Consider the following 55,783-nt stretch of genomic DNA (forward strand, 5'->3'; position numbering starts at 1 on the left):
CGCCCGCACAAGCTGTTCCTGCACTTCTTCGAGTCCCCGGCCGAGGTCATCGGCGAAAACGGCAAGGTCGTCGGTCTCAAGACCGAGCGCACCCAACTCGACGGCACCGGCAACGTCAAGGGCACCGGCGAGTTCAAGCAGTGGGACGTGCAGGCCGTCTACCGCGCCGTGGGCTACCTGTCGCAGAACATCACCCAGCTGCCGTTCGACGACCAGGCGGGCACCGTGCCCAACGAGGCAGGCCGCGTGATCTCCGACGAGACCGCCGAAGGCTCGGCCCGCTTCATGCCCGCCACCTACGTGACCGGCTGGATCAAGCGCGGCCCGGTCGGCCTCATCGGCCACACCAAGGGCGACGCCAACGAGACCATCGCCTGCCTGCTCGACGACGCCAAGGACTTCACCCCGGCGCCGCAGCCCGAGCTGGACGCGGTCACCACGTTCCTCGAGGGCAAGGGCATCCCGTTCACCACGTGGGCGGGCTGGTACCGCCTCGACGCGCACGAGCGCGCGCTGGGCGAGCCGGAAGGCCGTGAGCGCGTGAAGGTCGTGGAGCGCGAGGACATGCTGCGCGCTTCCGAGCCCAACAAGGTCTAGCCTCGGACGTCGGAGCCGAACTGTTCCATTCCGCCGAACTCGAGGCATTCTGTACAAGTGTTCGATGCCCACGTCCACATCATCGATCCGCGGTTCCCGCTGATCGAGAACGAAGGCTACCTGCCTGACCCGTACACCATCGCGGACTATCGAAAGCGTATGGAGCACTTCCATGTTCGCGGTGGTGCGGTGGTCAGCGCGTCGTTTCAGGGATCCGACCAGTCGTATCTGAAGGCCGCGCTGGCGGCCCTCGGGGACGGCTGGGTGGGGGTCACCCGACTGGATCTGGATGCCACCGACGACGAGATCATCGAATTGGATCGCGCCGGCGTGCGCGCGCTGCGGTTCAACCTCAAGCGCGCCGCCGCCGACATCACCGAGATGACGTTGCAGGCGCTGCGCGCGCACGAGCTGGCCGGCTGGCACGTGGAGCTCTACATCGACGGCCAGATGCTGGCCTCGCTGCAACCGGTGATCTCCAAGCTGCCCGCGCTCTCGATCGACCACCTCGGCATGTCCGAGGAGGGCCTGCCCTACCTGCTGGACCTGGTCGATCGGGGCGCGAGGGTGAAGGCCACCGGTTTCGGCCGGGTCGACATGGACGTGGCCGAGACGCTGCGCCGGATCCACGCCGTCAACCCGGGCGCGCTGATGTTCGGCTCCGATCTGCCCGGCACCAGGGCGGGCAGGCCGTTCCGGGACGCCGACGTGGAACTGATCTGGCAGGTGGTCGGCGCCGACCTGCACGCCGTGCTCGAGGACAACGCCAGGGAGTTCTACCGGCTGCCGGTCGCGGACCGGCCCGCGGCCGATCCCCTGCCGACCACGCCGATCCCGCGCACCGACAACCCGACGGTGCCGATCCCCCGCGACGAACTGCCCGGCGCGGGCGAGCACACCCGCCCGCTGCCGGTCATCGAATAGCTCAGGCCAGGATCGCGCCGGTGAACCAGACACCGGCGGCGATCAGCGCGCCGAACAGCTCGACCAGCATCGACAGGCCGACGCCCTTGAGCGCGTGCAGCGTCGCGGGCCAGGCCAGGTCGTTGGTCTTGAGCCGGTACAGCTCGGCCAGGTACACACCGAGCACGAAGCCGATGAACAGGCCGACGATCGGGATGACGAAGAACCCGGCGACGCCGAGGATCGCGCCGCACAGCAGCGCCTTGTTCGACACCCCCGCGTCCCGCATCCGCCTGCCGGGCCAGGTGTACTTCACGACGCCGGAGATGACCAGCGCCACCGTGGCGATCGCGAGCACCGTCCACGCGGCGCTACCGCCGGTCATGAAGGCCCACACCGCGATTGCCGCGAAAATCAGGATGACGCCTGGCAGGATCGGAACGATCACACCGACGAGGCCGACCAGAATGACGAGGCCTACGATGACCTCACCCCACACGCTCACTACCGGGTTCCTCCCATTGTGACGCCGAGTCGCGCCACCCGGAATTCTCGCCCATGCCCTACCCGGCTCGCCATCCCGACGCTATTGTCGGAGTGTCAATACCGTTCGACGATGAACAGAGGTCAGGTGTGAGCGAGCCTTGGCGAGCGAACCAGAAGCACAGCGCGCGATCGCGCACGACGAAGCCGAGCGCCGGCGAGGTGCAGTCGTGAGCGAGTCCACCGCCAAGCAGGGGCCCCTCGCGGGTATCAAGGTCATCGAGCTGGCCGGCATCGGGCCGGGTCCGCATGCCGCGCTACTGCTGGCCGACCTCGGCGCCGATGTGGTCCGCGTGCAGCGTCCCGGCATGATGCCCGGATTCATGGAGCGCCCGCAGTGGCGTGGCCGCACCATCGTCGAGGCGAATCTGAAGGATCCCGCCGACGTCGCCAAGATCCTCGACCTGGTCGAGCGGGCCGATGTGCTGCTGGAAGGCTTCCGCCCCGGCGTCACCGAGCGCATGGGCCTCGGCCCCGACGACGCGCTGGCCCGCAACCCGCGCCTGGTCTACGGCCGGATGACCGGCTGGGGCCAGTACGGTCCGCTCGCCGATCGCGCGGGCCACGACATCAACTACATCTCGCTGACCGGCGTGCTCAACGCCATCGGCCGCAAGGGTGAGCGGCCGGTGCCGCCGCTGAACATGGTCGGCGACTTCGGTGGCGGCTCGATGTTCCTGGTGTTCGGCGTGCTCGCCGCGCTGGTCGAGCGGCAGAGCTCCGGGCAGGGCCAGGTGATCGACGCCGCGATGATCGATGGCGCGCTCGCCCTGTCGCACATGATGTGGGGCATGCGCGGGGTCGGTCTGTGGTCCGACGAGCGCGGCACCAACCTGCTCGACACCGGCATGGCCTTCTACGACACCTACGAGACCTCCGACGGCAAGTACATGGCCGTCGGCGCGATCGAGCCGCAGTTCTACGCCCAGCTGCTGGCCGGGCTGGAGATCGACCCGGAGGGTCTGCCGATGCAGCTCGACCCGAACGGGCAGGACCAGCTGCGCAAGCTGTTCGCGGACAAGTTCAAGACCAAGACCCGCGACGAGTGGGCCGCGATCTTCGACGGTACCGACGCCTGCACCACCCCGGTGCTCACCTTCACCGAGGCTACCGAGAATCCGCACATCGCGGCCCGTACCGGCCTGATCGAGATCGAGGGCGTCGTCCAGCACGCGCCCGCGCCGCGCTTCTCCCGCACCCCCGGTGGCGTGCCGACGCCGCCGCCGTCGGAGACGACACCGATCGAATCGGTCTGGGCTGACTGATTTCCCGGCCTGTCGTCGGTAGTCTCACCGACTATCGACGACAGGCCACGGATCCGAACCGGCCACCGGCCACCGAAGGTGCTCACCGCGTTGATCGCGGTCACCACCTTCGGCGCCGCGCTGCTCGCCTTCGCGGTGGCCGAGGCGCTGCTCGACGATCGCCAGGCGCAGCTCGCCGAATCCCGTTGCCGCAGTGACGCGCCGGTCCCCATCACGGTCAGTCTGCTCAACGGCCTGGCGGCCGGGCTGCTGGCGGCCACCACGATCGCGCTGGTGTGCCTGCTGATGCTGCTGTTCCGCTATCCGTCCCCGCGCGCCGCCGCCGTGCCGCTCACCACCGTCGCGATCGTGATCTCGACGCTGTTCATGCTCGGTGCCGGGTACGAGACGGTGCGTCCGCATCCGGCCACATACCACTCGTGCGGGTTCGGCTGAGTCAGTAGCAGGTGAGCGGCTGTAGCGGATCGGCGGCGCGCGGGGTCAGCGCGTCGTAGGCGGCGGCGATCGACTTCACCGCCAGGCGCAGTTCGGCCTCGGGATGGGTGAAGGGCAGGCGCAGGAACCGCTCGAACGCGCCCTGGACGCCGAAACGCGGTCCGGCGGCGAGCAATACACCGTGATTGGGCGCGGTGGCCGCCAGGGCCGTGGAGACCGGGCTCGGCAGCTGCGCCCACACCGACATGCCACCGGCGCCGGGCACGATGTGCCAGCCGGGAAGATCCTCGGCGACCGCGTCCAGCAGGGCGGTGCGCTGGGCGCGCAACTGCTCGCGCCGCCGCTCCAGGATGGGCTCGGCGTGTCCGAGCAGGTGAACGGTGGCCAGCTGGTCCATCACCGGCGTGCCGAGGTCGACGGTGGCGCGGATGCCGAGCAGCTTGGTGATCAGCGCCTGGTTGGTGCGGATCCAGCCGACCCGCAGACCACCCCAGAACGACTTCGACGCCGACCCGATGGTGATGATCTCCGAGCCCTTCGCGAACGCGGCGACCGGCGGCGGCATGGCGTCGTCGGACAGGTTCAGCTCGCTCATCGACTCGTCGACGACGATGGTCATCCTGGTGTCGCGGGCGATGGCGGCCAGTTCGGCGCGGCCGTCGGCGTCGAGCAACAGGCCGGTGGGGTTGTTGAAGTCGGGGACCAGGTAGGCCAGCGTCGCCGCGGTCTGCCGGGCGGTGCTGCGCAGCCCGTCGAGATCCCACCCGGCGTGCGGCAACTCGGGCCGCAGCGGCACCGGGATCGGGCGGGCGCCGACATCGCGGATGGCTTCGATGGCGTTCGGGTAGCTGGGGTGCTCGATCAGCACGCGCGCGGCGGGCGAGGTGAGGACGTTGAGCAGCAGCCGCAGGCCGTGCTGGGCGCCGAGGGTCACCAGGATCTGGTCGGGCTCGGTGGGCAGGCCGCGGGCGGTATAGCGGCGGGCCAGCGCCTCGCGCAGCGCCAGCACGCCGACCGGGTCCATGCCGTGCGTGCCGAGAAAGGCCGGAATGCCTTGCAGCGCGGCCGAATACGCGTCGTGCAGCTCCGGCGGCGCCGACATCGCCGCGTAGGTCATGTCGATGGTCGGCAGTTCGGGCTGCGCCATCAGCGCCATGATGCCCCGGGTCGGCTTGGAGCCGTCGTGCTGGATGGCGGGCGGCAGCGCCACCGTGCTGCGCGAGCCCTGTCGGCTGATCAGGTAACCGTGCTCGCGCAGCAGCGAGTACGTGGAGGTGATGGTGGTGCGGCTGACGCCCAGGGTGGCGGCCAGATCCCGCTCGCTGGGCAGCGCGACGCCGAGCGGGGCGCGGCCGTCGTGGATCAGCAGCCGGATGGCCTCGGCCAGGGCCAGATAGGCGGGCCGGTGCGGACGGCGCTCGGGAGCGTCGCCGTCGGTTTCGGGGTCACGCCACCGCCCGAGGTCGCGGGCCAGGCCGGACGCGCCGATCACTCTTGTCGCCATGAAGTCCAGTATTCCGTAAGTGGATATTTCTCGGCAAGGCCAGTCGGAGGATTCTTACGTCATGACCACTTTCCTCGCCCTCGCCGTCGCCGCCGCCTTCGGGTACGCGGTCTACCACTTCTCCCCGAAACGCGGCGAACTGCCCTTCTGGCCCTTCCAGTACCTGCCGCACGACAGAGCCTTCGGCACCTACGATGAGCAGCGACTTTTCCGCGATCTGGACGCCGCGCGCGTGCACGAGGAGGAGCCGGTCGTCGAGGCGGCCGAGGCCACCGACGCCGATCCAGTCCAGTTGCCGAAAACTGGCCTTCTCTCCTCCGGTGAGCGCGGGCCACTCGCCGCGTGACCGGGGGCAGCCCCGAATCTGTCACCGGGTCGGCGCACACTGTGCTCATGAGTTCCGGAACCCGGACCGAACCGGTAGCCGCGGCACTGTTCGACACCGCGATCGGCCTGTGCGCCATCGCCTGGCACGGCGACACCGTCGTAAGGTTCCAGCTGCCCGAGGCGAGCGAGGAGGAGACGCTCGCCCGGATCACCAGACCGCTGGCCGGCGAGCCGGTCGTCGAGGACGAACCGGGACCCGTGATCACCGCGGCGATCACGGGTATCCGCGCGCATCTGGCCGGCACCCTGGACGCGCTGCGCTGGATCGACGTCGACCTCGGCGGAGTCCCCGAGTTCTACCGGGGCGTCTACGCCATCACCCGCGACATCGACCCCGGTCACACCCTCAGCTACGGCGACATCGCCACCCGTCTCGGCGCCCCCGGCTCGGCCCAGGCCGTCGGACAGGCGTTGGGCCGCAATCCCATTCCGCTGATCATCCCCTGCCATCGGGTCCTCGCCGCCGACCACGCGCTGCACGGCTTCTCCGCACCCGGCGGCATCGGCACCAAGGCCCGCCTGCTGGAGATCGAGCGCACGCCCGGCTTCGGCGAGCCGATGCTGTTCTGAACCGATGACTTCCTGAGTCCCGCCCCGTCTGCATGATCGGTGCCGCAACGCTCGGCACCCGGGGAAACCCGTGCCGACCTGCGATGGACCCGATCGCGTACCGTCGAGTCCGGTGGTCACACGGCCCGAATGCGAGAGGAACCACGATGCAGACTGTGACGTCGGCCGACGGCACCACGATTGCCTACGACCGGGTCGGGGACGGCACGGCGGGCACCGTCATCCTGATCGGCGGCGCGTTCAGCTTCCGCGAGTACTCGACGATGGTCGAGCTCGCGCAGACGCTGGCGACCGACTTCGATCTCACGGTGCTCAACTACGACCGGCGCGGGCGCGGTGACAGCGCCGACTCCCCCGGCGTGTACGACGTGGCCAACGAGATCGCCGACATCGCCGCGCTGGTCGAGGTCGCGGGCGGGAAGGCGGCGCTGTTCGGCTGGTCCTCGGGTGCCGCGCTGGCGCTGCTGGCCGCGCGCGAGGTGCCGGGGGTGACCGAGGTGGTCGCGTTCGAGCCGCCGTTCGTCGTCGATCCGAAAGACCATGTGCCGCCGAAGGATCTGGCGGACAAGCTGCATCCGATGATCGCCGCGGACAAGCGGAACAAGACAGTGCGGTACTACATGACCAAGGCGATGGGCATGCCGTGGCTGATGGTCGGCGCGATGCGGATGACGCCCTTCTGGAAAAACCTTGCCGCGACATCGAACTCGACGGCCCACGACTGGGCGGTGATGCAGCCGTACATGCGCGGCAAGTCGCTCGATCCCGCGGACTGGAGCGACGTGCGGGTCCCGGTCCTCGTCCTGGCCGGCGACCGCACCTCCCCGATGCTCACCCGGGGCGCCAAGGCGGCCGCCGCGGCGCTGCCCTCCGCGACCTTCGCCGAACTGCCCGGCGTGAGCCACAATCCGAAGGTCTCGATCCTCGCCCCGGCCATCGGCGAGTTCCTCACCACCGCCCGCTGAGCGCGATCACGTCTCGATGCGGGTGTCGCGCGAGAGCGCACCCGCACCACCGCGTGGTGATCAGCCGTGGCTGATCACGGTGGCGGCGGGTGGTCGCGGTAGAACTGGCACGGCTCGCCGGTGAGGTAGCCGTCCATACAGGCGAAGTAGGTCTGGACGCAGGCGTTGCTGGTGCAGCCCGCGGTGTACAGCATTCCCCGGATGCGCTCGTTGCGTTGCTGCGAGGGGGCCAGGGTCTGCGCCGGCGGGAGTACCGAACTCACGGGCGCGGGACTGGGTGGCGGGGTGGTTTCGCTCGGCGACGCACAGCCGGACAGCACGGCGATCGTCAGCAGCGCCGACGAGGCCAGACCCGCGCGCACCGTCATCCGTCACCTCCGTCCGAACCCGCCTCGACCGTACTACCGACGCGTCCGTGCTGCCCAGGCGGCAGCGAGCGGCGGCCCCGTCCCGATGGTCGAGTCCCGATCAGAGCGTGGCGCCGTAGCCGCTGCCGAGCACGCCGCCGACAACGGCGCCGCCGGCCGCGGCCGGAATACCGAGAGCCGCGGCCCCGGCGGCCGCTCCGACACCGGCACCGATCGCCGCGCCGGCACCGGTCGTCGCCGCGGCGATCGGCCACGCCGCGGCGAAACCGGCGCCGATGGTGCCCAGCGCACCGACACCCGCCGTAGGAATAGCCGAAGCGCCGGCGAGGATCGCGGTCGCGCCCGCGGTACCGGCCGCACCGACCGCGAAGCCGACACCGGCACCGATGCCCGCGCCGATGAGCCCACCACCGACGGCGCCGACGGCCGCCGCCGGGGCACCGACGATGGCGGCACCGGCCAGTGCGCCGCCGACCGTCGCGGCGGCGATCTTGTCCGAGCGGCTGGGGTTGATGCCGATCGAGCGGCCCTGGGTCGCGATGGCGGCCTCGACGTCGGCGGCGGAGTTGTTCACGCCGTCGAGGACCTCGCCCGGGACCTCGTCGGGTACCGGGCTGGTGAAGTCACCGACGCGCAGCGTGCGCGGAGGCGGGGCGATGGGCGCGACCGGCTCGACGGGCTCGGGGAGGTGCAGCTCCTCGATGACGATCGGCGGGGGCGGAGCGGTGTATTCGGGCACCGGGCGCGATTCCGGACGTTCGGGCGCGAGACGCTCCAGCGTGTCGGGAGCGTCGAACGTCGCCAGATCGGACCGGCCCTCGTCGGCGGGCGCCGGCGTGTTCACGCCCGGCTGCTCCGGGTTGATCCCCGGCTGCGGCACCGCGATCGCGACGCCGGCGCAGGCCACGGCCAGCGCCATCGGCAGCACGCCGACGAGCGGACGGGCGACTCGCCGCGCCGTCGAATAGTTCACATCATCGGACCGACGGATCACGCCGAACACCCACTCACACACTCGACACCATGCGGCACGTCCCCGCGTACCGCGCAGCGACGATAGCGGTAGCCGAGCGGATGCTGTCAAATCGATAGCGAGTCGACATCACTCGCGCGTGTCAGCGCTCAGCTCACCCCAGCACGTCGTGGCGCACGATCGTCTGATCGCGGCCGGGGCCCACACCGATGCACGAGATCCGCGCGCCCGAAAGCTCTTCCAGCCGCAGCACGTACGCCTGCGCGTTGGCAGGCAGCTCCTCGAAGGTGCGAGCCTGCGAGATGTCCTCCCACCAGCCGGGCATCTCCTCGTAGATCGGCTTGGCGTGATGGAACTCGGTCTGGGTGGTCGGCATCTGCTCGACCCGCTCGCCGTCGATCTCGTAGGCGACGCAGATCGGCACGGTGTCCAGACCCGACAGCACGTCGAGCTTGGTGAGGAAGTAGTCGGTGATGCCGTTGACGCGGGTGGCGTAGCGGCTGATGACCGCGTCGAACCAGCCACAGCGACGGGCGCGACCGGTGGTGACGCCCACCTCGCCGCCGTTCTTGGCCAGGAACTCACCGAAGTTGTCGAACAGCTCGGTCGGGAACGGGCCGGAGCCGACGCGGGTGGTGTAGCACTTGAGGATGCCGAGCACCGTGTCGATCTTGTTCGGGCCGATGCCGGAACCGACCGCCGCGCCGCCCGAGGTCGGGTTCGACGAGGTGACGAACGGGTAGGTGCCGTGGTCGACGTCGAGCAGAGTGCCCTGCGAACCCTCCAGCAGGATCGTGTCGCCGCGCTCGAGCGCCAGGTTCAGCTCGAGCCGGGTGTCGGAGATGCGGTGTTTGAACGACTCGGCCTGTTCGAGCACCTCGTCCACCACCTGCTGCGGGTCCAGCGCGCGGCGGTTGTAGATCTTCACCAGCACCTGGTTCTTGAATTCCAGGGCGGCCTCGACCTTCTGGGTGAGGATCTTCTCGTCGAGCACATCGGCGACGCGGACGCCGACGCGGGCGACCTTGTCCTGGTAGCAGGGACCGATGCCGCGGCCGGTGGTGCCGATCTTGCGGCTGCCGAGGAAGCGCTCGGCGACCTTATCGATGGCCACGTGGTACGGCATGATCAGGTGCGCGTCGGCCGAGAGCAGCAGGCCGGAGGTGTCGACGCCGCGCTCTTCCAGCCCGGCGAGCTCGTCGAGCAGCACGCCGGGATCGACCACGACGCCGTTGCCGATGACGTTCTTCACGCCGGGGGTGAGGATGCCGGACGGGATCAGGTGCAGGGCGAACTTGTCGCCGTTGGGAAGCACGACCGTGTGGCCTGCGTTGTTGCCGCCCTGGTAACGAACGACCCACTGCAACCGCTCACCGAGCAGATCGGTAGCTTTGCCCTTACCCTCGTCGCCCCACTGGGCGCCGATGAGGACGATTGCCGGCATTTCGCGTCTCCTACAGATCGACGGCAGCACACGGTGTACTGCAGCTACCTGCCGAATTGAGGCGGTGGCCGGAGACACAGTCTAGCCGACCCCTGATCAGGACCCTCCGACCTGCCCTGTCCGAGCACGCCGACCCCGGACCGCTGCGGGTGCCACGATCGGTTACGGTTACTTGCCGGCAGGGGGTTTGCCGTGTTCGAGGGCGACAAACCGTCGACCCGACCGAGGAGGGTGTACCGCAGTTTGAGTACCCACGTTCTCCGATGTGGTGACATGCCGGTCCCGATCGCGCTGGCCTCGCAGCCGACCACGCAGACCGGGCCACAGCCCGACACCGGCGTGATCGACGAACTGCTGCCGGTGCTGGCCGCCGACAGCCTGCCGCGCCTGATCGTGCTCGGCTCCGACGCCGCCCTGGCCACCGTGCTCACCCATCTGATGCGCACCGAACGCCTGCACGTCGAGGTCGGTTTCGTGCCGACCGAGACGACCTACGCCTCGCGGGTCTATCAGACCGCGACCGGCAACGCCGCCGCCAAGATCGCGCTCGAGGGCCGGGCGATCGAGACGCCGCTGATCCGCGACGACACCGGCACCGTACTCGTCGGCCGGGCCAGCATCACCGGCGTCGACGGCGCCAAGCTCGAGGGCGAGGCCTACGTCGACGACACCCTGCTGTTCACCGGCACGGTGACCACGATGCTGATCTCACCGACCATGACGATGCCCGGCGTCCGCGCCAGGGTCCGCAAGGGTTTGCGCAAGCGCCCCTGGGTCGCCGGCCGCGCCGCGCAGCTCGGCACGCCGGGCGCGATCGTCACCCGCGACGGGATCACCACCGACCGCAAGGTGCCCCGCTCGACCTTCTATCGTTTCGAACAACCCTGGCTCCTGGTGCGATGACCTCCTCCTTCCCCACCGGCAGGCGGGCAGGCCACAGTGCCGTCCGCCCCAGCCCGGTCTTCCTGCTCATCGTGCTGATCACCGTGCTCGGCGGCGCGCTGGCCTGGGACGCCGACATCGAGTCGGTGCGCGCCAAGGTCGGTGTGTTCGTGCTCGTGGTGTTCGGCTGGATCATCAGCCTGTGTCTGCACGAGTTCGCGCACGCCTATGTCGCGTGGCGGGCCGGTGATCATGAAGTGGAAGTGCGGGGATATCTCACCCTGAATCCGCTGAAATACAGCCACCCGGTGCTGTCGATCGGATTACCGCTGATTTTCATCGCGCTCGGCGGTATCGGATTGCCCGGTGGCGCCGTGTATGTCGACACCACGCGATTCCGGTCCGGGGTGCAGCGGCTGGTCAGCGCGGTCGGTCCGGCGTCCAATCTGCTGTGCGCGGTGGTGCTGCTGGTGGTGGTGCGCGCGTTCGGGACGATGCAGGAGCACGCCGCGTTCTGGTGCGGGCTCAGTTTTCTGGCGTTCCTGCAGATCACCGCGTTCCTGCTGAACATCCTGCCGGTGCCGGGCCTGGACGGGTTCGGGATCATCGAGCCCTCGCTGAGTTACGAGACGCGCCGGTCGCTCGACCAGATCAAGCCCTACGGAATGCTCGTTCTTTTCGCTGTCATCTTCTTCACACCATTGAGCCAGGTGTTTTTCGACGCTGTTTACGCTTTGTTCGAACTTTCCGGGGTACCTGACGGGTGGGCTGCCTACGGTAGCCACATGACCCGGTTCTGGCGTTGATAGCCTGTCGCGGGTCAGCCTCGACTCAGGAACGGAAACTCGTATGGGCACCACCGAACCGCCCGTAGTTCTCTCTGTCGTCATCCCGGCGCTCGACGAAGCCTCGGTCATCGCCGCCTGCCTAGACCGGCTGGTCGGCCAGGACGCCATCGACGAGATCATCGTCGTCGACAACGGCAGCACCGATCGCACCCGGGAGATCGTCGCCGAGCTCGCCGCCCGACATCCGAAGATCGAACTGATCGAGGAGCCGAATCCCGGCGTCGCCCATGCCCGCAATACCGGCTTCGACAAGGCGCGCGGCGACTACCTCGGCCGCATCGACGCCGACACCCTCGTCGGACCCGACTGGGGCGCCACCGTGCGCGCCCACCTCGACGCGCATCCGGACACCATGGCGGTGACCGGCATCAGCACCTACCACGACTCCCCGATCGGCTTCTTCCTCGCCGCCGCGATCGGCGGCCAGGAGCGCCTCGGCCTGATCAAACACCAGCCGGTCGGCAACGTACACGGCGCCAATATGGCGATCCGGCGGACCGCGTGGGAGCAGGTGCGCGAGGCCACCACCACCCGTCGTGACCTGCACGAAGACCTCGACCTCGCGCTCTGCCTGACCAAGGCGAAACTGCGCATCGACCAGCTGCCGCGGCTGCGCGCGGAGATCTCGGCGCGTCGCCGCCAGACGCCGCCGAGCATCTGGTGGAAATACCAGTTGCGCGGCCTGGAGACCATCGCCAACCAGGGCTACAACGTGGTGGGCTTCCACCGCGCCGTGATCACCGGGGCCTGGGTGATGCACACCTCGCAGTGGCCGATCTACCGGGTGTGGGACTTCGACCGCAAGCGATTCTCGCTGCGGCCCGGCCGCCCCAGGGTCTCCCCCGTCGGCGACTGAGCCGTCACTCCTCGGGCGTCACATACGGATTGGGCACGGTGGGCGGGAGCAGCGCCATCGCCGAGATGCGCTGCATCCCGCACACGACCATCAGATCCACCACGATCGACCGGATCTGCGCGAACACCACATGCGCCGAAAGACCGGCACCGGCAACGAGTTCGGGGCGGGCCTTCTTGGCGACGCTGCGCAGCGCGCGGGTGGCCTCGGCCTGATCGGGCTGCTCGCCCGGGTCCGCCAGCATCATCTTGCGGACCACATCGGTGGCATGGCCCAGCTGATCGACCAGGTCGATCAGGCGCGGATCGAGCACCTCGTCGTCGCGGACCAGAGTCAGGGAACGGCGCAGCAGCACACGGGTGTTGCGGACGGCGTTGTCGAGCGGATCGGCCGCCGAATGAATGCGCGCGAGGCGTTTGCGGGAGTTCCAGTACAGCGGCGAGATCCGGCTGACCTCGCGGCCGCCCTCCAGCGCCGAGCGCAGGGCGTCGATCTGCTTCTGGGTGGCGCGCACCGCCGAGAGGGCCTCGTGCACCTTCTCCGAGTTCTGTTCGAGCAGGCCGTCGGCGCAGGTGATCATCGACTTGCTCATCACCGACAGCACGTCGGCCGCGTGCTCGCGGGCGCGGCGCACCGGGTGCAACGGGATCAGCCCGACCATGAGCACCCCGACCAGGCCACCGACCAGTGCGTCGATCATCCGGCTCGGCCCGGCCCCGGACGACTGACTCAGCGTCGAGACCAGCACGGCCGAACCCGCCGCCTGGATGGTGATGATCGAGCCGCCGTCGAGGAACACCGAGCACGCCATCGCGGCGGCGACCACCAGGCCCACCTGCCAGACCCCGGTGCCGACCTGCGCGATGAACAGGTCACCGATGCCGATGCCGACGGCGACGCCGACCACCAGCTCCACCGACCGGCGGATCCGGGCGCCGAAGGAGATGCCGATCGAGACGATCGCCGCGGTCGGCGCGAAGAACGGGTCGGGGTGCCCGATGACGTTGTGCGCGATGAACCACGCCAGTGCCGCACCCAGTGAACACTGGATGATCGGGATCATCGACAGCCGCAGGCGCACCGCCGACGCCTTCACGCGATCGACGGTGCTGTCCTTGGCGGCGGCGACGACCGGGCTGGCCGCGGCGACGACGGGATGGGGATCGCTCACCTACGACTCGGATCCGGCCGCGGGCTCAGTCCAGGCCGAGTTCGGCTGCCGCGTGCGGATCGCAGTCCTCGAGCAGATCCAGGCAGCGGGCGTATTCCTCGGTCTCACCGATGGTCTTGGCCGCCCTGGCCAGCGCGCCGACGCTGCGCAGGAAACCCTGGTTCGGTTCGTGATTCCACGGGACGGGGCCGAAGCCCTTCCAGCCGTTGCGGCGCAGCAGGTCGAGGCCGCGGTGGTAACCGGTGCGGGCGAAGGCGTAGGCGGCGACGGTGTCGTGGTTGACCTCGTCGCCCGCGCGCTCGAGCGACGCCTCGGCCAGCTGCGCCCACGCGATCGACGCGGCCGGATGATCGGCGGCGACCTGGACGGGATCGGTGCCCGCCGCGATGGCGTCCTCGGCGTCGATCAATTCCGGAAGGAGGACCGGCTGCGGTCCGAGCAGGTCACCGAAGGAGGTCATGGGTTCATTGTGCACCGAGGCCCGTGACGTCGTCGCCCGGCCCGCCGCGAGGCGATCGGCGAACCCCTCGGCGCGGCGCGCACTAGGCTGTGGCGCGAGTGGAACGTTCGAGCCTGAGCGAGGGGTACTAGGTGTCCGACCCGACCGACGAGAACAACGCGGCAGCCGAATCTGCCGACCCCGGCGCGACCGCCCAGCGCGGCGCCGATTCGTCGAACACCGCGCCGTCGACCGGCGCGCCCAAGTCGACCCCCGAAGCGGTGACCGAACCGGGCAGGCCGACCGTTCCCCCCGGCAACGCGGAGACGGTTGTCATCCGCCGTGGTGAGCTGCCGGGCGCTGCCGGCGCCGGCGACCAGTCGACCGAGCGACATACGAACGCACCCGGCGGACGCTCGCCGTCCGAACGCCCGGCGAACGCGCCCGGTGGTCAGCAGCCGTCCGGGCGACCGGGCGACGGCCTCGGCACTGCGCCTGGCGGACAGCGCCCTTCGGGCCCGGGGAATTCCTCGGCCGGAGGCCCCGTCGGCGGCGGCCCGCGTCCACAGGGCGGCCCCGCCGCGCCGCCCCCGCGCCGCGCTCAACCGGTCGGCCGATCGGCGAACCCGGCTGCCGGACAACAACCTTCGCGCCCCGGCGGTCCGGGCAACCAGCCCGCCGGCCCACGTCAGGGCGCACCCGGTGCGCCGATGGGCCGCCCCACCGACACCCCCGGCGGCCGTCCGGCACCAGGCCAGGGCCCCGGCCCGCAAGGCGGTCCCGGTGGCCACGGCCCGCACAGTGGTCCCGGCGGCGGTCCGGCGTCGGGTCCGGGTAACGCTCCCGGCCCGCAAGGCGGATTCGGCGGCCGCCCGGCATCGGGTCCGGGCGGCGCTCCCGGCGCGCCAGGTGGCCCCGGCAGGCCCTTCGCTCCCGGCAATACGCCCGGCGGGCAACAGAACTCAGGCCCCGGCAGCCAACGCGTCGCGGGTGGTCCCGGTACCCCGCCGCACGCGAGGCAGCCCGGCTCCGCTCCTGGCGGACGTCCCACGGGCCCGGGCGGGCCGCAGGGGTTCGGACCCGGCAACGCGCCTGGCCGACAGCAGTCTTCGGGTTCGGGTGCGCCACAGGTGAATCGCACGCCGGGCGCGCAATCCGGCGGCACGGCACCTGGCGAACGATCCGTTCCCGACTCCGCCGTCCGGCGCCCCGGCGCGGGCGCGCAAAGCGCTGCGCCGCAGCAGGGCTCCAAGGCGGGCACCTCGCCGCTGGCGGGCCTCTCGCAGGGCCTGCCTGGCGACGATCGCGCGGAACAGATCAGCCCGGACGCCACGAGCCGTGGCGGCGAGCACCCGGCCGACCTCGCCGGACCGAACGCGCCGACCGCGGCGATGTCGATCCCGGGCCGGAAACCGGCTGGTGCCCAGGCCTATTCGGCCGACGACCGCACCGTCAAGGTCCCGAGCGCGCAGTCCAAGGCCGCCCAGGCAGACATCTCGACCGCGGAGATGAGTCAGGCCGACCGCCCGTCGAAGTCGGACACGAAGGCAGGCAAGGGAACCGCCGCGGCGGTGGGTGCCGCGGCGGCCGGTGCGGCCGTCGCAGGAGCCGCCGCCGCGGGCGCACGCGCGTCCGACGAGAACCAGGCGGCCGACGCGACCACAGGCACCGACGCCGCCGAAGGGCCGGCGCAGGCGGACCGGGGCGCCACCGGCGCCGCGGCAGCGACCGACACGGGCAGGGGCGCGGACGCACCGGACGCCGGACCCGCGCCGGGCACCGATGCCGCAGCGGGCGCCCCGGCGGCCGGACCGGGCTCCTCCGCCGACTCGACCGCTACCACCAGCTCCGCGGCAGACCACGGCGCCGCGGCGACAGCAGGCTCCGCGGCAGCGAGCGGCGGCGAGGGCGCCGATGCCACGGCAGCGGACGCTCCCACCGGCGCGGGTGCGGCGGTGGATGCCGCGACTACCCCTGTTGGGGGCACCGACGCGACCAGCTCCACGGCAACAGATCGCGGCACCGCGACCGAGCCAGGCTCCGCAGCAGCGAGCCGTATGCGCGCGGCAGGCACCCCCACAAGCAACGCGCCGGGCAGCCCCACAAGCGGCGCGCCGGGCACCCCCGCCGACAACGCGACAAACTCCCCCGCAAGCGGCGCGGCAGGCACCTCCACCGACAACGCGACAAACTCCCCCGCAAGCGGTGCGGCGGCGGGCGCCGCAGCGGCAGCCGGTGGCGGCTCCCAGGCCGTGGGCGCTGCCGGCGGCACGGGTGCGAGCCCTGCGGGTTCGCGGGACTCCGGTGCCGCGCAGCCGGGCTCCGGTGATGCCGACGCGCCCACCGTGTCCGGAGTCGTTGCCGACAAGGATGTTTCGCGGTCGGGCGGGGCCGACGCGACCGAGAAGTTCCAGACCGGAGCGGGTTCCGGCGGCCAGGGCACGTCAGCGGGCCGTCCCGGCGGGGAGGCACGCGGCGCGGGTGATCGGCCGGGCGCGGCGGCCGCCGCTGGAGCGGCTTCGTTGCGGAAGGGCGGGGGTGAGGTGCCCGCGTCGGAGGATCAGACCATCGCGATGCGGGTGGTGAATCCGGCGGACGCGCCGACCACCGCGATGCCGGTGCAGCGGCCGCAGAGCACGGATCGGGTGGTGCCGTCCGCGGGTGGCAGGCCGATGACGCCGCCGCCGAATACGCCACGGGGTCCCGCGGGGCCTCGGCAGGCGGGGCATCAGGGGCCCGCCGGGCCGCATGGGCCGGGGATCGAGGAGACGCAGCCGTCGCCGCCGCGTGGACCGAGCGCGCCGCCCAAGCAGGCGTCGGCACCGTCGCCCGCCGACATCCAGCCGACCCGGCCCGCGCAGCAGCTGGCCGAGGGCAAGCGCCAGGACGCGCCGCGACCGGTCGCGCCCCCGCAGCGGATCGAGGCGCCGCAGGAACCGGCGGCCGACAAGCCCGCGCGTTCGAAGCGCTGGCTGCTGGCCGTCGCCGGCGCGGCGGTGCTGGTCATCGCCCTGATCGCGACCGTGGTGGCGCTGATGACCGGCGGGGACAACTCGCCGGAGGGCCAGGTCCGCACCGCGATCGGCGACTACGCCGACGCGCTGCGCAGCGGTGACCTGGACAACCTGCGGTCGAGCACGTGCGGCCAGCTGCACGACTTCTATCAGGGCATCACCGCCGACCAGTTCAAGGGCGTGCATCAGCTCTCGACCGAGCGCGGTTCCATCCCCGTCGTCGCGAGCGTGGATGCGGTGCGCATCACAGGCGACACCGCGCTGGCCGAGGCGACCGTCTACACATCGGCGGATCCGTCCAAGCGGACCGCGCGGACCTTCGACCTGCAGCGCACCGACGGAAACTGGAAGGTCTGCGACCCCGCGGGCACCCCGTAGCGGCGTGTCGACCCGTCGTAGCGGCAGTTGATGACCGCTATGACGGGTCACACATAACTGGTCATCCGGTTGGGTACTCGAGTAACATTTTCCGGATCATGAGCAGGGAACAGACAGTGTCGCAGCCGGGCACCGAAGCTGTGGTCCCGGATGCGTCGCTGGTCGGCCAGCGCTTCGGTTTCCGCGATCACTACGAAGTCGGCCGCGAGAAGATCCGGGAATTCGCCAGGGCCGTGCAGAACACGCACCCCGCCCACCACCAGGAAGTCGACGCGCGCAAGCTCGGGTACGACGGCGTCATCGCGCCGCCGACCTTCGCGTCGGTGATCGGGATGAGCGCCACCAGGGCGCTGCTCGACAGCGTGCTCACCGAGTACGACCTCTCCCAGGTGCTGCAAACCGACCAGGTCTTCGAGATCTACCGGCCCATGCTGGCCGGTGACCGGATCCGGACCGAGATCGAGATCGAGTCGATCCGCCAGTTCGGCGACAACGACTTCGTCAACGTCGGCTTCACGCTGGTCAATCAGGACGACGAGATCGCCGTGCAGGGCACCACCACCATCGTGGCCCGCCGCGGTGTCGAGGTGGACCCCAACATCGTCGAGGCCGTCGAGAACATCAGCATGCACGCGCGCCCGGCCGCGATCGCCGGGGTCGACACCGACGACATCCTGATCCGCCGCACCGGCCCCGCGCCGGTCGCCCCGGCACGCGAGTTCGCGCCGGTCAACACCGTCCCCGAGTTCGGCTCGGTGGCCAAGGGCGACGAGCTGCCCGCGGGCATCGCCAAGGTGACGCGCGGCGACCTGGCCAACTACGCCGGTGTCTCCGGCGACCCGAACCCGATCCACTTCAGCGATCGCGCCGCCGAACTGGCCGGCCTGCCGACGGTGGTGGCCCACGGCCTGCTCACCATGGGCCTGGCAGCCCAGTACCTGAGCGACTGGCTCGGCGACCCGACCGCGATCGCGAAGCTGGCCGTGCGCTTCTCCGGTTTCGTCCCGGTGCCGCCTGCCGCGGCGGGCGTCATCGAGTTCTCCGGCAAGGTCAAGTCGATCGACCCGCAGCGCCGCGGCGCCACCATCCTGTTGAGCGGAATCTCCGAGGGCCGCAAGCTCTTCGGCCGCGCCGTCGCCGAAGTTCGCCTCACCTGAGACGTCGTCGCCGGTGGCCGGGGCGAAACGCCTAGGCCACCGCGATGAACGTCAGAATCGTCGCCCCGATGCGGATGAGGTCGCCGTCGGCGAGCAGCGCGCCGCTGTCGATCGGCACCTCGTTGACGTAGACACCGTTGGCCGAGTGCAGATCCTTGATCAGCAGGCCGGCGCGGCTGGGCATGATGTGGGCGTGGTAGCGGCTGGCCTTCGGATCGTCGAGGACCAGCTCGTTGTCGGTCATCCGGCCGATCCGCAAGCCGCCGTGCGGAATCGGGATGGTGCGACCGTCGGCGAAGCGCAGGTTGCCGTTGCGGATCGAGCGCGGCACCTCGGTGACCGTCTCGGTCATCGCCGCCGCGAGCTGCTCGGAACGCTTGGCCTCCACCACATTCAGCGGTTCCTGCCGCAGCACCCGCTGTTCCAGCTCGATCAGCGCGGCACCGGGATCGATGCCGAGTTCCTCGGCCAGCACATTGCGCACCCGGCGGCACGCTTCCAGCGCGTCGGCCTGGCGGCCGGACAGGTAGAGCGCGGTGATCAGCTGACCCCACAGCGGCTCGCGCAGCGGGTGCTCGTTGGTCATCGAGACCAGCTCACCGATCACCGAAGACGCCCGCCCGCAGGCGATTTCGGCGTCGACGCGGGCGGAGACGGCCAGCAGCCGCTCCTCGTCCATCGCGGTGGCGAAGCCGTCGGCGAATTGCAGACCGGCCAGGTCGGCCAGCGCGCGCCCGGACCACTCCCGCAGCGCGGCGCCGAAGAGGTTGGCCGCGCCGGGGTGATCGCCTACCTCCAGGCAGCGGGTGCCCGCCTCGCGCGCGTTCTCGAACCGGCCGAGATCGCACGCGGTGTCCGGGATCTCGAGCCGATAGCCCGCGCCCTCGGTGCGCAGGACCTGAGCCGAGTCGATGCCCGCGTTGCGCAGGGCCTTGCGGATGTTCGAGACGAACACCTGCAGGCTGGCGGCGTAGGAGTCCGGCGGATCCTCGTTCCAGACCATCTCGGCCAGCACGGCAGAAGACACCGCGCGCCGTCGGTTGACGGTGAGCGCGGCTAGCAGAGCGCGCGGCTTGGGCCCGCCGACCGCCACCGGCTCGCCGCCGACCAGCAGTCGAACGGGCCCGAGCACACGGACATCAAGACTCATGAGCTCGGGCCCCGTTTGATTGTCGCGAAAGGCCGATCAGGAACCGCTGACGGAACGACCGGCCGACTTCAGGTCGTTGCACGCCTCGACGACGCGCGCGGCCATCGAGGTCTCGGCCTTCTTCAGGTAGCTGCGCGGGTCGTAGACCTTCTTGTTGCCGACCTCACCATCGATCTTCAGCACGCCGTCGTAGTTGGCGAACATGTGGCCGGCGACCGGACGGGTGAAGGCGTACTGGGTGTCGGTGTCGACGTTCATCTTCACGACGCCGTAGCGCAGCGAGTCCTCGATCTCGGACTTCAGCGAGCCCGAACCACCGTGGAAGACGAAGTCGAACGGCTGCGAGCCCTCGGGCAGCGCCAGCTTGGCGGCCGCGACGCGCTGGCCCTCGGCCAGCACCTCGGGCTTGAGCACCACGTTGCCCGGCTTGTACACACCGTGCACGTTGCCGAAGGTGGCGGCCAGCAGGTACTTGCCGTTCTCACCGGCGCCGAGCGCGTCGATGGTCTTCTCGAAGTCCTCGGGCGAGGTGTAGAGCTTGTCGTTGATCTCGGCCTCGACGCCGTCTTCCTCGCCACCGACGACGCCGATCTCGACCTCGAGGATGATGTTGGCGGACTTCGAGAGCTTCAGCAGCTCCTTGGCGATCTCGAGGTTCTCGTCGATCGGGATGGCCGAGCCGTCCCACATGTGCGACTGGAACAGCGGGTTCTGGCCGTTGTTCACCCGCTCCTGCGAGATCGCGAGCAGCGGACGCACGTAGGTGTCCAGCTTGTCCTTGGGGCAGTGGTCGGTGTGCAGCGCGATCGTCACGTCGTACTTCGCGGCGACCACGTGCGCGAACTCGGCCAGCGCCACCGCGCCGGTGACCATGTCCTTCACGCCCAGACCGGAGCCGAACTCGGCGCCACCGGTCGAGAACTGGATGATGCCGTCGCTGCCCGCGTCCGCGAAGCCCTTGATGGCGGCGTTGATCGTCTCCGACGAAGTGCAGTTGATAGCCGGGAATGCGAACGAGTGCGCCTTGGCCCGGCCGAGCATCTCGGCGTAGACCTCCGGAGTCGCGATAGGCACAGCAGTGACCTCCGTGTGTGGGGAGCGAAAAACCAATTCTGTCAGGCGTCAGCCTACTGTGGGCCACTCATGTCACAGATTCGCCCGGTACTGTGGGGGCCGTGACTTTGCTGGCGGTATCCGATGCGGTGACGAACAACCTTGCGTTGACCCAGTTGCTGGACCCGATGTATCTGCTCCAGGAGACCTGGCTCAAGAACGCGGTCCTACCCGCCATCCTGGCCATCGTCTTCATCGAGACCGGCCTGCTGTTCCCGTTGCTGCCCGGTGACTCGCTGCTGTTCACCGGCGGCATGCTGGCCGCGCAGCCGAACCCGCCGGTCTCCATCTGGGTGCTGGTGCCCCTGGTGATCCTCGTCGCCTTCGCCGGCGACCAGTGCGCGTATTGGATCGGTCGCAAGATCGGCCCGGCCATCTTCAAGAAGGAAGACAGCCGCTTCTTCAAGAAGCAGTACGTCATCGAGACGCACGAGTTCTTCGAGAAGCACGGCCCCAAGACCATCATCCTGGCCAGGTTCGTGCCGATCGTGCGCACGTTCATGCCGGTGCTGGCCGGTGTGTCGAAGATGAGCTACCGCAAGTACGTGGCGTTCGACATCGTCGGCGCGGTGCTGTGGGGTGGCGGTGTCACGGTGCTCGGCTACTTCCTGGGCAACGTGCCGTTCATCCGGGACCACATCGAGGGCATCTTCCTGCTGATCGTGTTCGTCTCGATCCTGCCCGCGATCATCACCGTCGGTAAGAAGGTGCTCGACAAGCGTCGCGGTACCGCGCCCACCGAGGACGCGCCCGCCGCCGAGCTGGCCGCTTCGGCGAACGAGATCCGCTGAGCAAGTGACCGCAGTACCGTCGACCCTGGCACTGGGCAGCTTCGAGCCACTGATCTCGGCAGGCCCCGCCGTGGTCTGGACGGTTGTCCTCGTCTTCGTCTTCCTCGAATGCGCGTTCATCATCGGGCTGTTCCTGCCCGGTGACTCCATGCTGATCACCGCCGGCATCGTGATGGCCTCGCACGCCAACGGCGAAGCGCAGGTCTGGGCCCTGTCGGTGGGCACCATGGTGGCCGCCATCGCGGGTAATCAGGTGGGCTATGTCGTGGGCCAGCGCACCGGGCACCACCTGGTCGCGCGCAAGAACGGCCGCTATATCAACACCAGGAATCTGGCCAAGGTCACCGCGCTGCTGGAGAAACACGGGTTCCTCGCCGTGCTGGTGGCGCGCTGGATTCCGTGGGTGCGCACGCTGTGCCCGATGGTCGCGGGCGCGGCCAAGATGGATCACCGCCGCTACACCATCGCCAGCACCCTCGGCGCGATCATCTGGGCCCCGGTGCTGCTGCTGATCGGCTACTACGCGGGCGAGTTCCTCGAGCAGGTGCCGTGGCTGATGCCCGCGGTGATCGGCACGATGATCGTCGGCCTGATCATCGGCACGATCCTGGGCCTGCGCCACTACCGGCAGGAGATGGCCAAGCCGGCCGAGGACTTCGATATCGACCGGGCGCCCAGCGTCGTCGGCGAAGCCGAGCGCTGACAGCTCACAGCCCGGCCGCGGTGACCTGGTAGGCGGCTTCCATCAGCATCCAGCCGGACAGCTGCACCGACAGATCGCGTTCCGGCACGACCGAGGCCGTCACGGAACCGCCCGCCGTGAACTTGCCCGCACCGGCCGTGCCGCCGGGTAAGCGGGCGGGTTTGCTCCAGTCGTGGCCGAACAGCGGCTCGCCCTCGACCTCGAGGCGATTGGCCCAGGCCGCGGTCGCCGACGCCTTCACGATGGCCGCCGCGGTCCGCCGATCGGTCTCCTGCTGCTTGCCGTCGCCGGGCAGCATCAGGGCGACGACCGCCAGATAGCGGGCGAGGATGCCGTTGAACAGGCCGCCGTCGCCGCCGCCACCACCGGAGATCACCAGGCGGGTGGTCATGTGTTCCTCGACGGCGGCCAGCAGGCGGCCGACCCGCGCGAGGTGCCGCTCGTCGTCGTCGATACGCACGGCCAGCTCGGTCTCCAGGCCGAGCACGACGCCCTGGCAGTAGCTGAACACCGGGCGCTCGATCTCGCCGGACGGCAGGTGGATGCCGTCGAGAATCAGGCCGGACTCGGGGTCGCGCAGGGTGGCGTCGATCCAGTCGGCCATCTGCTGCGCGCGCTCGACCCGGCCCAGGCGCAGCAGCGCGATGCCCGCCGGGCCGTTGGCGGGGGCATTGAAGAAGTCCGACCGGACCCGCCACGGGATGCCGCCGCCGGTCTCCGGGTCCCAGGCGCCGTAGAGCTGCTGTTCGAGCGCGACGAGGGCACGGCGGGCGGTGGTCAGCTCCTGGGTGCGCTCGGCGCGTTCCAGCGCGATCGCGAGCCAGGCCATGTCGTCGTAGTAGCGGTTGGTCCAGCCGGTGATGTTGCGGAGCCGGATGGCGCGGGCGATCGCGCCGATCCGCCGCCGCCGTGCGGGCGTGGGGACCCGGTTGGCGGCGTCGACCGCGATGTCGAGCAGATGCGCCTGCCACCAGTAGTGCCAGCCGGCGAAGCCGCGTTCACGCCGGGTGGCAGGCCAGCCGACGACTCCCAATTCCGTTCCGGGACAACCCCACAGCATGCGCAGGTGCCGCGAGATGATCGCGGACTCGGCCATGTCGGCGCGCTCGGACCACAACGCCGGTGTCGGCACGGATCCGGCGCGTTCTGTGGGCTGTGGGCGCCGGCCGCTGCGCGAGGTCATAGGACCATGGTGCCAGTTGCTGCCCGGTTTCCGCGCCCGTTCTGTTACCGATTCGAGGCTGATTCGATCACAACCGGGCCGATGCACACATCAAGACGGTCAGGAACCGACCGCTACCAGGCCAGCGACAGGTCGGCGTGCTGCCTGATCCAGGCGTGCATGGCGATCCCGGCGGCGACGCCGGCGTTGATGCTGCGGGTCGAGCCGAATTGGGCGATCGAAACCGTCAGCGCGGCAGCGTCTTTCGCATCGTCGCTGACACCGGGGCCTTCCTGGCCGAACAGCAGCAGGCAGTCGCGGGGCAGTTGCGCGGTCTCCAGCGGGACCGCGCCGGGCACATTGTCGACCGCGACGACGGCCAGTCCCTCGGCGTCGGCGAAGGCGCGCAGCTCGGCCAGATCGCTGTGGTGCACCAGGTGCTGGTAGCGGTCGGTGACCATCGCGCCACGCCGGTTCCACCGCCGCCTGCCGACGATGTGCACCGCGGCCGCGGCGAAGGCGTTGGCGGTGCGGACCACGGTGCCGATGTTGGCGTCGTGCCCGAAGTTCTCGATGGCCACGTGGAAAGGAAAACGGCGCGCGTCGATGTCGGCGACGATCGCCTCGCGGGTCCAGTAGCGGTACGCGTCGACGACATTGCGCCGGTCACCCTCGGCCAGCAGCACCGGGTCGTAGCGTTCGTCGGTGGGCGCCGGGGTGCCGTATTCCTGTTCCCACGGCCCGAGCCCGTGCGGATGCTCGCCCCATTCGGTCGGACCCGCGACCTCGACCTCGGGCGATGGCACTGACTCGTTCACCCGGAGAATGCTAGGTGGGCCCGGGTTACGCCGACGATTCGGCTGCCCCCACGAGCAAGAACACCACCACGCTCGCCACACCGACGAGCAGCGACACCGCCAGCACCACGGTGCCGACGATCCCCATGATGTAGCCCGCGTAGGCCTGCGAGCGCCCGCCCGTCCGGCCCTGCGACGCGTCGATCTCACCGAGCACGGTGCGACCCTTGGCCCAGGCGAACGGCGCGAGGATGCCGCACAGCGCCAGTCCGAGGATGCCGAGGATCAGCACCGTGGTCGCCTGCGGATGATCCGGCGGCGGCCCGTAGCCGGGATATCCCTGGGGCGGGGGCGGGGGCGGAGTGCTCATGCGCGAATCGTAATCGCGGACGCCCCGAACCGGGTGGTGACGCGACCTATCCTGGAGGGCGTAGGGCTCACGGGTGGTTGTCGGTATGGAGCACACGCGCATTGTTCAGGCGCTGAGCTGCGTCGTCGCGATGTATGTCGTCGCGCTCGCGGTCTGGCTCGGCTGGCTCGCCCCGCATACGCCGCCGGGGACGATGCCCTACCAGGTCCTCATCATGGTCGGGTTGTTCGGTTCCGGCGCGGGCATCGCCATGGCGATCGCCTCCATGCCGACCAGGGCCGACCGCAAACTGCGCAGGCACGGATTGGAGGGCTGGGCGCGTATCGACGGCATGCGCGCGCTGGCGCGCACCGACCATTCCAGCGAACTCACCGAATTCGACGTCGAACTGACCGTGCCGGGGTCCGACACGTATCACGGCACGATCGTGGTCGACGTGATGCCGGTGGACAGACCGCGCATGACGATCGGTCAGACCATTCCGATCCGCGTCGATCCGAGGAACCGCGACCGCATCATGCTCCTTCCGCCTTCCCGCGATTCCGGCCAGACGTAGGACGGTCGTCGGCTGAGCAGGCGGCTGCCGGTTCGGCGTGGGGTCGGGTCAGCCGGTGCCCGGCGAGTTACCCAACCGGTCAGCCGGGGGCCGCGTTTGCCGAGGGCAGGGCCACTATCGGGCGGCCGCGACGCAAGGTCCGCTGCCAGCGCTGGGGGTCGAAGATCGCCGGTTCGGTGCTGTCGATGAAGGCCCGGATCAGTTTCACGAAACGGTCCGGGTCGAAATGGTGCGGGAAATGTCCGGCGCCGTCGAAGATCTCGAGCATCGAGCCGGGAAACGCGCGGTGCGCGCGTTCGGCGTGGCCGGAGGGGATGACGGTGTCGCGGGTGCCGCCGATGATGAGCGTCGGCAGGTGCGCGGCCAGGTAGCCCCGGTCGAGCATGGTGATGGACTGACCGCGCCGATCGGCGGCGGCCCGGATCGTGCGCAGGAACGCGTTGCGCGCGGCGGTGTCGGACAGCTGGCCGTAGAGGCCGAGCACGTAGTCGACGTCCGGGCCGAGCCCCAGACCGCCCAGGCTGTTGACCACCGGGATCGCCGCGCGCACGACGGTGCGCACCGGCCAGCTGGTCACGGCCATCAGCCCGGGACCAGCGCCGGGCAGGGTGGCCAGCCGGAACGCCGGATGCACCCCCGCGCCCATCCCCGCCGGGCAGACCAGCGCGAGCCGCTCCACTTTCTCCGGGAACTGGTAGGCGAACTGCATCGCGACCCCGCCACCGAGCGAGTGCCCGACCACGGTGACCCGCTCGATGCCGAGCACGCTGAGCAGGTCACGCATGCCGTTCGCGTAGGCGGCGACGGCGTAGTCGGCGCGGGGCTTGTCCGATTCGCCGTGGCCGAGCAGGTCGGGCGCGAGCACGGTGAAGTGCTCGGCGAGCGCGTCGAACACCGGCGCCCAGGTCCCCGAACTGTCGGAGATGCCGTGAATGAGCAACAGCGGCGGCCCCGACCCCGCCATCCGGAACGCGCGGCGATAGCCGTGCACCTCGATGAACTGCACTTCCCCGGTCATCTTCGAAGCGTGCGCGGCGGGTGTTGCCGCCGGAGGACACCCAGGTAAGCGCTGTGTGACAGGGAGTATCAGGCACCGCGGCGGGGCGTGCCCACCGCGGGATCGGTCAGCAGATACTGCGCCGCGGCGTAGGTCGCCAGGATGACGCCCTCGCTGATCCGGCGGGTCCGCTCCTCGCGCGCGAACAGGCGACGCAGCACGATCAGCCCGTCCGACACCGTGAACAGCAGCGCGCCGAGACCGAGCCGACTGCGCGGGTCGCCGTTCGGGATGTTCAATCCGGCGATATTCCGGGCGCCCGGCGCTAGCGCGGGGTCCGAGGCCAGGGTCGCGGCGGTGCCGAGAGTGGCGCCGTAGGCGGTCAACGGCACCGCCAGCACCGGGGCCTTGGCCCGCAGCAGACCGGCCGCGCCCGCCCACGCCACCAGCCGGGGCGCGGCGATCGCGGCCCGCGGCCGGGCACCGCGCCGCCACCACAGCAGCGAGTAGCCGGTCTGCATGACGGCGAACGAGGAGGCGCCCGCGATCAGGCGCTTGTCGTCGTCGGGGTCGATCAGCAGCACGTCACCGACGGTGGCCGCGGCCAGCGAGCCGAGCAGGATCCGGCGTTCGGCCGGGTCGAGCTCGACACCGCTGGTGACGGTGTCGGCCGCCAGCAGCGGCATCAGCAGCGGCTTGGTCAGCCATTGCAGCCGTTCGCGACCGGTGACGGCACCGAAGACGGTGACCGCCGCCGCCGCGAGGTATCCGGCGCGCAGCGGTCGCACGTCAGAAGCTCGTTTCTTTCGGGGCGGGCGGCAGGGTGACGACCTGGCCCGCGTAGCTCAGCCCGGCGCCGAAGCCGAGCAACAGCGCCAGCTGACCACCCTTCGCCTTACCGGTGACCAGCATCTCCTCCATCGCCAGCGGGATCGAGGCGGCCGAGGTGTTGCCGGTGTTCTCGATGTCGTTGGCCATCGGGATGCCCTCGGCCAGGCCGAGGTTCTTCTTCATCAGCTCGTTGATCCGGGCGTTGGCCTGGTGCGGGATGAACACCTCGATGTCCTCCTTGGCCACGCCGGAGGCGTCCAGCGCCGCCGACAGCGCGCGCGGCAGAGTCACCGCGGCCCAGCGGAAGACCTTCGGGCCCTCCATGTGCAGCGACATCCGGCCGATCGGCTCGACCTCGGGGTCGGTGCCCTGCATGGCCTGGGCCTTGTTCATGTACGCGAGGAAGTCGACATCCTGGGCGATGGCCTCGGCGTTCTCGCCGTCGCTGCCCCACACCGTCGGCGAGATGCCGTTCTCCTCGGCCGGGCCGACGACCACGGCGCCCGCGCCGTCACCGAAGATCATCGCGGTGCCGCGGTCGGTCGGGTCGAGGCCGACGGTCATCGTCTCGGCGCCGATCACCAGCACGTAGTCGGCCGAACCGGCGCGGATCAGGTCGGCGGCGACGCCGAGGCCGTAGCCGAAGCCACCGCAGCCGGAGGTGAGATCGAAGGCAGCCACACCGTTGAGGCCGAGATCGGAGGCCACCGACGGCGCGCCGTGCGGGGTGAGCTTGAGCCAGCTCGACGTGCACAGGATGACCGCGCCGATCTGGGCGCGCTCGATCGGGGAGTTCTTCAGCGCGCGGTCACCGGCGGCCGCGGCGATCGACCGGATGGTCTCGTCGCCGCTGATCCAGCGACGGTTGTGGATACCGGTGCGCTCGAAAATCCACTCGGGCGTCGAGTCGAGCTTTTCGCACACTTCAGCATTGCTGACGATGCGCTGCGGTCGGTACGCACCGATCCCGAGCATCGCAACGTTGTCGCGACTCTTGTTAACTGCAATGCTCACCACAGGTGACTCACACGTCCTTCAGACTTACCGGACGACCACATCGTCATCCAGGTTTGGCGTTGTTCAGGCTAACCCAGAGCAAGGTCATCGAGCCCGAGGATGGACCGATACTCCAGCCCCTCCGCGGCAATGACCTGGTCAGCACCGGTTTCCCGGTCGACGACAGTAGCGACGCCGACCACGATCGCGCCCGCGTCGCGCAGCGCGCGAACCGCGGTCAGCGGCGAGTTGCCCGTGGTGGTGGTGTCCTCGACGACCAGCACCCGCTTGCCCACGATGTCGGGGCCCTCGATCTGGCGCTGCATACCGTGCGCCTTGGCCGCCTTGCGGACGACGAACGCGTCGATCGGGCGACCCGGCGCGTGCATGACCGCCATCGCGACCGGATCGGCGCCCATGGTGAGTCCACCGACGGCGTCGAAGTCCCAGTCGGCGACCAGTTCGCGCAGCAGCGAACCGATCAGCGGGGCGGCCTGGTGGTGCAGCGTCGCGCGGCGCAGGTCGACGTAGTAGTCGGCCTCCTTGCCCGAGGACAGCGTCACCTTGCCGTGCACGACCGCGAGCTCGCGCACGAGCGCGGCCAGCTGGTCGCGATCCGCCTCGGTGAGCGCCTGACGTGCCTGGTCGATCATCGTTTGCGTGTCCTTTCGGTCATGAGCCGGGCCGGTGCTAACGCTACGCGCCGCGTTTCGGCCCAGCGCTCATGGCCTAGGTCCGTCCGCGCGCGTTGAAGAGTCCGCGATTGAGGCGCGTCACCAGGGTTCGTGGGACGAAACCCGCCACCGCGGTGAGCACCTTGTACTGCACGCCGGGCACGCTGATGACCTTGCCGGAGTCCAGATCCTGCAGGCACCCGTCGACGACCTGGTCGACGTCGAGCCACAGGCGCTTCGGCAGCGAACCCATCTCGATGCCCGCGCGCTCGTGGAACTCGGTGTGCACGAACCCGGGGCACAGCGCCTGGACGCGGACACCCGTGCCCGACAATCCACCCGCCAGCCCCTCCGAGAAGGATACGACGTAGGCCTTGGAGGCCGAGTAGGTCGACCCCCGACCGGGGATCAGCCCGGCTACGCTCGCGACATTGACGATCGACCCGGAGGCCGCGGCGATCATCGCGGGCAGCGCGGCCCTGCACAGCTGCAATACCGAGGTGACGTTGACGTCGAGCTGGGCCTGCAGCTCGGCGGGCTCGATGGTCCAGAACTCCCCCGAGTGCGCGAAACCCGCGTTGTTGACCAGGAATTCGAGACCCTGGGCAGCGCGGTCGGCGACCCGGGCGCGGTCCTCGTCGTCGGCGAGGTCGGCGACGAGCACCTCGGCGGAGGTGGCGTAGCGGCGGCCGAGCTCGTCGGCGAGCGCGCGCAGCCGCTCCTCGTTCCTGGCGACGAGCACCAGGTCGTAGCCGAGGCTGGCGAGACGGTGGGCGAAACCCTGGCCGATCCCGGACGTCGGTCCGGTGATCATGGCCACGGGACGGTGCACGCCGGGTAGGCGCACTGGGCTGTCAGTCATCGCAGGTCGATTCCGGTCGAGACGAGTAGGCTGCCGCGGCGCCGATCGCCGCGGCACTGGTCACTTCGGTACCGGCCCCTGGTACGGGCGGAAACCGGGGTGGAAGGGGCCGCCGGGCTGTCCGGATTCGGACTCCTCGGCATGCGGCAGCGGCGGTTCTACGCGCGGACGCGGTTCGGGGACCACGGCCAGCGACGGCCGCTTCGGAGGCTCGCCGAGCGGGCGGCGGCCCGGCGCCGGCTGATCCTCGAATTCGGGATCGTCGAGGTCGGGGTCGTAATCGTCGGCGGTGTAGGCGGGCCTGCCCGCCGGGCGACGGCTGTACTCGGCGTAGTCGTCGGGCTCGCCGGCGGTCTGCGGGGCGGCGGCGCGGGGGCCGAAGCCCGGCTCGTCGCGGTAGCGGTCGTCGGCGTCGAGTTCGTCGTCCGGGCCGGGGAACCGGGTGCGGCCGTGGTCGGAGTAGTCCTCGGTGACCGGGCGGGCGGGCGCGAATTCGCCGGACGCGCGGTCGTCGTCGACGTCGTCCTCGTCGTAGACCGGCCGCGGGCCCGTGCCCAGCGGCTGGTCGGCATTGCTGCGCGGCCGGGTGAACTCGCTCGGCTCGGCGACCGGCGGCAGCACGTGCAGCAGGCCGGACAGGCGCAGCACCGCGTCGATCGCGGTCTCCCAGTCCTTAGCGCCGCTGCCGACGGGCAGCATGCCGAGGGTCCAGTTGCCCTCGCTCCACAGCATCTGCACGGTGTCGGTCAGCGACTCGATGAAGCCGACCATCCGCTGATCGACCGCGTGCCTGGCGATCTCGGGATCGGTCGCGAAGACGACCCGGTCACCGATCGCGCCGAGCAGTTCCAGATCGTGGTCCTTCGGCGGCGACGCGGTCTTGAGCCGCATGTCGACGTCGATCTCGGAACCGATCTGCCTGCGCACCGCCACCAGGGTGGCCGCGTCCTCCAGATCGAAGAGCACGAACTTCTCGCCCTTGCGGATGCCGGAGACCACGTCGACTGCCGAGAGATAGCCGAGCTTGGCCAGTGCGCCCCGACGCCACGTCGAGGCGAGCGCGGGCTCGACCGAAACATAGGTATAGCCCTGGGACTTCGCCCAGACCTGGCGGGCGTGCCCGGTCCGCTGTCGCTGGACCCGATCGAAATACAGCAGTACGACCGCACCCACGAGTGCGATCGCCGCTAACCCGAACCACATAGCCGTCATCGTCGCCTAGCCTATCCAGCCGTCGCCGTGATCGCCCGGCAGTGCCGGGCTTTCGACGCGCGGGTCGCTCATCGGGGGCCGCCTGGCAACGCCGTACTGATGATGATCTTGGCGTGGATCGACCCGTCTGGGTTCTTGTCGCCCTGCACCATAACCATGTCGCCGACGGGCAGCTCGCTCGCCTTCGTGCTGGTCAGCGAGATCACCTGGGTGGCATCGTCGATCAGCACCCGAACTGTCGACCCGCCGAGGGTGCTCATGGTGATCTCGGTGCCGGTGTTGGCGGTGATGCTGCCCATCGTGGCACCGAGATCGTCGCCACCGCCGAGACCGGGCAGCCCGGGCAGGCCACTCGCGCTGGGCGGCACGACCGGAGTGGTCTGCCTGCTGGTCGGCGGCGCCACCTGGCTGGTGGTCAGCCCTGACGCGGTGGTGTCGTCATCGGAGGAGTTGCCGCTGAGCACCAGGCCGGCGAGCACACCGCCGACCGCGATCAGCGCGAGCACGCCCAGGCCGAGCGCGATCCACAAACCGGTGTGCCGCTTCGGCGGTTCGCCCTGGTCACCGTCCTGCGGCCGGGGCGGGTAGCCCGGAGGCGGCGGGGCCGGATAGCCCTGGTCGTAGCCGGGGGGCGGCTGGTGTGGTGGCGGTTGCGCTGCGGGATAACCACTTTCGTAGGCGCCCCACTGCGCGTCGTGCGGAGGCAAGGCCTGCGTCGGGTTCGACGGCTGCCCCCACTCGTCGAATCCACCGCCTCCGTACGGCTTGGTCGAATCCATGCCCGGCGAACCCAACCGTTCGGTCGGCGAATCCTCCGGGCGTTGCCCCCACGGATCGTTCGGGTTCGTCATGAGCTCCAGCGTAGGTCAGCGCGGTGCGTTGGGAGGTCCCTACGCACCGCGCTGTGGATATTTCACGAGCTGTGGACAGCCTCGCGACCGACGACCAGCGTGTCGGTGGCGTCGTCTACGCTCACCCGCACCGTGTCGCCGTCGACGACCGCGCCGGAGAGCAGCTCCTTGGCCAGGCTGTCGCCGATGGCCTGCTGGATCAGCCTGCGCAGCGGCCGCGCACCGTAGGCCGGGTCGTAGCCGCGCACCGCCAGCCACTGCTTGGCCTCGTCGGTGACATCGAGGGTCAGCCGCCGCTGCGAGAGCCGCTTCTGCAGCTGCCGCAGGTTGATGTCGACGATCGACTCCAACTGCTTGGCGTCGAGCGCGTGGAACATCACGACGTCGTCGAGCCGGTTGAGGAACTCCGGCTTGAACGCGCGCCGCACCGCCTCCATCACGTGCTCCCGATCGCCGCCCGCACCCAGGTTGGAGGTGAGGATGAGGATCGTGTTGCGGAAGTCGACCGTGCGGCCCTGGCTGTCGGTCAGCCTGCCCTCGTCGAGAACCTGCAGCAGGATGTCGAAGACGTCCGGGTGCGCCTTCTCGATCTCGTCGAACAGCACCACCGAGTACGGCCGCCTGCGCACCGCCTCGGTGAGCTGGCCACCCTGGTCGTAGCCGACGTATCCGGGCGGCGCGCCGACCAGACGAGCCACCGAGTGCTTCTCGCTGTACTCGCTCATGTCGATGCGGACCATGGCGCGTTCGTCGGCGAACAGGAAGTCCGCCAGCGACTTCGCCAGCTCGGTCTTGCCCACGCCGGTCGGACCGACGAACAGGAACGACCCGGTCGGGCGGTTGGGATCGGCGACCCCGGCCCGCGCCCGGCGCACCGCGTCGGACACCGCCTGCACCGCTTCTTCCTGCCCGACGACGCGCCCGGCGACCTCGGTCTCCATCCGCAGCAGCTTGGCGGTCTCGCCCTCGAGCATCCGGCCGACCGGCACACCCGTCCACGACGACACCACGTCGGCGATGTCGTCGGGGGTGACCTCCTCGTTGAGCATCACGTCGCCGTCCGGCGCCGCGCCGCTGACCTGCTCGGCCGCGGCGAGCTCCTTCTCCAGCGCGGGGATCCGGCCGTAGCGCAGCTCGGCGGCCTTGCCCAGGTCACCGTCGCGCTCGGCGCGCTCGGACTCCCCGCGCAGCGCCTCGAGCTGCTCCTTGAGCCCGCGCACCGAGTCGATCGCGTTCTTCTCGTTCTGCCACCGGGTGGTCAGCTGGCTGAGCTTCTCGCGGTCGTCGGCCAGTTCCTGCCGCAGCTTCTCGAGCCGCTGCTTGGAGCCCTCGTCGGTCTCCTTCTCCAGCGCGACCTCCTCGATCTCGAGGCGGCGCACAGCCCGCTCCACCTCGTCGATCTCGACCGGCCGGGAGTCGATCTCCATGCGCAGTCGCGAGGCCGACTCGTCGATCAGGTCGATCGCCTTGTCGGGCAGGAACCGGGAGGTGATGTAGCGGTCCGACAGGGTCGCGGCAGCCACCAGCGCGGAATCGGTGATCCGCACGCCGTGATGCACCTCGTAGCGCTCCTTGATGCCGCGCAGGATGCCGATGGTGTCGGCCACCGACGGCTCACCGACCATGACCTGCTGGAACCGGCGCTCGAGTGCCGCGTCCTTCTCGATGTACTTGCGGTACTCGTCGAGTGTGGTCGCGCCGACCAGGCGCAGTTCACCGCGCGCGAGCAGCGGCTTGATCATGTTGCCCGCGTCCATCGCCGAGTCGCCGGTGCCGCCGGCGCCGACGATGGTGTGCAGCTCGTCGATGAAGGTGATGATCTCGCCCGCGCTGTTCTTGATGTCGTCGAGCACGGCCTTGAGCCGCTCCTCGAACTCACCGCGATACTTCGCGCCCGCGACCATCGCGCCCAGGTCGAGCGAGACGACCTTCTTGTTGCGCAACGACTCCGGGACGTCGCCCTCGATGATCCGGCGCGCCAGACCCTCCACGATGGCGGTCTTGCCGACGCCGGGCTCGCCGATGAGCACCGGGTTGTTCTTGGTGCGCCGCGAGAGCACCTGCACGACGCGGCGGATCTCGGTGTCGCGACCGATCACCGGGTCGAGCTTGCCCGCGCGGGCGGCCTCGGTGAGGTCGGTGGAGTACTTCTCCAGGGCCTGGTAGCTGGCTTCCGGGTCGGGATTGGTGACCCGCGCGCTGCCGCGCACCGTGGTGAAGGCATCCCGCAGCGCCTCGGGGCTCGCGCCGTGCCTGCGCAGCAGCTTGGCCACCTCGGAGTCGCCGTCGGCCAGGCCGACCAGCAGATTCTCGGTCGAGACGTACTCGTCGCCCAGCTCGGTGGCCAGACGCTGCGCGGCGGCCAGCGCCGCCAGTGCCTCGCGGCCGAGCTGCGGTGTGGTGGTCGCACCGGTCGCGCGCGGCAGCCGGTCGGCGATGTCGCCCGCTTCGCGCTCGACGGTCGCCGGGTCGACGCCGATGGCCTTCAGCAGCGGGGCGGCGATGCCATCGGTTTGATCCAGCAACGCCACCAGCAAGTGCGCCGGACGGATCTCCGGGTTGCCTGCCGCCGAAGCGGCCTGAAGGGCGGCGGTCAGCGCCGCCTGTGTCTTGGTGGTGGGATTGAACGAGTCCACAGATCTCCTCGGGTAGGTCAGGTATCGACTGGTTCAACGCTCACAAAGTTGAGTCTGTTCCACTCAACTCCAACTTTTTCCGGTGGGCACCGAATCGGTCTTCACGCTACGCCGCGACACCACCGAAGACGATCAATCACCGCACGTCGCAAGGCTGTCCGCCTAGGATTGCCGTGCCCGGACCACCCGAGGAAGAGGAGCCGACCGATGCGCGCGATCGTGGTTCAGAAGTTCGGTGCCACTCCCGAACTGGCCGAGATGCCGGTGCCGGAGCCCGGGCGCGGGGAGGTGCAGGTCGCGCTCGACGCCGCCGGGGTCAACCCGTTCGACCTGAAAATGGCCGACGGCATCCTCGAGGGCAAGATGCCCACCGACTTCCCGATGATCCTCGGCGTCGACGGCGCCGGCACGATCTCGGCGGTCGGCGCGGGCGTGCGCTCGTTCGCCGTCGGTGACCGGGTGGTCGGCAAGTTCCTCACCGCACCCGCCGGGCACGGCAGCTGGGCGCAGTACGCGACCCTGCCCGAGGACGCCACACTGGTGCCGATCCCCGAGGGCGTCACCTCGGTCACCGCCGCCGCCCTCCCGGTCGCGGGCGTCACCGCCCAGGACCTGGTCGACACCGCCCGGATCCGCCCCGGGCAGACGGTGCTGATCGTCGGCGCGACCGGCGGTGTCGGCTCCTTCCTGGTCCAGCTCGCCAATATCGCCGGCGCCCACGTGATCGCCACCGCCCGCGGCGACGCCGCCGACCAGGTCGCCCGCCTGGGCGCCGCGGAAACCATCGACTACACCCAGATCCGCCCCGCCGATCCCACTGTGGTCGACCCCGACCCCGCCACCCAGCGCGACTCCAGCATCACCGGCGCCGTCCGCTTCACCCATCCCGACGGCATCGACGTCCTCTTCGACCTGGTCAGCAGCCCCGCCGATTTCGCCACCCACGCCACCCTCGTCCGCCGCGGCGGCCGCGCCTACTCCACCGTCTGGGCCGCCGACGAGCCCACCCTGCGCGAACACGACATCGCCGGCGGCAACTTCGAATCCAAAGGTCGCGGACCCGAACTGAGCCGCCTGCTCGCCCGCGTCGCCTCGGGCGACGTGGTCGTTCCCGTGGAAGCCACCGTCCCCCTCGAAGCCGCCCCGGCGGTCCTCGGCGCGGGCAGCGCTCGCGGAAAGACTGTCCTGGCCATCTGATTCCAGCCGACGAAGGCGATCCATCGATGTATCCGGCCGCAGATCATTCGGCTGTCGAGTGGCGCGGTCGGGGCACCGGCGGCGAGCACTGGCGAGGTCAGCGGGGGCGGTAGATGCCGGATCTGGCCCTGGTCGCGGTGGTGGTGAGGATCGTGGCGAGAGTCGAATGGAGGCGGGTGGGGGTGGTCGGTTTGGCGATGAAGGTGGTTTCGCCGTAGAAGACGTAGCGGCCGTCGTTGGTGAGGTCGTGGAGCTGGAAGTCGTCGCGGCCCTCGGTGTGGCGGTTGTCGACGCTGGCGTGGGCGTAGACGCCGATGTGGGTGAGGGTGTCGGTGGGTTTGGCGAGGAAGGTTTCGAGTTGTTCGCGCGGGGTGGGGTTCCACAAGTCGCGGACATGCGGGCGGGGAGCGGCGAGTTCGGCTGCGGTGACCTTGATTTCGCGGCCGGAGCCGGGACCGACCTTCGGGAGGGTGGACAGGACCGCGGCGGCGAGGTCGTCGGGGGCCATCAAGTACAGGGCGATGTCGCCCGGGTCCGAGTCTTCGCCGGGGGCCTGAACGGCCAAGGCGGCGTAGGTGTCCCGGGTTCCACCGTGTGCGCGGATCGTTCTCGTGCTGCCGGAACCGCCCGCCACTTCGACGCGCGCGTGCGGAGCCAACAGCGCGGCCATGGCGGCGTCGAGGTCGCTGTCGAATTCGGCCATCATGTTCTCGGCGGCCTTGCCGCGCAGCCGGCGGACCTCCGCCCGGGATTCGACACCGACGTGGCGGTGGTGCAGGGGGTACGGCAGCACGTCGCGTCCCGCCGCCTCCCAGAGGGTGCGGAAGTCTAGAGCGGTGAGATGCCAGGTGCGCACGGGGGATCTACTCTGTTCCATCAGGTTTCGCGATTCAGTCGGCGCCGATGACGGGCGGCACCAGCTTGGGCGGATTGTCCAGACCGGTGAGTTCGTCACCGTGTTCCTGGGTGACCAGGTAGTCGGGAATGCCCTTGGTGGATTCGTCGTCCTTGCCCGCGCCCCTGCCGCCGGGGACGCCCATGCCCGGCATGCCCGCCCGGCCCGCGGCCCCGCCGCCCGCGCCCGCGACCCGCGCGCCCGCCGCCGTGGTCCCGGCGGCCGCGCCGCCACCGGGGACCGCGCTGCCCGCAGCGGGCGAACCCGGCGAGCCGGAGCCGGGAGTTCCCGCGCCGCCCGGTGATCCGGACGGCGACCCGGATCCGGGTGCGGCACCGCTCGGAGTCGTGGCGGCCGGGGTGGTCGTGCCGGGATCGGTCGACTGCGGTGCGGTCGAATCGTCGTCGGTCGTGTCGTCGCCGGTTGTCGTGTCGTCGCCGGTGGTGTCGTCATCGGTCGGCGTGGTCGATGCCGGTGTGGTGGACGCGGGGTCGGTCGCCGGCTGCTCGGTGCCCGGGCCGGACGAGTTCGGATTGTTCGAGTTCGGCCTGGTCGATCCCCCGTGGTCGGCGGGATCGCCGCCACCGTTGTCGAGGGTCTTCGGGAGGGGAATGACCGGAACCCTGGTATCGGATTCGAGAATCACCGGGGCGTAGACGGACGTCAGGACGCGCACCGCCTCGACTCGGGCGTTCTCCTTGGCGACATCGTCATTACGCCAGGCGCGTCCGGTGAAGAGCCCACCGAAGTTGTCGAGGCCGCTGCGATGTTCGGGCTCGAACGGAACAAGGCGCTTGGTCGGTTCGAGGCCGGTGCGCAGTTCGTCCAACTTGCTCTTGGTGAGCGCGGCGGCGGTGGTGACCCTCTTGCCCGTGGCATCGTATGCCGCCACGGCTTCCGCTGCCGCGGTCGCGGCGGCGCCGGACCAGACCTCGGGTGCCATGCCGCGAGTGAGCTGCTTGCGGAACTCGTCGAGCGAGGTGCTGTTGCGGGTCGCGATCTCGTTCCACGCGCCGATCAGGTCGTTGACGGCGTCGAGGTCGATCTTGTCCACCTTGGCCCGCAGCTCGGCGACGGTCCCCTCGAAGTCGTCGGTCTTCGTCACCATATTGGGCCGGTACTCGCCGTCGAATCCCAGCTCAGCGGCCTTCTGACGGTTCGTCGTGCGCTGATCGTTGTACCGATCCTGGATGTCGGCGATATCGGCGGCGTCGAGTTCACCGTCATCGCCGAACGGGGACAGGACGAAATTGCGAAGACCGCCGAAGAGGTCGAGTCCCGCGATATCGGGCTGCATCTACTTCACCTGCTCGGTGGTGTAGTCGAGGGCATCGGCGTTCTCGATGTCCTGGCCGGTGAGGCGTTTGAAGGACAGGGAGAAGACTTCGCGCAGTTGTTTGACCGCTTCGATGTCTTTCATGATGACGGCGTCGACGGAATTGTCGTCGCCGGTGGCTTGCCGGAGGAACTGCTTCTCCAGCTGTCTCGCCATGTCGAAGTCACCGAAGCCGCTGACGGCCTGCGCTCGAATGGCCACGGCGCGTAGCGAATCGAGGTCGGTGAGCCGCTTATCGCAAGCCTTGTACATGTGGTACGCGGCCGCGTCGTCGTTCAGGTAGACCTCGCCCGCGCGAGTCTTGCCGAGCAGGTCCGAATACGGGGATTCAGCCATGACCGTTTCGCCCCCTCAGTTCGGGAATGTCGGCACGAGGGTCTCGCCCACTCGCGCCAAGGACACACACGGATCCGTCAGCCCGTCCAAGCTCGCGCGATTCAGGATCTGCAACTGCACGACGCCCTGCGCGACCGGGAACACGGCATTGCAGTCGAGCTTCTTCGACGCGCCGTCGACGCGGAACTCTTCGCCGGTTCGGCCGGCGATCGTGACAGCGCGGAAGTCGACATTGCCGGGCTTGGACTTGAACTGATCCACCGTCTTGTTCGTGGCGTAGACGGTCACGGCGAATGTCGGGCCATCCCATCCACAGATCTCCCACCCCGACTGCGGAACCCCCGCGACACCCTTTTCCTCACTCGCCGGATCCACCCCCGCCGCCGTCAGCGCGTCATCAGAAATCTCCGTGCACGGATTCCACAGCACCGGCTTCGCCGTCGTGGTCGCGCCGTTGGACGAGCTCTCCCCCGCGTCGCACCCCGCCAGCCCGACCACCGCGAGCCCCGCCACGATCACTGCCGTACCTGCGCGTTTCAATCCCCACCCCTTCTCGCCGTCCACTGCTCTGACCTGGGACATTAGCATGGGAAAGGGGGCTGGAGCGGGGCCGCGCAGGTGGGCCGGCCATGAGTGGACTTCGACTTTCGGCGCCGTTCGGCGGGCGCGATCCGAGGGCAAACCGGTGGTGAATCGGCCCGGTCCGCACCCGCTGATCCGCGATCGAATACCGGCTCCTCTCCCGCACGCGCCGGTGATTTCGAGTGCGCGCAGCTCGGACACCGACGACTTCGACGCGCGGGTTCGGGATGTGCCGTCGAACTTCCACACCGACGGTGTGTTCGGGCGGCCGGGGGCGGCCCTGCACCACCTGCGCTCGTACGGGGTGCCGCCGGAGCCCGCGCTGGTCCAGCACATCGTCGGCAAGAAGGTCGGGATCGGGGAGGACGCGCGGCGGTCCGGTTGATCGTCGGCTGATTCAGCGGCGGACGAGGCCGGGAACCTCGCGTCCGGTGAGGAGCAGGAGCAGGTCGAGGGTGGTGCCGCGGATCTCGGGGCCGGAGCCGACGGTCCAGGACGAATCCTCGGCCACGAGGGTGACGTCGCCGAGACGGCGCTTGGCCCAGAACGGCCAGCCCATGGTCCAGACCCGTTGGGCAGCAACGGCTGCCGCGGCCGGGTCGACAGCGATAGTGCGGCCGAGGGGGCGGGCGATGTCCTGGGCGTGCACGATGACGTCGAAATGGATGTTGCGGTAGTTGGTGACCGCGGGCAGGCGGCGAGAGTCGGCGACGGCCGACAGTTCGGCGGCGAGGTCGGGGGTGGCGTCGGCGTGGCGGACGGCGAGGTCGTGGTTGAGGCGGTGGAAGCTGCCCCGGGCGCGGGCGGCTTCGCGGAGCATGCCGAGGGGACCGGGTGGTTGTGGGGCCAGGGCCACGTGCGCGGCGACGTCGCGGATGCGCCAGCCGTCACAGCGGGAAGGACTGTCCAGCTCCGCGGGGGTGAGGGTGGTGAGCAGGTGCGCGATGGCGCGGCGCTGCTCGGCGATGATCCGCCAGTGCTGATCGACATCCATAACCACGGCCTCCAATTCGTCAGCCTTTCTGACTAATATAGTCAGTGAAGCTGACCGGATCAAGGAGTGAGATGAGCGACGACGCACTCAACCTCGGGGTTCTCCTCTTCGTTCCCTACCGGGAGATGGAGCGGCGGGTACTCCTCGCACTGGCCCAGGGCGGGTTCGACGATCTCACCCCGGCCCAGGCACGCCTGGTCGCGCGGATCGGGCCGGAGGGGTCGCGCCTGACCGAGCTGGCCGCCCAGGCACAGATCACCAAGCAGACCGCGAAGGTGCTCGTCGATCAGCTCGTCCGCAACGGATACCTCGAGCGGCATCCCGACCCCAGCGACGGACGCGCCCGGCAGCTGCGCCTGGCCGAGAAGGGCAGACGCGCCGTGGAACTGGCGAACCGGACAGCATCGAAGGTAGAGGCAGAGTGGATCACCCATCTGGGACAACCCGCCGCCAACGACCTACGGCACACCCTGATCGAACTCCGGCGGATCACCGATCCGTACCACACCGAACCAGAGCAGCGCACGACTCCGAGATGACCCGCATCATCGACGGGCATTCCGCCGCCTCGTTCTGCCCGTCCATTCCCACCGCTACCCGGGTGCGCACCCGGGCCAGGCCGTGGAAGGCATCGACACTGCTCGTGTAGAGCGGCAGATCGTTCGCGGAAGCTATCGCGGCGTGTGGCCAGGTCTCGCTTCGGGCGGAAGATCACCGACCCATATCGATGACGGCGACATCGTGCCAACCCGCGATCGACGGCTTACGATCCGTCCGGCGAATGGGACCGTGACGAGCATCCCTGCACCCAGCGGCATGTTTCGGGGGATACTTGAGGAGGCACCCGTCGCGAGGCGGGGCCACATCGCAGCAATTTCAGGGAAAGGGAGCTTGACGACGTGGATGCGCGTTCGCTTGCGCTGGTCCGCGCCGATTTCCGCGGGGTGTCGGAGACACCCGGTGGCCCCGAGCGGCTGATCAGCGCTTTCTACGGTCACCTGTTCGCGCAGAACCCGGCGTTACGGGAGCTGTTCCCCCCCGCGATGGACATGATGCCCAAGCGCCTGGTGACGGCGCTGCAGTATGTCCTGGACAACCTGGAGGACTTCGAGCGCGCGCAGAAGTTCCTCGAGCAACTGGCCCGCGACCACCGGAAATACGGCGTCGAGGCGGACCACTACGACATGGCGGGCCGGGCGTTGCTCTCGGCGCTGCGCTCCTTCCACGGCAACCGGTGGACCAGGGAACTGCACGAGGGCTGGAGCGATATCACCATCCTCGTCTCGGCCTCGATGGCGATCGGCGCCAACGAGGACAAATCGCAGCCGTTCTGGGGAGCGACGGTGGTCGGGCATCGCAAGGTGCTCGACGATCTGGCCATCGTGCGGCTGCAGGCCGACGGACCGATCCCGTTCAAGGCGGGCCAATACGTGCCCGTGCAGGTGCCGCAGCGGCCGAACATGTGGCGCTACTTCTCCCCCGCGATCCCCGCGAATCCGTATGGCGAGATCGAATTCCATGTGCGCCGGATCAGCGGCGGCTGGGTGAGTCCCGCGATCGTCAACGACACCAAGGTCGGTGATCGATGGAAGATCGCCGGTCCGCTCGGCGGCCTGCACGTCGACCGGGAGTCCGGGCGCGATGTGCTGTTCATCGGCTCCGGCACCGGTATCGCGCCGCTGCGCGCGCAGCTGATCGAGATGAGTCAGCGCGGCATCAATCCGCGCGTGCACTTCTTCGTCGGCGGGCACTTCCCGGGCGACCTCTACGACGTCGACAACATGTGGCAGCTGTCCCAGTCCAACCCGTGGCTGACGGTGGTGCCGGTGTGCGAGGAACGCGACGACCCGTGGTGGTATCCGCAGCGGCCCGCGTCCGCGCCGAGCGGCATGTACCGTCGCCTGGTCGGTAACCTGGGTGCGGTGGTGACCAGCTTCGGCGCGTGGGCCGACCGGCAGATCCAGCTCGCCGGCTCACCCCGGATGATCGCCGACACCCGCCGCGCGCTGATCCGGGCCGGCACCCCACCGGAGATCATCGCCGCCGACCCCGTCGGCTGAGAACCCGTCCCGCACTACCCGTTTCGCGAAAGAGACCGATGAGCGAGATTCCCGATCCGGCCTGGACGGCGACCGTCGTCGGCCACCACCGCCTGCGCAACGACCTCGCCGTGATCCGGCTGATCGGCGACTTCGTGCCGTTCGCGGCGGGCGGTTCGGTCGAAGTCGAGGTGCCTCAGCACCCCGGCGTGCGGCGCAGGCTCTCGCCCGCGCTGCCGCCGTCACTCGACGGCAAACTGGAATTCCATGTGCGCACGGTGCCCGGCGGCTGGTGCTCGAGTTCGATCGTCGCCGACACCAAGCCCGGCGACCAGTGGCGGATCAACGCGCCCTACGGCATCTTCCACATCGATCCCGAGGCCACCGAGGTGGTGATGATCGCGGGCGGCACCGGCCTGGCGCCGATGCGCGCGCAGATCCTCGACCTGGCCCGGCGCGAGAACCCGCCGCGCACCTATCTCTTCTACGGTGGCCGCTCCCCGCGCGACCTCTACGCCGCCGACATGCTGTTCCTGCTGTCGGGCGAATTGCCCTGGCTGACGGTGATTCCCGTGGTCGAGAGCCCCGACGATCCGCCGATCCGCGACGAATGGCACGAGCACTCCCGCGTCGACATCGGCTTCGCCCCCGCCGAGATGCTGCACGGCACACTCGCCGACGTCGCCGCCGCGCACGGCCCCTTCGATCAGCACCAGGTCCTGGTCTGCGGCTCCCCCGCCATGGTCCGCACCACGGTCGACCGCCTCATCGAAACGGGCACTCCCCCGACGAACATCATCGCCGAGGGGGCCTAGAACAGGGGCCACTGCACCAGCACCTGCCCGAACGTGTCATCCGGCAGATTCTGAGAAGACGCAGTTGAGAATTATCCCATCTCGTTCTGATCTGCCCGCAGAAGGGGATCGTCGGACCACGGATCCCCATATATTTCATACGGGTCACCCAGCTCGTTCAGACGCTCGCGACCAGCCGATGTGATCGCCGCACGAAAAACCTCGCTCGATCCAATTTCAGCGTCGGAAATCTCAAGATACCCGGTCGAATTGTTGAATCCTTCCGCGATTCGGCGAATCCCATCCTCGACGGGGACCGTCCACGGTTCCCATGATCGCCCGCCTCCTGGAAACGCCCCGAGTTGGATGTACCCACGCGTAGCCAGGTCCTGGATCACCTCCAGAACACGACGTCGGGAGTACTCTTGGGGCGTGATTTTCTGCACGTCGGCGTCGAATTCGGCGATCGGCGCCCAGTCGTCATCGATCGCGTACAGCAAAAAGTTCTCCAGCTTCGTATTGATCATTTCGGTAGATGCACCTTCACTGGCTTGCCGCTTCCGGGATACTTGACATCGATGGTGACGCCTCCCGAATCACTGGTGTCTCTGATACGAACCTCTGTTCCGTCCGGCAGACGGGAACCACGGCCTGGGTAGGTACCGACATCCATCGGCTCACCCTTTCGAGTGATCTGATCGTACAGTTCCCGAATCTCCTCGTCGGTATCCAGTTCACGATGCGGTTTGGTATTGCCGGGCCGGGTGGCCGATTCAAGAAGCTCCTTGACCTCCTCGGCGTTTGCCGGCCCGGCCGACGCGGCACCACCGCCGCCCGCAGTGACGTCCGGCGCATCGTCTGCGGCAATGTAGACAGCCAAGCCCGCGATGGCTGCGATCGCCGCGCTGACCCCAGCATTGGTGAGATCGGGGATCCCCGTGAACCCGCCTGTGGTGGTGCCGACCGCGACAACCGCGCCGAAGATGACGAGGAGGCGGCTGGCGGTCACTGTGTTCTTGATGATCAGGGCGGTGCTCTCGACAATCTCGACCGTGATGACGGCACCACCCGCGGCGGCGCCACCGGAGGCGAGTCCGGCCGTGAAGACAGCGGTGACCGCGACGACGGCGATGGTGATACCGATGGCCGCGGCGATCTCGATACCTGCTTGGGCAACCGCGGATTGGATCTCGGTACGCATGTCGGTGAGCGCGGTGTGGTGCTCGGAGACCGGAGTGACCATGCCCTTGGCGGCCTCGGCCACCAGCTTCGCGGCCTGTTCGAGGGTGTTGAGCTTCTCCTCGATATCGAGGATGTTCGGGTCGGTGCTGCCGGTGAACTTGGCGTTGACTCCTTTGACCCGGTCGGCGGCACCGGTGATATAGCCACTGTCGGCGAACGCTTTCCACGCATCGCGCGCTTTGACGAGCTTGGTCGCGTCACCGTTGGGGATCTTGCCGACCTTCTCCAACAGCCCGACGACGGCGCCTTCGTCCAAACCGGCCCCGTTGTCACCTTTCGCGGTGACTGGAAGTGCCATCCCGGAGTCGTACAGCGGTTCCGATGCCGAGGGGCGTGCGGGTTCGGGGCCGCTGGCAGTGGCTCGGTTCGAATGCCACCAGTTGTAGCCGCACGCTTCCAGCACATCGCCGTACCGACGCAGGGCATTGGCCAATGTGGCTGTCAAGGTGACGATGTCTGCTGCGTGCCGGTCGTAGGCAGTGGTCCAGTCAGTGCATTTCTCGTGGTCGCCGGCCATTCCACCGCACTCGTTCTGCAGGGTGGAGTTGAGCGGCCCCAGCGCGAGGCTGATGTCGTCGGCAAGCAGGTGACACTTCTTTCCGGCGTCGTAGTACATGCCGGAATCAATGGTCCAGGACACCTGGCTATCCGCCTTGGAGCATCCGCTTGTTGGTCTCGGCCGCAGTCGAATACCGACCATGAGCGGACCTTGCGGCCGTGCTCATGTCCTGAATTCCCTCGGCGAACTCACGCGCCCCGACTATCCACTGCTGATGGGCGACTTGATAGGCGTCCGCCGCGAGACCTTCCCAGGTGGTGCCCTTCAGCGTCGCGACATGATCATCGATGTCATCGAGATGATCGGCGACGAAGCCGGCGAGTCCAGCCAAGCGCGCCACGATCTGATCGAGCTGATCCATATCGACAGAGAACTCCGAACCCATCACGACTCCGTCAGATCGAGGCCAGCCAAATTGAGACTGTAAGACGTTGCGGTGTCCTGGTTCTGGAAGTTGTCCGCGGCGATACCCAGCTTCTCGGCCATACTGGTCAGAGCGGTGCAGATCTGGGTTCCGCCGTCGTTGGTTTCGGTCCAGCCGGTCCTGAAATCATCGGCGAGATCCCCGGTCCAGCCGCCAGTGAGCAGGGTCTCGACCTCGCGGCTCGCTGAATCCAACGCCGTCCGCAGCGCCTCGGCGATGCCGTAGACATATCTACCGACATCGCGCACTTCGTCGGGAACCACCGACAACGACTGACCGTCGCTCCCCCCAGGAGTACTCATGGGGTGCGACGCTACCGGACACCGGTATGCGCCGCGAGCGCTGCAGATCTCGGTCGCCGACCCGAGGGCTACCCGACCGAGCGAACCTCGGGCCTAGAACAGGGGGTCGTGGCGGATCGACTTGGCCTGGGTGCCCGCGGCCATCAGGCGGAACTTGGTGGTCTGGACCATCGAGGGGGAGCCGACGATCTGGACGTCGCGATCGGCCCAGGGGCCGTAGCTGGCGACGACCTTGCCGATCTGGCCGGTCATCCGGGGCTCGAGGCCGGGTAGGTCGGCCTGCGGTTCGCCGGAATCGTAGTACCACCAGGGGTTCTCGTCGCTCTCGCTGACGGGGGTGACGGTGAGCCACTTGTTGGCGACGGCCAGCTGGCTCAGCACCTGCAGGTCGTAGAGGTCGCACGGGTGGTGGCCGCCGACGAACAGGTGGACCTTCGGGTTCACCCGGCGCTGGGCCATCGACATGATCTGCGCGCGCAGCGGCGCGATGCCGGTGCCGCAGCCGACCATCAGCATCTTGCGTTTGGTGTTGCGCGGCACGCCGAGCCCGCCGAGCGGCGAACCGAGCAGCCACTGGTCGCCGACGGTGGTGTGCGAGACCATGGCCGGGCTCACCCAGCCGCCGAGCACGCTGCGCACGTGGAACTCGATCTCGCCGTTGGCGTTCGCCGGGTTGGCCGGGGACAGGTAGCGCCACATCCGGGGCCGCGCGGGCACCTGGACACTGAGGTACTGGCCGGCCGCGTACTGCATGGGCTGCTCGAGCTGGACCCGGATGACCGCGAGGTTGCGCAGCACCTCCCGGCGTTCGACCACGGTCGCGCTCCAGGCGGCGGGGGTGGTCTCCTTGTCGGCGGCGCTGATCATCGCGCCGCTGATGGTGGCCAGGCCCTCGTCCCAGGCGCTGGCGACCTCGTCGGTCCACATCTCGGTCCCGGCGAACTGGCGCATGGCCGACTTCAGCGAATTGGCGACCGCGACGTAGTGCGCGGGTTGCACACCGTACTTGCGGTGATCGCGCCCGAGCTGGGCCAGGAAGGGAAGCAGCTTGTCCGGTTCTTCCAGCCGGTCGAGCGCGTAGGAGATCGCCTTGACGAGCCGGTCACGCTGGGAGTCCATGGCGGCCGGGAAGTAGTCACGGATTCCGGGATAGTCCGTGAACAGGATCGAGTAGAACGACCTGGCTAGCTTCTCGGGCCCACCGTCTTCCGCAGCAACCGCCTTGAACGTAGTTCGGATCAAAGCGACAGTCCGCGAATCCATATGTGTCACAACCTCGTTTCGCCATCGAACGCTAGCCGCGCCGGCGAGTGACGGGCTGGGAGGACACTCGTCAGCAGCCGATGCGAGAAGTCTAGGCGAGGTTTGCCAGCTTCGGAATCGTACTCTTAAACATCACGCATGTAATTCTGTGAAAACCAGATAGTACTCATCAGTATCACCTGAAAACATACCCCAAGATCGTTAAGGACCGGTGAACACGACCTCACGCTTTGCTGATCTTGCCCGCAAAAGCACCGATCTCGCACCAATGTGCCTGGTAGAGCGACTCTTCCGCTACGAATCCGGGGCCCCGAAATCCGACGCGCCGTGCCGCGACACGCGGGGACGGTGTGTCGGAGAGCTGCGATTCTCCTGCGGAAACAGGCTCCGATTGGTCCGAATTCAGCGTCCTTCCAGCAAACTTCCGTGATGGTTCCGAGATATATCCGCACCTCACAGCGTTGCGCCGGGGTAGGGGATGAGCAAGATCACGAATAAAGAGGTTGCTGGAGAATCACCAGACGGTCGCCGGGGGTTGACCGACCGACGGCCGAGCCCCCGGCCCGCGACCGCGGGAGCGGATCGCGAACCGGGGGCTCGGCCGAAACGTGGACCTCAGCGCCGATGCCGTGGCTGCCAGACCACGAGCGCGGTGCTGCGCTGGGGCGGCGACAGGTCGGGCCGGTAGCCCGCCCGCAACTGCTCCAGCTCGGCGCTCATCTCCTCGACGCGCTGCTGCAGCGCCTCCACCTGGTTGGTGAGTTCGATGATGCGCTTGATGCCGGCGAGGTTGACACCCTCGTCCTGCGACAGCCGCTGCACTTCGCGCAGCAGCTCGACATCGCGGGCCGAGTACCGGCGTCCGCCACCCGAAGTGCGTTGAGGCGTGACCAAACCCAGCCGGTCATAGGTGCGCAACGTCTGCGCGTGCATACCCGCCAGCTGAGCCGCCACCGAGATCATGAAGAACTCGGCACGCGAGGCCCCACCCGACGCGGACTTCGGATTATCGGACATCGTCAAGCACCCGCCCATCCCGCACGCGGATCGAAGCCACCCGCCTTCTCCGCCTCCTGATAGCGCTTGAGCGCATCGGTGGCATCGGAATCCAGGTTCTGCGGAACCGCGACCTTCACCGTGACCAGCAGGTCACCGGCGCCGCCCGCCGCGCCGCGCTTGGGCACACCGCGACCGCGTACCCGCAGGATACGCCCGTCGGCGGTGCCCGGCGGCACCTTCACACCGACCCGGCCGTCCAGCGTCGGCACGGAAACAGTTGTCCCCAGCACCAATTCGCTGTAGCTCACCGGGAGCACCAGGGTGAGGTCGTCGCCCTGACGGCCGAACACCTTGTCCTGGCTGACGTGCACGGTCACGTAGAGGTCGCCCGAGGGCGCCCCACGCAAGCCCGCTTCGCCCTGCCCGGCCAACCGGATCTTCTGTCCGTCACTGACGCCGGGCGGAATCCGGACGGTGATCGTGCGGGTGCGGTTCTGGATGCCGGTGCCTGAGCAGTCCGTGCACGGATCGTCGATGATCGACCCGGTGCCGCGGCAGTCGTCGCAGGGCTCGCTGAAACCGAACGCGCCCTGATTGCGGCTGACCACACCGGAACCATTGCAGTGCGGACACACTCGCGGGCTGGTGCCCGGCTTGGCGCCGCTGCCGTGGCACGTGGTGCACGGCGACGGACTGGTCATCCGCAGCGGGACGGTGACGCCCTGGGCCGCCTCGCGGAAGCCCAGCGTCGTCTCGGTCTCCACATCGGCGCCCCGGCGCGGACGGCTCGCGCCGCGCGCGCCACCCCGGTTGAACAGCCCGCCCAGCAGATCGCCGAGCCCGCCGTCGCCGGCACCGGCGCCGCCGGCCTGGCCGAAGATGTCACCGATGTTGAAGTCCTGCGAGAAGCCGGCGCCGGCGCCGGGGGTGAACCCGCCACCGCCGTAGCCACGACCGCCACCGCCCGCGAACAGGCGGCGCGTCTCGTCGTACTCCTTGCGCTTGGCCGGATCCGACAGCACGGCATTGGCCTCGCTGACCGCCTTGAACCGCTCCTCGGCCTTGGTGTCACCCGGGTTGGAGTCCGGATGCAGGTCGCGGGCGAGCTTGCGGTAGGCCTTCTTGATCTCGTCCTGCGAGGCGCCGGAGGAGACACCCAGCTCCTTGTAGAAGTCCTTCTCGATCCACTCCCGTTGGCTCACCGGGCATCTCCTCCTCTCTGTGTTGAATTGCGCCGCTCTCGGGGCCCTGCGTGGTTACGCTCCGCTACCGCCTCCGGGCCCGTCGTTCGCGGCGCGTTCCTATTGGTTGTCGCCGTCGGCATCCGAATCCGATGCCCCCACGGCCTCGGCATCGGTTACCCCGACCAGCGCGTGCCGAAGCACCCGTTCGCCGAACCGATAGCCCTTGCGCATGACCAGGCCGATCACCGGATCCGCGCCCGAACCCTCGTGCTGCACGGCCTCGTGCAGCGTGGGGTCGAACGGGTCACCGACGCTGCCGAATTCGACGAGACCCTGCTTGGTCAGCGCGGTCTCGAGCTTGTCGGCGACGGCCTTGAGCGGGCCGGTCTCCAGGTCGCCGTGCGCCCTGGCCCGGTCCAGATCGTCGAGCACACCGAGCAACTCGGTCACCACCGCGGCCTTGGCCGCGTCGATGTTGGCCTGACGATCCCGCTCCACCCGGCGGCGGTAGTTCGCGTATTCCGCGGTCAACCGCTGCAGGTCGGCGGTGCGCTCGGCCAGCTCGTCGCTGACCGGCGCCTCGGCCTCGCCGTCGGTGGTCGGCTCCGCCGCCACGTCGGCGGCGGAGTCGGCATCGGTGACGATGTCTTCGATCAGCTCCTGTTCGGAGTTGGCCTCGGTCACTTCTTCTCCGTGTCGACCGGCTCGTCCACGACCTCGGCGTCGACGACACCGTCGTCATCGACCGGGCCCGCGCCGTTGCCCTCGGCGGCGGCGTCGGCGGCCTGCGACTCGTAGAGCGCCTGGCCCAGGGCCTGCGACTCGGTCGCCAGCTTCTCCACCGCGGTCTTCACAGCCGCGATGTCGGTGCCGGCCAGCGCGGTGTTGGCCTCGGCGATGGCCTCTTCGACCTTCGACTTGATGTCGGCCGGGACCTTGTCCTCGTTGTCCTTGATGAACTTCTCGGTCTGGTGCACCAGCGACTCGGCCTGGTTGCGGGTCTCGGCCTCCTCGCGGCGGGCCTTGTCCTCGGCGGCGTGCGCCTCGGCATCCTTGACCATCCGGTCGATCTCTTCCTTGGACAGGCCGGAGCCGTCCTGGATCTTGATCTTGTTTTCCTTGCCGGTGCCCTTGTCCTTGGCGGTCACGTGCACGATGCCGTTGGCGTCGATGTCGAAGGTGACCTCGATCTGCGGCACGCCACGCGGGGCCGGGGGCAGGCCGGTCAGCTCGAAGGAGCCGAGCAGCTTGTTGTGCGAGGCGATCTCGCGCTCACCCTGGAACACCTGGATCTGCACCGACGGCTGGTTGTCGTCGGCCGTGGTGAAGGTCTCCGAGCGCTTGGTCGGAATGGTGGTGTTGCGCTCGATGAGCTTGGTCATCACGCCACCCTTGGTCTCGATGCCCAGCGACAGCGGGGTGACATCGAGCAGCAGGACGTCCTTGACCTCGCCCTTGAGCACACCGGCCTGCAGGGCGGCGCCGACGGCGACGACCTCGTCCGGGTTCACGCCCTTGTTCGGCTCACGGCCGCCGGTCAGTTCCTTGACCAGGTCGGAGACGGCGGGCATACGGGTGGAGCCACCGACGAGCACGACGTGGTCGATGTCGGCCACGTTGATGCCGGCGTCCTTGATGACGGACTGGAACGGCGCGCGGGTGCGGTCCAGCAGATCGGAGGTGATCTTCTGGAACTCGGCGCGGGTCAGCTGCTCGTCGAGGAACAGCGGGTTCTTGTCCGCGTCGACGGTGATGTAGGGCAGGTTGATCGAGGTCGACTGGCTCGACGACAGCTCGATCTTCGCCTTCTCGGCGGCCTCGCGCAGACGCTGCATGGCCATCTTGTCCTTGGTCAGGTCGATGCCCGAGGACGCCTTGAACTTGTCGACCAGCCAGGACACGACCCGCTCGTCCCAGTCGTCGCCACCGAGGTGGTTGTCACCGGAGGTCGCGCGGACCTCGACGACGCCCTCGCCGATTTCCAGCAGCGAGACGTCGAAGGTGCCGCCACCGAGGTCGAAGACCAGGATGGTCTGCTCTTTGTCGCCCTTGTCCAGGCCGTACGCGAGCGCGGCCGCGGTGGGCTCGTTGACGATGCGCAGCACGTTCAGGCCGGCGATCTGGCCGGCTTCCTTGGTGGCCTGACGCTGGGCGTCCTCGAAGTAGGCCGGGACGGTGATGACCGCGTCGGTGATCTCCTCACCGAGGTAGGCCTCGGCGTCGCGCTTCAGCTTCATCAGCGTGCGCGCGGAGATTTCCTGCGGGGTGTACTTCTTGCCATCGATCTCGACGTTCCAGTCGGTGCCGATGTGGCGCTTGACCGAGCGGATAGTGCGGTCGACGTTGGTGACGGCCTGGTTCTTGGCAGGCTGACCGACGAGAACCTCACCGTTCTTCGCGAACGCGACGATCGACGGGGTGGTGCGCGAGCCTTCCGAATTCGCGACGACGACCGGCTCGCCGCCTTCGAGAACGGAGACGACAGAGTTCGTGGTCCCGAGGTCGATTCCGACCGCACGAGCCATAGTGATTCCTCCTGTTTGACGAACTTAGGGGCAACAGTCTCAGTAACACTGAGCGTGGTGGGCTCAATCCTGCCCTCGAGGTCCCTCGCGAGTCAACCCAGACTTGAGTCACTCACGCTCAATGTTGTCGATCTGCACAACCAGCAGCTGCGGCGATTCATTCCCGCCGCCCGAAAAAACTTCCCGAACCCGGGCCATTCTTGCGCCGACCTCGCTCAACCGCAGCACCCGACGCGACATCGTGACCCGCCGGAGACCTCCGTCCGGCTGAGCTGGAACAGCGTCCGATGGGCCTCGAAACCGAAATCGTCACAGTATGGAAGAAGGCGGAAGCGCTCGACATCCTCGACCGCGCGCAGGTTCGCCCGCTCGTCCTCGGCGGCGGCGTCGAGACGGAGTCACGGAACACACTGACCGCCGGGGCCGACGAACGCGGAACAACCGTGGTCGCGGCGAAACGCGCCGGACGCGGAGTCGAGCAGTACCTGGCCGAGGAGATCGTGCCCCTCCTGCGGGCGTACGAGTTCTGTCCGGTCCGGTGGGCATGCGCTGACCGGGACCCGGGAGTTCCTCGGGGAGGAGCGTACTTATCCGACCGGGCCCGACAGTTCGGCCAGAATCCCCTCGGCACTGCGGGCCGCCGCCCGGCAGGCGGTCGCGGTGGCTTGATCTGCCAGCGGATGGGCGGCCCGGGTACGCCACGTGCGCACCGCGCTGAATGCCGTGGCACGCACCGTCTCCAGGTCGACGTCGGCGGGTAGTCCGAGACGCAGGCGGGCGGCCACGCCCGCACCACCCAGGATGCGATGGAGGTCGGCGAGAACCGGTGGCGGCAGCGGGAGTTCGTCGGTGCGGAGCCGACCGAGCAGCCGCAGTTCGGTGAACCCGTGCACGTCGGCGAGCCGGGCGCGGACCCGTGGCCGCAACAGGTCGGCCTCGGTGCCGGAATAGGCGACGAGGATGCGGTCCAGGGTGCTCAGCGCCGAATGCGCCTTCAATTCCTCGGCGCGCTGGCCGAACTGGACCTCGAGCACCGAGCGCAGTTCATCGATACCGCTGCGGGCGGCCAGTTCCGCGGCGAGCGAGGACGAATCCCGGACCCCGAGGCGGATCAGCATGGTGGCCATGCGGATACCGAACAGGCCGAAGCGATCCGCCAGCTGCGCACGCAGTTCCGGCGCCACCGGCAGCGCGATGTCGGCGCGGGCGAACCGGTCCGCCGAGAGCAGGGCGACACCGAGATCCTCCGCGGGCACCGTGGCCAGCGCCTCGAACGCGGCGAACTCCGGCTGGCGCAGGGTGGACGCGGCGAACGCGAGCAGCCCCGCCACCGGAATCACCGCCTGGCACAACCCGGTCCGTTCGAGCTCGCCGGCGAAGCGGGCCGCGACATCACGCGCGGAATGCAGCGCATCGATGCGGCCCGCGCCGATCTCGTCGGCGCGCGACACCACCCCGATCACACCGAGCGGTCCCCCGCCACCGGCGCCGGCGCCGATCTGTTCGAGGAACTGCACGTCGGTGGCGTCGAGGCGGCGCAGCAGGTAGACCACGGCGTCCGCGCCGGGCGCCGCGATGGCCGACCCGCGCGCATCGGCGCCGGCCACGGCGGGCGTGAGAAGCCGCGCGGTGCGCAGCGACACCTCGCGCGAGAGCGACGAGGTGCCGGGGGTATCGATGATCGTGGTCTGGGCCAGCGCCGCCGAGGGCCACCCGACCTCGAGATGATCGACCTCATGGGGACGTCCGCCGTCCCAGTTCAAAGCGCTCAGGTCGAAGGTGAGGCCGTGCGCGCCGGTGCCGCGGCGCACGATCACATTGGCGCGGGCCCCGTCGGCCGCGTGCGCGGTCACCGTGGGGGTGGCGCCGTCGCGGTACCAGGTGACCACGCGGGTGCATTCCGTGGCATCGGTCGGGGCGACAGCCTGCCCGACCAGCGCGTTCAGCAGCGTCGACTTGCCCGCTTTGATCGAACCGGCCAGCGCGACGCGCAACGGCTCCCGCAGACGGTACTCACACTCGGCGAGCAGGGCGCGCGCGTACTCGTCCCGGCCGAGTATCCGCGCCGCCGCGCCGACCAGCTCGTGCGCTTCGGCCAGGATCCCGGGTTGGGCCTGCGGCGCGGCGGTGTCGAAACGGTGGGTCACCCAGATACCGTACCGTCGGCCCGTCCCAGCTCGGCTTGCATGGAATCCGCGTAGCGACGCAGCTCGGCGACGGCGGTCAACTGACGTTCCAGGACGACGGTCCGCTCGGCACGGTGCGTCGCGGCCATCGTCGCCGCGTCCTGCGCGGCCCGCAGCGACGCATCGATCGAGCGCAGGCTGCGCTCGGCCACCCCGGCGAAATGGTCACGCAAGGCGCGGTGGATACGGTGGAGCCGGTCCTTGGTGTCCTTACTCGCCTGGAACGCCACGTCGTCGAGGAACCGGCGCACCTCCGCGTTCCCCTCGACCCGGCGACGAGCCAGGCGCGCGGACTTGTCGTCGCGATAGGCCTTGCCACCCACGATCAGTCCCGCGCCGAGGGAGATCGGGTTCAGCATCGCCAGCCCGGCGAAAGTGGTGGCCAAGCCCACCATCAAGACGCCGCCGTAGGAACCACGCATACCGACCAGCACTTTGCTGGTGAAACCGATGTCCGGTTCGAGGTCGGCGAGGGAGCCCGAGCTGGCGAGCTGGCGCTCGTCGTCCATTCCGGCGTGGACGTCGGGCAGATCGACGGCACCGACCTCGGCGAAATGACCCGCGATACGTTCGGCGAGCAGTTCGGCCCGGCGATGGGTGAGCAGGAGGTTGTCACCGAGCGCGGTGTCTACGGCGCCGGTGAGCCATTCGGCGATCGCGCCCCAGTGCCGCCCGGGGTCGTGCTCGTCGATCCATTCCTGGCCGGTGCGGGCAACACCGCGCAGGCGCTCGCGCAGGTCATGATCGACATCACCGACGAGATCGGTGATGCCGTCGGCGAGAGTCTGCTGCCAGCTCGCGGTTCGCCGCTGCAGGTCCTCGGCCGCCGCGCGGGCCGACTGCAGCTCGTTGACGGCGGCCGAACCGAGCGCGGGATCACGCAGCGTGACCAGCTCGCTGCCCAGCGCGAGCGCCAGATGTTCGGCCGCCGAGGACAACTCACGGGCGACCGCATGGCGCGTGGCGGCATGGTCGCGGGCCACCACGCGATCGCGCAGGAAGCCGAACAACACACCGAATCCGGACTCCGCGCCGAGCTGCGCGTCCTGCAGACGCAGCGCGTGCGCGCGCAACAGCGCCGAGACCGGGATCAGGGCCACATCGGCCTCCGCGCGGGTCAGGTGCGCGCGATCGGCCTCGAGCACCTGGTGCCAGTGCGGGTACAGATCGGTCTTGGTGAGCAGAACCGCTACCGTGGGGCACAATTCGCGGATCTGACGGAGGAAGGTGAGCTCCGGCGCGGTGAGCTCGGTGGAGGCGTCCGACAGCACGAGCACGGCGTCGGCGGCGGCAGCGATACCGAGAACACCTGCGGCGCAAGCATTTCCGTGGCCTCCGACGCCGGGAGTATCGATCAGCACGACGCCGTCGGCCAGCAGCTGGTTGGGCAGTTCCGCCTCGATCCGCACCACCTGACGGCCCTGGGCCAGTGCGCTGCGCTGATCGACCTCGCCCAGCTGGTCGAACGGGATCTCCACCCGCGTCTCATCGGCACCGGGGGCGGTGAGGACCAAGAACGCGCGCTGCTGAGCACCATAGGACAGTTGCAGTGGGAGCACCGTGGTCGTGTCGTCACCCACCCGGCATACGTCCAAGCCGAGCAACGCGTTCACGAACCGACTCTTGCCCTGGCCGAGTTGCCCGGTGACCACGATCCGATGGCGCGGATCGCGCACCCGAACCGCGACCGTCTCCAAGCGCCCGACCAGATCGTCACGGCCCGCGGCACGGGCCGCTGCGACGGTGTCACTCAACACCGTCGTCAGCGGCACCGCGTTCGGTGCGAGAGTCCCCATCGCAGCGCCCGTTTCGCTCAGTGGAACAGTCCGTCGGTGTGGGTGTCCACACCGGTTTCGGCGACAGTACTCGACTCACCGAACAGCGACGCGTCCCCGCCGCCGAGAGACGAACCATGCAGGCCGGACCCGAACGCACTGGACACGTCGACCGAGGACCAGGTGTCCGCGGCGGTGGTCACCGCCCCCTGCGCGGTGCCACCGAGCGCGCCCGACGTGTCGGTGTGGGTCGTCGAGGTTCCGGTGAGATCGCCGGTCACGGCGGTGCTGCCCTGGGTCGCGCCGCTCACCGTGCCGCCGAGGCCGCCCGTGAACTGCGAGCTGCTGCTCGCCGCGCCGGACAGGCCCGTATCGGCGAAGCCACCGAGGCCCGCGCCCGCGTCGGCGGCACCGTCCAGGCCCGCCTGCGCGCCGGCGGCCATCGAACCCGACAGACCGGTGCCCGCATCGGCAAGGCCATCGAAGCCGGACTGGGCGCCGGCGGCCATCGAACCCGACAGACCGGTGCCCGCGTCGACCACACCGCCGAGACCTGCCTGAGCGCCACCCGTGGCCGAACCCGCAAGGCCGACACCGGTTTCCGCCAGACCCGACAGACCCGACTGCGCACCGCTCGCCACCGAACCCGACAGCTCCGCACCAGCGGTACCGGCCAGGCCGAGGCCGGAATCCACGGCCGCGCCGAATCCGGTCTGGGCACCGGCGGTCAGATCGGCGCCGAGGGTCGCGG

General features: G+C 69.3%; 57 protein-coding genes and 1 pseudogene (1 of these 58 cut by a window edge). 20 read left to right on the plus strand and 38 right to left on the minus strand.

From position 1 onward, the window contains the following. Together ACIO52_RS30290 and ACIO52_RS30295 are read left to right on the plus strand one after the other, a co-directional pair. Window positions 1-597, plus strand: a pseudogene (locus tag ACIO52_RS30290) (pyridine nucleotide-disulfide oxidoreductase); the annotation flags it as partial. Window positions 598-654: 57 nt separating this feature from the next. Then, window positions 655-1,521 carry an amidohydrolase gene (locus ACIO52_RS30295; RefSeq protein WP_218715886.1) on the plus strand — a complete coding sequence of 289 codons (867 nt, stop codon included), beginning with the start codon at window positions 655-657 and terminating at the stop codon, window positions 1,519-1,521. A 1-nt stretch (window position 1,522) separates the two neighbouring features. On the opposite strand, the gene ACIO52_RS30300 is transcribed toward ACIO52_RS30295, so the two are convergent. Continuing rightward, entirely contained in the window at window positions 1,523-2,005 is a 483-nt protein-coding gene (locus tag ACIO52_RS30300; RefSeq protein ID WP_218715887.1) for a DUF456 domain-containing protein, read from the minus strand. Window positions 2,006-2,213: 208 nt separating this feature from the next. Here ACIO52_RS30300 and ACIO52_RS30305 point away from each other — a divergent pair, with 208 nt between their 5' ends. Then, window positions 2,214-3,308: a CaiB/BaiF CoA-transferase family protein gene (locus tag ACIO52_RS30305; protein ID WP_218715888.1), complete on the plus strand. Its 1,095-nt coding sequence runs from the start codon at window positions 2,214-2,216 to the stop codon at window positions 3,306-3,308. A 90-nt stretch (window positions 3,309-3,398) separates the two neighbouring features. Continuing rightward, complete coding sequence (locus ACIO52_RS30310) at window positions 3,399-3,743, plus strand: hypothetical protein (protein WP_218715889.1); 345 nt, start codon at window positions 3,399-3,401, stop codon at window positions 3,741-3,743. 1 nt (window position 3,744) lies between these two features. Here the strand turns inward: ACIO52_RS30310 and ACIO52_RS30315 are convergent, their stop codons facing one another. Then, window positions 3,745-5,247 carry a PLP-dependent aminotransferase family protein gene (locus ACIO52_RS30315; protein WP_218715890.1) on the minus strand — a complete coding sequence of 501 codons (1,503 nt, stop codon included), beginning with the start codon at window positions 5,245-5,247 and terminating at the stop codon, window positions 3,745-3,747. A 61-nt stretch (window positions 5,248-5,308) separates the two neighbouring features. On the opposite strand from ACIO52_RS30315, the gene ACIO52_RS30320 reads away from it, so the two are divergent. From ACIO52_RS30320 to ACIO52_RS30330, 3 genes are all read left to right on the plus strand, one after another. Further along, window positions 5,309-5,593 carry a hypothetical protein gene (locus ACIO52_RS30320; RefSeq protein ID WP_218715891.1) on the plus strand — a complete coding sequence of 95 codons (285 nt, stop codon included), beginning with the start codon at window positions 5,309-5,311 and terminating at the stop codon, window positions 5,591-5,593. A 47-nt stretch (window positions 5,594-5,640) separates the two neighbouring features. After that, on the plus strand, window positions 5,641-6,204 hold the full coding sequence (locus ACIO52_RS30325) for a methylated-DNA--[protein]-cysteine S-methyltransferase (protein ID WP_218715892.1): 564 nt from the start codon (window positions 5,641-5,643) through the stop codon (window positions 6,202-6,204). A gap of 146 nt (window positions 6,205-6,350) precedes the next feature. Continuing rightward, complete coding sequence (locus tag ACIO52_RS30330; protein ID WP_402648707.1) at window positions 6,351-7,169, plus strand: alpha/beta fold hydrolase; 819 nt, start codon at window positions 6,351-6,353, stop codon at window positions 7,167-7,169. Window positions 7,170-7,243: 74 nt separating this feature from the next. On the opposite strand, the gene ACIO52_RS30335 is transcribed toward ACIO52_RS30330, so the two are convergent. The 3 genes from ACIO52_RS30335 to ACIO52_RS30345 form a co-directional block, all read right to left on the minus strand. Then, window positions 7,244-7,537 (minus strand): hypothetical protein, encoded by a 294-nt coding sequence (locus ACIO52_RS30335; protein WP_218715894.1) that lies wholly within the window; start codon window positions 7,535-7,537, stop codon window positions 7,244-7,246. 100 nt (window positions 7,538-7,637) lie between these two features. Further along, on the minus strand, window positions 7,638-8,531 hold the full coding sequence (locus ACIO52_RS30340) for a hypothetical protein (RefSeq protein WP_402648710.1): 894 nt from the start codon (window positions 8,529-8,531) through the stop codon (window positions 7,638-7,640). A 133-nt stretch (window positions 8,532-8,664) separates the two neighbouring features. Then, complete coding sequence (locus ACIO52_RS30345) at window positions 8,665-9,954, minus strand: adenylosuccinate synthase (protein ID WP_218715864.1); 1,290 nt, start codon at window positions 9,952-9,954, stop codon at window positions 8,665-8,667. A gap of 273 nt (window positions 9,955-10,227) precedes the next feature. Here ACIO52_RS30345 and ACIO52_RS30350 point away from each other — a divergent pair, with 273 nt between their 5' ends. From ACIO52_RS30350 to ACIO52_RS30360, 3 genes are read left to right on the plus strand one after another with little or no spacing between them, the layout of a single operon-like run. Then, complete coding sequence (locus tag ACIO52_RS30350; protein WP_218715865.1) at window positions 10,228-10,857, plus strand: hypothetical protein; 630 nt, start codon at window positions 10,228-10,230, stop codon at window positions 10,855-10,857. Continuing rightward, window positions 10,854-11,642, plus strand: coding sequence for a site-2 protease family protein (locus ACIO52_RS30355; RefSeq protein ID WP_218715866.1), 789 nt, complete (start codon window positions 10,854-10,856; stop codon window positions 11,640-11,642). Before ACIO52_RS30350 ends, ACIO52_RS30355 begins: the two co-directional genes overlap by 4 nt. Before the next feature lie 43 nt (window positions 11,643-11,685). Continuing rightward, the gene (locus tag ACIO52_RS30360; RefSeq protein WP_402648713.1) at window positions 11,686-12,540 is read left to right on the plus strand and encodes a glycosyltransferase family 2 protein; all 855 of its coding nucleotides are present in this window, start codon (window positions 11,686-11,688) and stop codon (window positions 12,538-12,540) included. 4 nt (window positions 12,541-12,544) lie between these two features. Here the strand turns inward: ACIO52_RS30360 and ACIO52_RS30365 are convergent, their stop codons facing one another. From ACIO52_RS30365 to ACIO52_RS30375, 3 genes are all read right to left on the minus strand, one after another. Then, the gene (locus ACIO52_RS30365; RefSeq protein ID WP_218715868.1) at window positions 12,545-13,711 is read right to left on the minus strand and encodes an aromatic acid exporter family protein; all 1,167 of its coding nucleotides are present in this window, start codon (window positions 13,709-13,711) and stop codon (window positions 12,545-12,547) included. A 25-nt stretch (window positions 13,712-13,736) separates the two neighbouring features. Then, window positions 13,737-14,171: a DUF3151 domain-containing protein gene (locus ACIO52_RS30370; protein WP_218715869.1), complete on the minus strand. Its 435-nt coding sequence runs from the start codon at window positions 14,169-14,171 to the stop codon at window positions 13,737-13,739. A 127-nt stretch (window positions 14,172-14,298) separates the two neighbouring features. Continuing rightward, entirely contained in the window at window positions 14,299-14,487 is a 189-nt protein-coding gene (locus ACIO52_RS30375; RefSeq protein WP_316576323.1) for a hypothetical protein, read from the minus strand. Between the two features lie 793 nt (window positions 14,488-15,280). Here ACIO52_RS30375 and ACIO52_RS30380 point away from each other — a divergent pair. Both ACIO52_RS30380 and ACIO52_RS30385 read left to right on the plus strand, forming a co-directional pair. After that, window positions 15,281-17,542 (plus strand): hypothetical protein, encoded by a 2,262-nt coding sequence (locus ACIO52_RS30380; RefSeq protein ID WP_402648717.1) that lies wholly within the window; start codon window positions 15,281-15,283, stop codon window positions 17,540-17,542. A 98-nt stretch (window positions 17,543-17,640) separates the two neighbouring features. Continuing rightward, a complete protein-coding gene (locus tag ACIO52_RS30385; RefSeq protein ID WP_218716176.1) occupies window positions 17,641-18,699 on the plus strand; it encodes a fused (3R)-hydroxyacyl-ACP dehydratase subunits HadA/HadB in 1,059 nt (352 codons plus the stop codon). Between the two features lie 31 nt (window positions 18,700-18,730). Here ACIO52_RS30385 and ACIO52_RS30390 read toward each other — a convergent pair whose 3' ends face one another. Together ACIO52_RS30390 and fbaA are read right to left on the minus strand one after the other, a co-directional pair. Continuing rightward, the gene (locus tag ACIO52_RS30390) at window positions 18,731-19,849 is read right to left on the minus strand and encodes a BTAD domain-containing putative transcriptional regulator (protein ID WP_218716177.1); all 1,119 of its coding nucleotides are present in this window, start codon (window positions 19,847-19,849) and stop codon (window positions 18,731-18,733) included. 36 nt (window positions 19,850-19,885) lie between these two features. Beyond that, the gene (gene fbaA, locus ACIO52_RS30395; protein ID WP_218716178.1) at window positions 19,886-20,923 is read right to left on the minus strand and encodes a class II fructose-bisphosphate aldolase; all 1,038 of its coding nucleotides are present in this window, start codon (window positions 20,921-20,923) and stop codon (window positions 19,886-19,888) included. 167 nt (window positions 20,924-21,090) lie between these two features. Between fbaA and ACIO52_RS30400 the strand changes: the two genes are divergently transcribed. Then, window positions 21,091-21,753 carry a DedA family protein gene (locus ACIO52_RS30400; RefSeq protein WP_255586704.1) on the plus strand — a complete coding sequence of 221 codons (663 nt, stop codon included), beginning with the start codon at window positions 21,091-21,093 and terminating at the stop codon, window positions 21,751-21,753. Between the two features lie 4 nt (window positions 21,754-21,757). Further along, the gene (locus tag ACIO52_RS30405; protein WP_218716179.1) at window positions 21,758-22,456 is read left to right on the plus strand and encodes a DedA family protein; all 699 of its coding nucleotides are present in this window, start codon (window positions 21,758-21,760) and stop codon (window positions 22,454-22,456) included. 4 nt (window positions 22,457-22,460) lie between these two features. On the opposite strand, the gene ACIO52_RS30410 is transcribed toward ACIO52_RS30405, so the two are convergent. The 3 genes from ACIO52_RS30410 to ACIO52_RS30420 all read right to left on the minus strand — a co-directional run bounded on the left by ACIO52_RS30410 (window position 22,461) and on the right by ACIO52_RS30420 (window position 24,785). Beyond that, entirely contained in the window at window positions 22,461-23,552 is a 1,092-nt protein-coding gene (locus tag ACIO52_RS30410; RefSeq protein ID WP_218716194.1) for a glycoside hydrolase family 76 protein, read from the minus strand. 200 nt (window positions 23,553-23,752) lie between these two features. Further along, complete coding sequence (locus ACIO52_RS30415) at window positions 23,753-24,436, minus strand: TrmH family RNA methyltransferase (protein WP_218716180.1); 684 nt, start codon at window positions 24,434-24,436, stop codon at window positions 23,753-23,755. Window positions 24,437-24,461: 25 nt separating this feature from the next. Beyond that, entirely contained in the window at window positions 24,462-24,785 is a 324-nt protein-coding gene (locus ACIO52_RS30420; RefSeq protein WP_402648723.1) for a DUF4190 domain-containing protein, read from the minus strand. A gap of 85 nt (window positions 24,786-24,870) precedes the next feature. Between ACIO52_RS30420 and ACIO52_RS30425 the strand changes: the two genes are divergently transcribed. Beyond that, complete coding sequence (locus ACIO52_RS30425; protein WP_218716182.1) at window positions 24,871-25,341, plus strand: hypothetical protein; 471 nt, start codon at window positions 24,871-24,873, stop codon at window positions 25,339-25,341. A 79-nt stretch (window positions 25,342-25,420) separates the two neighbouring features. Here ACIO52_RS30425 and ACIO52_RS30430 read toward each other — a convergent pair whose 3' ends face one another. From ACIO52_RS30430 to clpB, 8 genes are all read right to left on the minus strand, one after another. After that, window positions 25,421-26,359 (minus strand): alpha/beta fold hydrolase, encoded by a 939-nt coding sequence (locus tag ACIO52_RS30430; RefSeq protein ID WP_218716183.1) that lies wholly within the window; start codon window positions 26,357-26,359, stop codon window positions 25,421-25,423. Between the two features lie 68 nt (window positions 26,360-26,427). Then, window positions 26,428-27,126 carry a lysoplasmalogenase gene (locus ACIO52_RS30435; RefSeq protein WP_316576325.1) on the minus strand — a complete coding sequence of 233 codons (699 nt, stop codon included), beginning with the start codon at window positions 27,124-27,126 and terminating at the stop codon, window positions 26,428-26,430. Window position 27,127: 1 nt separating this feature from the next. Beyond that, entirely contained in the window at window positions 27,128-28,186 is a 1,059-nt protein-coding gene (locus tag ACIO52_RS30440) for a beta-ketoacyl-ACP synthase 3 (RefSeq protein ID WP_218716185.1), read from the minus strand. Window positions 28,187-28,254: 68 nt separating this feature from the next. Beyond that, a complete protein-coding gene (gene pyrE, locus ACIO52_RS30445; protein WP_019049751.1) occupies window positions 28,255-28,818 on the minus strand; it encodes an orotate phosphoribosyltransferase in 564 nt (187 codons plus the stop codon). A 76-nt stretch (window positions 28,819-28,894) separates the two neighbouring features. Beyond that, complete coding sequence (locus ACIO52_RS30450; protein WP_218716186.1) at window positions 28,895-29,701, minus strand: SDR family oxidoreductase; 807 nt, start codon at window positions 29,699-29,701, stop codon at window positions 28,895-28,897. Window positions 29,702-29,761: 60 nt separating this feature from the next. Next, window positions 29,762-30,874 carry a hypothetical protein gene (locus ACIO52_RS30455; RefSeq protein ID WP_402648728.1) on the minus strand — a complete coding sequence of 371 codons (1,113 nt, stop codon included), beginning with the start codon at window positions 30,872-30,874 and terminating at the stop codon, window positions 29,762-29,764. A 107-nt stretch (window positions 30,875-30,981) separates the two neighbouring features. Beyond that, on the minus strand, window positions 30,982-31,764 hold the full coding sequence (locus tag ACIO52_RS30460; protein WP_218716188.1) for a DUF5666 domain-containing protein: 783 nt from the start codon (window positions 31,762-31,764) through the stop codon (window positions 30,982-30,984). Between the two features lie 62 nt (window positions 31,765-31,826). Continuing rightward, a complete protein-coding gene (clpB, locus tag ACIO52_RS30465) occupies window positions 31,827-34,400 on the minus strand; it encodes an ATP-dependent chaperone ClpB (RefSeq protein WP_218716189.1) in 2,574 nt (857 codons plus the stop codon). Between the two features lie 207 nt (window positions 34,401-34,607). Here clpB and ACIO52_RS30470 point away from each other — a divergent pair, with 207 nt between their 5' ends. Beyond that, on the plus strand, window positions 34,608-35,597 hold the full coding sequence (locus tag ACIO52_RS30470) for an NADP-dependent oxidoreductase (protein ID WP_218716190.1): 990 nt from the start codon (window positions 34,608-34,610) through the stop codon (window positions 35,595-35,597). A gap of 97 nt (window positions 35,598-35,694) precedes the next feature. On the opposite strand, the gene ACIO52_RS30475 is transcribed toward ACIO52_RS30470, so the two are convergent. From ACIO52_RS30475 to ACIO52_RS30490, 4 genes are read right to left on the minus strand one after another with little or no spacing between them, the layout of a single operon-like run. Continuing rightward, entirely contained in the window at window positions 35,695-36,474 is a 780-nt protein-coding gene (locus tag ACIO52_RS30475; RefSeq protein WP_255586703.1) for an ESX secretion-associated protein EspG, read from the minus strand. Window positions 36,475-36,487: 13 nt separating this feature from the next. Next, the gene (locus ACIO52_RS30480) at window positions 36,488-37,789 is read right to left on the minus strand and encodes a hypothetical protein (protein WP_402648733.1); all 1,302 of its coding nucleotides are present in this window, start codon (window positions 37,787-37,789) and stop codon (window positions 36,488-36,490) included. Beyond that, window positions 37,790-38,164: a hypothetical protein gene (locus ACIO52_RS30485; RefSeq protein ID WP_218716173.1), complete on the minus strand. Its 375-nt coding sequence runs from the start codon at window positions 38,162-38,164 to the stop codon at window positions 37,790-37,792. A gap of 15 nt (window positions 38,165-38,179) precedes the next feature. Next, window positions 38,180-38,728, minus strand: coding sequence for a DUF3558 domain-containing protein (locus ACIO52_RS30490; RefSeq protein ID WP_316572962.1), 549 nt, complete (start codon window positions 38,726-38,728; stop codon window positions 38,180-38,182). A 190-nt stretch (window positions 38,729-38,918) separates the two neighbouring features. Between ACIO52_RS30490 and ACIO52_RS30495 the strand changes: the two genes are divergently transcribed. After that, window positions 38,919-39,131: a hypothetical protein gene (locus ACIO52_RS30495; RefSeq protein WP_402648737.1), complete on the plus strand. Its 213-nt coding sequence runs from the start codon at window positions 38,919-38,921 to the stop codon at window positions 39,129-39,131. Window positions 39,132-39,143: 12 nt separating this feature from the next. Here the strand turns inward: ACIO52_RS30495 and ACIO52_RS30500 are convergent, their stop codons facing one another. Continuing rightward, the gene (locus ACIO52_RS30500) at window positions 39,144-39,740 is read right to left on the minus strand and encodes a maleylpyruvate isomerase family mycothiol-dependent enzyme (protein ID WP_218716170.1); all 597 of its coding nucleotides are present in this window, start codon (window positions 39,738-39,740) and stop codon (window positions 39,144-39,146) included. A 71-nt stretch (window positions 39,741-39,811) separates the two neighbouring features. Between ACIO52_RS30500 and ACIO52_RS30505 the strand changes: the two genes are divergently transcribed. The 3 genes from ACIO52_RS30505 to ACIO52_RS30515 all read left to right on the plus strand — a co-directional run bounded on the left by ACIO52_RS30505 (window position 39,812) and on the right by ACIO52_RS30515 (window position 42,594). Continuing rightward, window positions 39,812-40,279, plus strand: a complete 468-nt coding sequence (locus tag ACIO52_RS30505) for a MarR family winged helix-turn-helix transcriptional regulator (protein WP_218716169.1) — start codon at window positions 39,812-39,814, stop codon at window positions 40,277-40,279. A 360-nt stretch (window positions 40,280-40,639) separates the two neighbouring features. Then, window positions 40,640-41,800, plus strand: coding sequence for an FAD-binding oxidoreductase (locus ACIO52_RS30510; protein WP_218716168.1), 1,161 nt, complete (start codon window positions 40,640-40,642; stop codon window positions 41,798-41,800). A 38-nt stretch (window positions 41,801-41,838) separates the two neighbouring features. Further along, a complete protein-coding gene (locus ACIO52_RS30515) occupies window positions 41,839-42,594 on the plus strand; it encodes an FAD-binding oxidoreductase (RefSeq protein WP_218716167.1) in 756 nt (251 codons plus the stop codon). Window positions 42,595-42,665: 71 nt separating this feature from the next. On the opposite strand, the gene ACIO52_RS30520 is transcribed toward ACIO52_RS30515, so the two are convergent. The 12 genes from ACIO52_RS30520 to ACIO52_RS30575 form a co-directional block, all read right to left on the minus strand. After that, complete coding sequence (locus ACIO52_RS30520; RefSeq protein WP_342801881.1) at window positions 42,666-43,100, minus strand: hypothetical protein; 435 nt, start codon at window positions 43,098-43,100, stop codon at window positions 42,666-42,668. Continuing rightward, the gene (locus tag ACIO52_RS30525; protein WP_402648743.1) at window positions 43,097-44,455 is read right to left on the minus strand and encodes a hypothetical protein; all 1,359 of its coding nucleotides are present in this window, start codon (window positions 44,453-44,455) and stop codon (window positions 43,097-43,099) included. The genes ACIO52_RS30520 and ACIO52_RS30525 overlap by 4 nt, the downstream gene beginning before the upstream one ends. Before the next feature lie 4 nt (window positions 44,456-44,459). Continuing rightward, a complete protein-coding gene (locus ACIO52_RS30530; protein ID WP_402648746.1) occupies window positions 44,460-44,759 on the minus strand; it encodes a WXG100 family type VII secretion target in 300 nt (99 codons plus the stop codon). Beyond that, window positions 44,759-45,100: a WXG100 family type VII secretion target gene (locus ACIO52_RS30535; RefSeq protein WP_402648748.1), complete on the minus strand. Its 342-nt coding sequence runs from the start codon at window positions 45,098-45,100 to the stop codon at window positions 44,759-44,761. The genes ACIO52_RS30530 and ACIO52_RS30535 overlap by 1 nt, the downstream gene beginning before the upstream one ends. A 93-nt stretch (window positions 45,101-45,193) precedes the next feature. Further along, a complete protein-coding gene (locus tag ACIO52_RS30540) occupies window positions 45,194-46,363 on the minus strand; it encodes a globin domain-containing protein (RefSeq protein WP_218716166.1) in 1,170 nt (389 codons plus the stop codon). Window positions 46,364-46,978: 615 nt separating this feature from the next. Further along, window positions 46,979-47,380: a heat shock protein transcriptional repressor HspR gene (locus tag ACIO52_RS30545; RefSeq protein WP_218716165.1), complete on the minus strand. Its 402-nt coding sequence runs from the start codon at window positions 47,378-47,380 to the stop codon at window positions 46,979-46,981. 2 nt (window positions 47,381-47,382) lie between these two features. Then, entirely contained in the window at window positions 47,383-48,564 is a 1,182-nt protein-coding gene (gene dnaJ, locus ACIO52_RS30550) for a molecular chaperone DnaJ (RefSeq protein WP_218716164.1), read from the minus strand. Window positions 48,565-48,663: 99 nt separating this feature from the next. Further along, window positions 48,664-49,191, minus strand: a complete 528-nt coding sequence (gene grpE, locus ACIO52_RS30555; protein ID WP_374104819.1) for a nucleotide exchange factor GrpE — start codon at window positions 49,189-49,191, stop codon at window positions 48,664-48,666. Window positions 49,192-49,226: 35 nt separating this feature from the next. After that, window positions 49,227-51,071 (minus strand): molecular chaperone DnaK, encoded by a 1,845-nt coding sequence (gene dnaK / locus ACIO52_RS30560; protein ID WP_218716162.1) that lies wholly within the window; start codon window positions 51,069-51,071, stop codon window positions 49,227-49,229. A 587-nt stretch (window positions 51,072-51,658) separates the two neighbouring features. Then, window positions 51,659-53,218: a dynamin family protein gene (locus ACIO52_RS30565; protein ID WP_402648753.1), complete on the minus strand. Its 1,560-nt coding sequence runs from the start codon at window positions 53,216-53,218 to the stop codon at window positions 51,659-51,661. Beyond that, the gene (locus ACIO52_RS30570; protein WP_402648755.1) at window positions 53,215-55,053 is read right to left on the minus strand and encodes a dynamin family protein; all 1,839 of its coding nucleotides are present in this window, start codon (window positions 55,051-55,053) and stop codon (window positions 53,215-53,217) included. The genes ACIO52_RS30565 and ACIO52_RS30570 overlap by 4 nt, the downstream gene beginning before the upstream one ends. A 17-nt stretch (window positions 55,054-55,070) precedes the next feature. Then, a protein-coding gene (locus tag ACIO52_RS30575) for an IniB N-terminal domain-containing protein (RefSeq protein WP_402648757.1) crosses the window boundary here: on the minus strand, window positions 55,071-55,783 show its 3' end. Its footprint extends 1,561 nt past the window's final position; 713 of the gene's 2,274 nt are visible here — the last part of the coding sequence; its start codon lies off the right edge, out of view; the stop codon is at window positions 55,071-55,073.

Source organism: Nocardia sp. NPDC087230, assembly GCF_044744725.1.
In the GTDB taxonomy this organism is placed as follows: domain Bacteria; phylum Actinomycetota; class Actinomycetes; order Mycobacteriales; family Mycobacteriaceae; genus Nocardia; species Nocardia canadensis.

Coding starts and splice junctions, on each gene's coding strand:
- ACIO52_RS30315 (WP_218715890.1), bottom strand. CDS start 5,247: ATGGCGACAAGAGTGATCGGCGCGTCCGGCCTGGCCCGCGACCTCGGG.
- ACIO52_RS30320 (WP_218715891.1), top strand. CDS start 5,309: ATGACCACTTTCCTCGCCCTCGCCGTCGCCGCCGCCTTCGGGTACGCG.
- ACIO52_RS30325 (WP_218715892.1), top strand. CDS start 5,641: ATGAGTTCCGGAACCCGGACCGAACCGGTAGCCGCGGCACTGTTCGAC.
- ACIO52_RS30330 (WP_402648707.1), top strand. CDS start 6,351: ATGCAGACTGTGACGTCGGCCGACGGCACCACGATTGCCTACGACCGG.
- ACIO52_RS30335 (WP_218715894.1), bottom strand. CDS start 7,537: ATGACGGTGCGCGCGGGTCTGGCCTCGTCGGCGCTGCTGACGATCGCC.
- ACIO52_RS30345 (WP_218715864.1), bottom strand. CDS start 9,954: ATGCCGGCAATCGTCCTCATCGGCGCCCAGTGGGGCGACGAGGGTAAG.
- ACIO52_RS30350 (WP_218715865.1), top strand. CDS start 10,228: ATGCCGGTCCCGATCGCGCTGGCCTCGCAGCCGACCACGCAGACCGGG.
- ACIO52_RS30355 (WP_218715866.1), top strand. CDS start 10,854: ATGACCTCCTCCTTCCCCACCGGCAGGCGGGCAGGCCACAGTGCCGTC.
- ACIO52_RS30360 (WP_402648713.1), top strand. CDS start 11,686: ATGGGCACCACCGAACCGCCCGTAGTTCTCTCTGTCGTCATCCCGGCG.
- ACIO52_RS30370 (WP_218715869.1), bottom strand. CDS start 14,171: ATGACCTCCTTCGGTGACCTGCTCGGACCGCAGCCGGTCCTCCTTCCG.
- ACIO52_RS30375 (WP_316576323.1), bottom strand. CDS start 14,487: ATGACAACCGTCTCCGCGTTGCCGGGGGGAACGGTCGGCCTGCCCGGT.
- ACIO52_RS30385 (WP_218716176.1), top strand. CDS start 17,641: ATGAGCAGGGAACAGACAGTGTCGCAGCCGGGCACCGAAGCTGTGGTC.
- ACIO52_RS30390 (WP_218716177.1), bottom strand. CDS start 19,849: ATGAGTCTTGATGTCCGTGTGCTCGGGCCCGTTCGACTGCTGGTCGGC.
- ACIO52_RS30400 (WP_255586704.1), top strand. CDS start 21,091: ATGTATCTGCTCCAGGAGACCTGGCTCAAGAACGCGGTCCTACCCGCC.
- ACIO52_RS30410 (WP_218716194.1), bottom strand. CDS start 23,552: ATGGCCGAGTCCGCGATCATCTCGCGGCACCTGCGCATGCTGTGGGGT.
- ACIO52_RS30420 (WP_402648723.1), bottom strand. CDS start 24,785: ATGAGCACTCCGCCCCCGCCCCCGCCCCAGGGATATCCCGGCTACGGG.
- ACIO52_RS30425 (WP_218716182.1), top strand. CDS start 24,871: ATGGAGCACACGCGCATTGTTCAGGCGCTGAGCTGCGTCGTCGCGATG.
- ACIO52_RS30430 (WP_218716183.1), bottom strand. CDS start 26,359: ATGACCGGGGAAGTGCAGTTCATCGAGGTGCACGGCTATCGCCGCGCG.
- pyrE (WP_019049751.1), bottom strand. CDS start 28,818: ATGATCGACCAGGCACGTCAGGCGCTCACCGAGGCGGATCGCGACCAG.
- ACIO52_RS30450 (WP_218716186.1), bottom strand. CDS start 29,701: ATGACTGACAGCCCAGTGCGCCTACCCGGCGTGCACCGTCCCGTGGCC.
- ACIO52_RS30460 (WP_218716188.1), bottom strand. CDS start 31,764: ATGACGAACCCGAACGATCCGTGGGGGCAACGCCCGGAGGATTCGCCG.
- ACIO52_RS30470 (WP_218716190.1), top strand. CDS start 34,608: ATGCGCGCGATCGTGGTTCAGAAGTTCGGTGCCACTCCCGAACTGGCC.
- ACIO52_RS30475 (WP_255586703.1), bottom strand. CDS start 36,474: ATGGAACAGAGTAGATCCCCCGTGCGCACCTGGCATCTCACCGCTCTA.
- ACIO52_RS30480 (WP_402648733.1), bottom strand. CDS start 37,789: ATGCAGCCCGATATCGCGGGACTCGACCTCTTCGGCGGTCTTCGCAAT.
- ACIO52_RS30485 (WP_218716173.1), bottom strand. CDS start 38,164: ATGGCTGAATCCCCGTATTCGGACCTGCTCGGCAAGACTCGCGCGGGC.
- ACIO52_RS30500 (WP_218716170.1), bottom strand. CDS start 39,740: ATGGATGTCGATCAGCACTGGCGGATCATCGCCGAGCAGCGCCGCGCC.
- ACIO52_RS30505 (WP_218716169.1), top strand. CDS start 39,812: ATGAGCGACGACGCACTCAACCTCGGGGTTCTCCTCTTCGTTCCCTAC.
- ACIO52_RS30515 (WP_218716167.1), top strand. CDS start 41,839: ATGAGCGAGATTCCCGATCCGGCCTGGACGGCGACCGTCGTCGGCCAC.
- ACIO52_RS30520 (WP_342801881.1), bottom strand. CDS start 43,100: ATGATCAATACGAAGCTGGAGAACTTTTTGCTGTACGCGATCGATGAC.
- ACIO52_RS30530 (WP_402648746.1), bottom strand. CDS start 44,759: ATGGGTTCGGAGTTCTCTGTCGATATGGATCAGCTCGATCAGATCGTG.
- ACIO52_RS30535 (WP_402648748.1), bottom strand. CDS start 45,100: ATGAGTACTCCTGGGGGGAGCGACGGTCAGTCGTTGTCGGTGGTTCCC.
- ACIO52_RS30540 (WP_218716166.1), bottom strand. CDS start 46,363: ATGGATTCGCGGACTGTCGCTTTGATCCGAACTACGTTCAAGGCGGTT.
- ACIO52_RS30545 (WP_218716165.1), bottom strand. CDS start 47,380: ATGTCCGATAATCCGAAGTCCGCGTCGGGTGGGGCCTCGCGTGCCGAG.
- dnaK (WP_218716162.1), bottom strand. CDS start 51,071: ATGGCTCGTGCGGTCGGAATCGACCTCGGGACCACGAACTCTGTCGTC.
- ACIO52_RS30570 (WP_402648755.1), bottom strand. CDS start 55,053: ATGGGGACTCTCGCACCGAACGCGGTGCCGCTGACGACGGTGTTGAGT.